Annotated in this window: 38 protein-coding genes; 30 read left to right on the forward strand and 8 right to left on the reverse strand. The window is 67.2% G+C overall.

All coding sequences use genetic code 11. The annotated features are described in order from the left end of the window. The first annotated feature begins 806 nt into the window (after positions 1-806). The 3 genes from mltB to AC5P7U_RS19820 all read left to right on the forward strand — a co-directional run bounded on the left by mltB (position 807) and on the right by AC5P7U_RS19820 (position 4,538). On the forward strand, positions 807-1,952 hold the full coding sequence (mltB, locus tag AC5P7U_RS19810) for a lytic murein transglycosylase B (RefSeq protein WP_006470749.1): 1,146 nt from the start codon (positions 807-809) through the stop codon (positions 1,950-1,952). Continuing rightward, complete coding sequence (locus tag AC5P7U_RS19815) at positions 1,949-3,217, forward strand: septal ring lytic transglycosylase RlpA family protein (RefSeq protein WP_197563696.1); 1,269 nt, start codon at positions 1,949-1,951, stop codon at positions 3,215-3,217. The genes mltB and AC5P7U_RS19815 overlap by 4 nt, the downstream gene beginning before the upstream one ends. A 100-nt stretch (positions 3,218-3,317) precedes the next feature. Continuing rightward, complete coding sequence (locus AC5P7U_RS19820) at positions 3,318-4,538, forward strand: D-alanyl-D-alanine carboxypeptidase family protein (RefSeq protein WP_008264856.1); 1,221 nt, start codon at positions 3,318-3,320, stop codon at positions 4,536-4,538. A gap of 254 nt (positions 4,539-4,792) precedes the next feature. Here the strand turns inward: AC5P7U_RS19820 and AC5P7U_RS19825 are convergent, their stop codons facing one another. Continuing rightward, positions 4,793-5,866 carry a lipid A deacylase LpxR family protein gene (locus AC5P7U_RS19825; RefSeq protein ID WP_049455889.1) on the reverse strand — a complete coding sequence of 358 codons (1,074 nt, stop codon included), beginning with the start codon at positions 5,864-5,866 and terminating at the stop codon, positions 4,793-4,795. 344 nt (positions 5,867-6,210) lie between these two features. Between AC5P7U_RS19825 and AC5P7U_RS19830 the strand changes: the two genes are divergently transcribed. From AC5P7U_RS19830 to gnd, 8 genes are all read left to right on the forward strand, one after another. Further along, the gene (locus AC5P7U_RS19830) at positions 6,211-7,203 is read left to right on the forward strand and encodes a CsgG/HfaB family protein (protein ID WP_008267582.1); all 993 of its coding nucleotides are present in this window, start codon (positions 6,211-6,213) and stop codon (positions 7,201-7,203) included. 169 nt (positions 7,204-7,372) lie between these two features. Then, positions 7,373-7,651, forward strand: coding sequence for a YbeD family protein (locus tag AC5P7U_RS19835; RefSeq protein ID WP_005411067.1), 279 nt, complete (start codon positions 7,373-7,375; stop codon positions 7,649-7,651). Next, entirely contained in the window at positions 7,639-8,349 is a 711-nt protein-coding gene (gene lipB / locus AC5P7U_RS19840; RefSeq protein WP_006470564.1) for a lipoyl(octanoyl) transferase LipB, read from the forward strand. Before AC5P7U_RS19835 ends, lipB begins: the two co-directional genes overlap by 13 nt. Before the next feature lie 18 nt (positions 8,350-8,367). Beyond that, complete coding sequence (gene lipA, locus AC5P7U_RS19845) at positions 8,368-9,378, forward strand: lipoyl synthase (protein WP_006470562.1); 1,011 nt, start codon at positions 8,368-8,370, stop codon at positions 9,376-9,378. A gap of 296 nt (positions 9,379-9,674) precedes the next feature. Next, positions 9,675-11,852, forward strand: a complete 2,178-nt coding sequence (locus tag AC5P7U_RS19850; RefSeq protein ID WP_495221384.1) for a carboxy terminal-processing peptidase — start codon at positions 9,675-9,677, stop codon at positions 11,850-11,852. A gap of 187 nt (positions 11,853-12,039) precedes the next feature. Continuing rightward, positions 12,040-12,639 (forward strand): DUF2242 domain-containing protein, encoded by a 600-nt coding sequence (locus tag AC5P7U_RS19855; protein WP_308309173.1) that lies wholly within the window; start codon positions 12,040-12,042, stop codon positions 12,637-12,639. A gap of 23 nt (positions 12,640-12,662) precedes the next feature. Beyond that, entirely contained in the window at positions 12,663-13,895 is a 1,233-nt protein-coding gene (locus AC5P7U_RS19860; RefSeq protein WP_308309172.1) for a hypothetical protein, read from the forward strand. A gap of 10 nt (positions 13,896-13,905) precedes the next feature. Next, positions 13,906-14,811, forward strand: coding sequence for a phosphogluconate dehydrogenase (NAD(+)-dependent, decarboxylating) (gnd, locus tag AC5P7U_RS19865; protein WP_006470430.1), 906 nt, complete (start codon positions 13,906-13,908; stop codon positions 14,809-14,811). A gap of 363 nt (positions 14,812-15,174) precedes the next feature. On the opposite strand, the gene AC5P7U_RS19870 is transcribed toward gnd, so the two are convergent. Further along, positions 15,175-16,218, reverse strand: coding sequence for an oxidoreductase (locus tag AC5P7U_RS19870; protein WP_308309171.1), 1,044 nt, complete (start codon positions 16,216-16,218; stop codon positions 15,175-15,177). 171 nt (positions 16,219-16,389) lie between these two features. Between AC5P7U_RS19870 and AC5P7U_RS19875 the strand changes: the two genes are divergently transcribed. From AC5P7U_RS19875 to AC5P7U_RS19890, 4 genes are all read left to right on the forward strand, one after another. Beyond that, the gene (locus AC5P7U_RS19875; RefSeq protein ID WP_006470382.1) at positions 16,390-16,773 is read left to right on the forward strand and encodes a BON domain-containing protein; all 384 of its coding nucleotides are present in this window, start codon (positions 16,390-16,392) and stop codon (positions 16,771-16,773) included. 204 nt (positions 16,774-16,977) lie between these two features. Beyond that, positions 16,978-18,795 (forward strand): sensor histidine kinase, encoded by a 1,818-nt coding sequence (locus AC5P7U_RS19880; protein ID WP_197564985.1) that lies wholly within the window; start codon positions 16,978-16,980, stop codon positions 18,793-18,795. Continuing rightward, positions 18,792-19,232: a response regulator gene (locus AC5P7U_RS19885; protein ID WP_087923644.1), complete on the forward strand. Its 441-nt coding sequence runs from the start codon at positions 18,792-18,794 to the stop codon at positions 19,230-19,232. Before AC5P7U_RS19880 ends, AC5P7U_RS19885 begins: the two co-directional genes overlap by 4 nt. 4 nt (positions 19,233-19,236) lie before the next feature. Then, the gene (locus AC5P7U_RS19890; RefSeq protein ID WP_495221385.1) at positions 19,237-20,748 is read left to right on the forward strand and encodes an ATP-binding response regulator; all 1,512 of its coding nucleotides are present in this window, start codon (positions 19,237-19,239) and stop codon (positions 20,746-20,748) included. 75 nt (positions 20,749-20,823) lie between these two features. Here AC5P7U_RS19890 and AC5P7U_RS19895 read toward each other — a convergent pair whose 3' ends face one another. Continuing rightward, complete coding sequence (locus AC5P7U_RS19895; protein WP_308309175.1) at positions 20,824-21,567, reverse strand: proteasome-type protease; 744 nt, start codon at positions 21,565-21,567, stop codon at positions 20,824-20,826. A gap of 91 nt (positions 21,568-21,658) precedes the next feature. On the opposite strand from AC5P7U_RS19895, the gene folK reads away from it, so the two are divergent. Then, entirely contained in the window at positions 21,659-22,144 is a 486-nt protein-coding gene (gene folK, locus AC5P7U_RS19900; RefSeq protein ID WP_495221386.1) for a 2-amino-4-hydroxy-6-hydroxymethyldihydropteridine diphosphokinase, read from the forward strand. A 59-nt stretch (positions 22,145-22,203) separates the two neighbouring features. On the opposite strand, the gene AC5P7U_RS19905 is transcribed toward folK, so the two are convergent. Continuing rightward, positions 22,204-22,941: a pteridine reductase gene (locus AC5P7U_RS19905; RefSeq protein WP_008265570.1), complete on the reverse strand. Its 738-nt coding sequence runs from the start codon at positions 22,939-22,941 to the stop codon at positions 22,204-22,206. A gap of 59 nt (positions 22,942-23,000) precedes the next feature. Here AC5P7U_RS19905 and AC5P7U_RS19910 point away from each other — a divergent pair, with 59 nt between their 5' ends. Together AC5P7U_RS19910 and AC5P7U_RS19915 are read left to right on the forward strand one after the other, a co-directional pair. Continuing rightward, positions 23,001-24,185 carry a class I SAM-dependent methyltransferase gene (locus AC5P7U_RS19910; protein ID WP_197563942.1) on the forward strand — a complete coding sequence of 395 codons (1,185 nt, stop codon included), beginning with the start codon at positions 23,001-23,003 and terminating at the stop codon, positions 24,183-24,185. Then, positions 24,182-24,574, forward strand: coding sequence for a VanZ family protein (locus tag AC5P7U_RS19915; protein ID WP_481458560.1), 393 nt, complete (start codon positions 24,182-24,184; stop codon positions 24,572-24,574). The genes AC5P7U_RS19910 and AC5P7U_RS19915 overlap by 4 nt, the downstream gene beginning before the upstream one ends. Before the next feature lie 44 nt (positions 24,575-24,618). Here the strand turns inward: AC5P7U_RS19915 and AC5P7U_RS19920 are convergent, their stop codons facing one another. From AC5P7U_RS19920 to AC5P7U_RS19930, 3 genes are all read right to left on the reverse strand, one after another. Beyond that, positions 24,619-26,976, reverse strand: coding sequence for a beta-N-acetylhexosaminidase (locus AC5P7U_RS19920; RefSeq protein ID WP_495221387.1), 2,358 nt, complete (start codon positions 26,974-26,976; stop codon positions 24,619-24,621). 111 nt (positions 26,977-27,087) lie between these two features. After that, positions 27,088-29,751 carry a TonB-dependent receptor gene (locus AC5P7U_RS19925; RefSeq protein WP_006470208.1) on the reverse strand — a complete coding sequence of 888 codons (2,664 nt, stop codon included), beginning with the start codon at positions 29,749-29,751 and terminating at the stop codon, positions 27,088-27,090. A gap of 143 nt (positions 29,752-29,894) precedes the next feature. After that, a complete protein-coding gene (locus AC5P7U_RS19930; RefSeq protein ID WP_133935577.1) occupies positions 29,895-30,911 on the reverse strand; it encodes a glucokinase family protein in 1,017 nt (338 codons plus the stop codon). Positions 30,912-31,287: 376 nt separating this feature from the next. Here AC5P7U_RS19930 and AC5P7U_RS19935 point away from each other — a divergent pair, with 376 nt between their 5' ends. The 6 genes from AC5P7U_RS19935 to AC5P7U_RS19960 all read left to right on the forward strand — a co-directional run bounded on the left by AC5P7U_RS19935 (position 31,288) and on the right by AC5P7U_RS19960 (position 40,238). After that, on the forward strand, positions 31,288-32,577 hold the full coding sequence (locus tag AC5P7U_RS19935) for a sugar MFS transporter (RefSeq protein ID WP_006470166.1): 1,290 nt from the start codon (positions 31,288-31,290) through the stop codon (positions 32,575-32,577). 39 nt (positions 32,578-32,616) lie between these two features. Next, positions 32,617-33,684, forward strand: a complete 1,068-nt coding sequence (locus AC5P7U_RS19940) for a LacI family DNA-binding transcriptional regulator (protein WP_006391719.1) — start codon at positions 32,617-32,619, stop codon at positions 33,682-33,684. 7 nt (positions 33,685-33,691) lie between these two features. Further along, complete coding sequence (locus AC5P7U_RS19945) at positions 33,692-34,720, forward strand: SIS domain-containing protein (RefSeq protein ID WP_308309113.1); 1,029 nt, start codon at positions 33,692-33,694, stop codon at positions 34,718-34,720. Beyond that, positions 34,720-35,868, forward strand: a complete 1,149-nt coding sequence (gene nagA, locus AC5P7U_RS19950; RefSeq protein WP_308309114.1) for an N-acetylglucosamine-6-phosphate deacetylase — start codon at positions 34,720-34,722, stop codon at positions 35,866-35,868. Before AC5P7U_RS19945 ends, nagA begins: the two co-directional genes overlap by 1 nt. Continuing rightward, the gene (locus AC5P7U_RS19955) at positions 35,868-36,935 is read left to right on the forward strand and encodes an acyltransferase family protein (protein WP_312564212.1); all 1,068 of its coding nucleotides are present in this window, start codon (positions 35,868-35,870) and stop codon (positions 36,933-36,935) included. The genes nagA and AC5P7U_RS19955 overlap by 1 nt, the downstream gene beginning before the upstream one ends. Positions 36,936-37,208: 273 nt before the next feature. Beyond that, a complete protein-coding gene (locus AC5P7U_RS19960; protein ID WP_495221389.1) occupies positions 37,209-40,238 on the forward strand; it encodes an autotransporter family protein in 3,030 nt (1,009 codons plus the stop codon). Between the two features lie 180 nt (positions 40,239-40,418). Here the strand turns inward: AC5P7U_RS19960 and AC5P7U_RS19965 are convergent, their stop codons facing one another. Continuing rightward, on the reverse strand, positions 40,419-40,850 hold the full coding sequence (locus AC5P7U_RS19965; protein WP_197563936.1) for a hypothetical protein: 432 nt from the start codon (positions 40,848-40,850) through the stop codon (positions 40,419-40,421). A 374-nt stretch (positions 40,851-41,224) separates the two neighbouring features. On the opposite strand from AC5P7U_RS19965, the gene AC5P7U_RS19970 reads away from it, so the two are divergent. The 6 genes from AC5P7U_RS19970 to AC5P7U_RS19995 form a co-directional block, all read left to right on the forward strand. After that, a complete protein-coding gene (locus tag AC5P7U_RS19970) occupies positions 41,225-42,259 on the forward strand; it encodes a S41 family peptidase (protein WP_495221390.1) in 1,035 nt (344 codons plus the stop codon). Positions 42,260-42,262: 3 nt separating this feature from the next. After that, positions 42,263-42,601: a hypothetical protein gene (locus AC5P7U_RS19975; protein ID WP_414555814.1), complete on the forward strand. Its 339-nt coding sequence runs from the start codon at positions 42,263-42,265 to the stop codon at positions 42,599-42,601. 49 nt (positions 42,602-42,650) lie between these two features. Continuing rightward, positions 42,651-42,953, forward strand: coding sequence for a type II toxin-antitoxin system HigB family toxin (locus AC5P7U_RS19980; RefSeq protein ID WP_006470039.1), 303 nt, complete (start codon positions 42,651-42,653; stop codon positions 42,951-42,953). Then, positions 42,950-43,309, forward strand: coding sequence for a helix-turn-helix domain-containing protein (locus AC5P7U_RS19985; RefSeq protein ID WP_006470038.1), 360 nt, complete (start codon positions 42,950-42,952; stop codon positions 43,307-43,309). The genes AC5P7U_RS19980 and AC5P7U_RS19985 overlap by 4 nt, the downstream gene beginning before the upstream one ends. 86 nt (positions 43,310-43,395) lie before the next feature. Next, positions 43,396-43,830 (forward strand): SseB family protein, encoded by a 435-nt coding sequence (locus AC5P7U_RS19990; RefSeq protein WP_006470037.1) that lies wholly within the window; start codon positions 43,396-43,398, stop codon positions 43,828-43,830. Between the two features lie 224 nt (positions 43,831-44,054). Then, positions 44,055-44,423 (forward strand): contractile injection system protein, VgrG/Pvc8 family (locus AC5P7U_RS19995; protein ID WP_495221392.1); only part of this gene is annotated, 369 nt, incomplete at its 3' end.

The following is a 44,423-nucleotide window of genomic DNA, read 5'->3' on the forward strand; positions in this document are numbered from 1 at the left end:
CGGGCGCGTCCACCCACGAAAAAAAAGAAGATCAAAAGCAAAAGCGGTCTGGCGGATCGCTTCATTGCCTTGTGTAGAGCCAAGCCGTGCTCGGCTCACGAGCAAGCGCAGCGCGCGACCCGCTTTTGATCTTCTTTTCTTCTCCGTGGGTGGCAGGCCACCGAAATCTGTCAGAGGGCGGTCGGGTTGGGTACGCGGGGGTGTCAGCCGCATGGATGCGGCTGCCAAGCCTCCAGGGACGGATTCACGGCGTCCCACGCGTACCCGACCCGACCGACCCACTCGCAGCTTTTGCTTTCAGCGACCAACCCCACCCACGAGGGGCTGCGCCGTTGGCTGGAAATATCCTGACTCTGCGCAACGCCCCTTGTGGAAGCGTTCTCACAGCAGCCCGCAGCTGCATTGCCACTGACCGAAGTCCATAAAAAATGCAATCCGGTTCACACTTTTACGCTGCGTTGATCCTGATCAATGGACTTGTCGTGATCGGCCTGCACAATGGCGGCCCGTTCGGCACGGCGCGCCGTCAATCGTTGCAGCGCGAGGGGGCGTCGGGCGGGAAGCAGTACTGATCCAACGGGTACAGGGAGCGCGGGGTACTGCCACTGGGGAGCGGCAGCCGCGCAGGTACCGACCGGATCCGGTCGCCGGTTGCGTCTGCGGGGATGGGGACGCAACCGGCAACCTCTATCTGAATGGGGCGGGTCGATCACGACGTCTTCACATTTCCCGCTGAACGCGGGCAAATCGTTGTGATTCATGGTGTTAGGGGTTTTAATTCATCCATGACCTGCTAACCTGCGACGATGATTCGACGCACTCTGGCCTGCATGCTCACCCTCGGCCTGGTCGCCTGCGCGACCCAGCCGAAGTCCCCACCGTCTTCGCCCCAGGCCAGCAGTACGCCACGCCAGCCCGCCAGCAAGGCCCATGGCCCGGCCGAGGCCGCGCCCGAAGCCACTGCGGCCACCGCGCCGCCGGTCGATCTCACCCCGGTGCCGTTCGAGGTCGCGCGGGCCCGCTTCATTGCCGATACCGCCAAGCGCTATGGCCTGAAGCCGGAGCAGATCAGCAGCGTGCTCGACCAGGCGCAGGTGCGCCAGCCGATCATCGCCGCCATGTCGCGCCCGGCCGAACGGGTCAAGCCGTGGAACGAGTACCGGCCGATGTTCATCAGCAAGGCGCGTATCGATGGTGGCCGCGCGTTCCTGGCGCAGCATCGCGCCGAGCTTGATCGCGTGCAGCAGCGTACCGGCGTGCCGGCCGAAGTGATCGTGGCGATCATCGGCGTGGAAACCAGTTACGGCAAGAATGCCGGCAGCCATCGCGTGCTGGATGCGCTGTACACGCTGGCGTTCTATTACCCGCGCAGCGGCGACCCGGCCAAGCTGGAACGCGAAGTGCGCCGCGAACTGTTCTTCCGCGACGAACTGGCCAAGCTGTTCGAGCTGGGCCGCGAAGAGAAGCTGGACATCACCACGCTCAAGGGCAGCTACGCCGGTGCGATGGGCATGGGCCAGTTCATGCCGTCCAGCTATCTCGATTACGCGGTGGACGGCAACGGCGATGGCCGCCGTGACCTGTTCAACAGCTATGACGACGTGTTCTCGTCCATCGCCAACTACTTCGTGAAGAAGGGCGGCTGGGTGCGTGGCGGCCAGGTCGCCGTGCCGGCGACGCTGGCGCCGGGGCGCGAGGAGTTCAACCCGACCGAGTGGATGCCGACCTGGTCGCTGGCCGACCTGGCGCAGCGTGGCTACCAGCCGAGCGCGCCGGTGCAGCCCGGTGCCACCGCTACCCCGATCACCCTTGAAGGCAGCACCGGCAAGCAGTACTGGCTGGGCTTCCAGAACTACTACGCGATAACCCGCTACAACCTCTCGAAGATGTACGCGATGGCCGTGTTCCAGTTGTCCCAGGCCATCGCCGGACAGGAGCTGCCCCCGGCATGAACATCAGATGGTTGGCCCCAGGCTTGATCGTCCTCGCGCTGGCGGCCTGCAGCAGCGCGCCGAAGAAGCCGGCCACGGCCGGCCATGGTGGCAAGTCCAGCGGCACGCTGGTGCAGGGCCGCGGTTCGCGCCCGGCGCATTGCCCCGACGGTTCGCCGTACGCGGCGGCCAAGGAAGACCTGAGCACCCGCGGCAACTACACCGCCGGTGGCCTGTACAAGCCGGGCGTGCGCGACAGCACGCCGGACTACATTCCCAACGTGGCCTGCATTCCCGAGCCGGAAGTGACCGCCGAGGAACGCTCGGCGATCGGCAACAAGTCGCCATACGTGGTGCTGGGCAAGTCGTACAACGTGCTTGACGACACCCGCAACTACGTCGAGCGTGGCACCGCGTCGTACTACGGCGCCAAGTTCCATGGCCGCCTGACCTCCAACCGCGAGGTCTACGACATGTACCAGTTCACCGCCGCGCACAAGACGCTGCCACTGCCCAGCTTCGCCCGCGTGACCAACCTCGACAACGGCGAGTCGGTGATCGTGCGCGTCAACGACCGTGGCCCGTTCCATGATGGCCGCGTGGTTGATCTGAGCTATGCCGCCGCCGTGCGCCTGGGCATCACCCAGCGCGGCACCGGCAATGTCGAAGTGCGCGCGCTGCAGCCGGGCGAGAGCAACCTGCTGGCGCAGAAGCCGTCGCGTCGCGAGCGCCGCGCCGCCGAAGCGGCTGCTGCTACCGCCGTGGTCAGTGCACGACCGGCACCGGCCGCGCGGGTCGCCGCCGACAGCGACATCGATCGCCTGGTCCAGCGTCTGCCGGCCGACGGCATGCCTGCACGTGGCCAGCCGGCCACCACCCAGGGCGTAGCCAGCACCGCGCCGGACGTGGCGGTCAGCAGCCTGCCGCCGAGCGCACTGCCGGTGCGCAGCACCGCACCGGCACCGGTTGCAGTGGCCAGCGCGGCACCGCGTGCGGCTGCGCCGGCCCCGGTACGTCCCGCCCCGACGGCGCCCAGCCTGTCGCAGCAGGTGGTCGGCGCGGTGATGGTGCAGGTCGCCAGCTTCTCCAACCGCGACAACGCCAACCGCGCGATGGGCCAGCTCAATGCCGCAGGCATCGTCGGCGCCACCATCAGCGACATCGCGGCCGGTGGTCGCACCCTGTTCCGCCTGCGCGTACCCGCCAGCGACCATGCCAGTGCCGCGGAACTTGCCGGCCGCATCGCCGGTCTGGGCCTGGGTTCGCCGCAGATCGTCAAGGATTGAACCGCCCGGGCCGGTGCTGCCGGCCCGTGCTCCCCCGGCCTTACAATGGCCGTTACGTTCCACCCTCCATTCCCGGCCGTCCCCTGGAGCCTGCTGTCCAATGAATTTCCGTTCCGCCGCCACTGCCCTGGCCGCCACCCTGGTGGTGGGCCTGGCTTCCGCCCAGACGCCGCTGCCGACTCCGGCCACGCCGGCGCCTGCCGCCGCCGCTGCTGCCCCGGCCACTGTCGCCACTCCGCCGGCCCCGGCGCCGAGCGTGTCCAAGGCCTGGGTGCTGATGGACTACGCCACCGGCCAGGTGCTGGCCGGCGAAAACGTCCACGAGCAGCTGGCCCCGGCCAGCATCACCAAGGTGATGACGTCCTACGTGATCGCCGCCGAGGTCAAGAACGGCAAGGTCCGTGCGGATGACCAGGTGATGATGAGCGAGCGCGCCTGGCGCGAAGGTGGCGCCGGTACCGATGGCAGCTACAGCGGCTTCCCGGTCAACCAGACCGCACGCCTGGAAGACATGGAAAAGGGCATGGCGATCCAGTCCGGCAACGACGCCGCGATCGCCCTGGCCGAGCACGTGGCCGGCAGCGAAGAAGCCTTTGCATCGCTGATGAACAGCTACGCCGCCAAGATCGGCATGAAGGACTCGCACTTCGTCAACGCCCACGGCCTGACCGCGCAGGGCCACCACAGCACCGCCTACGACCTGGCGCTGCTGGGCCGCGCGATGGTGCGCGACTACCCGGAAACCTACGCGTACAACAAGATCAAGGAATTCCAGGTCGGCAACATCAAGCAGCCGAACCGCAACCTGCTGCTGTGGCGCGATGGCAGCGTCGATGGCATCAAGACCGGCCACACCTCCGAGGCCGGTTACTGCCTGATGAGCTCGGCCCAGCGCGGTGACCAGCGCCTGATCGCCGTGGTGCTGGGTGGCGCGTCGGAAAAGCAGCGCGCCGACGACAGCCTGGCCCTGCTGAACTGGGGCTTCCGCTTCTTCGAGACCCACCGCCTGTACGAGCCGGGCAAGGCCGTGGCCGAGCACAAGGTCTGGAAGGGCACCACCGACAAGGTGCAGCTGGGCGTGGCCCAGCCGATGCTGGTCAGCGTGCCGCGTGGCCGCTACAACGATCTGAAGCCGAGCATCGATGTGCCCAAGACCCTGGAGGCACCGTTCACCGCCGGCCAGCAGGTCGGTACCGTGAAGGTCACCCTGGATGGCAAGGTCATCGCTGAAGCACCGCTGGTGGCCGTGGCCGCCGTCGAGCAGGCCGGCTTCTTCAAGCGCCTGTGGGACAGCTTCTGGATGTGGTGGGAATCGGAATGATCCACGCCGTGGCGTGGTGAACGAAAAGGCCGGCGAATGCCGGCCTTTTCTGTTTCCGGATGCCGGCGCATGAGCCCATCCGGAGATCCTGATGGTAGTGCCGGCCGCTGGCCGGCTCCTCATCAATCCATCCGGATATGCCAGCAGCCGGCCAGCGGCCGGCACTACCATCAGCCCTTCGCTTACAGCGAGCGGTGCAAACCGGCGTGCCGGCCAACGGCCGGCACCTACCCGCTTCACCATCAGCCCCTCGCTTACAGCGAGCGGCTGATGGTGAAGCTGCCGAACACCGGCGACTGGCGCTGGCCGTAGAACTCGCGGGTGCTGTGGTAGCGCGCGACCGCGAACTTCCAACGTCCGCGCATCACCGCGATGCCATAGCCGCCCTGGGCCACCACGTGGCGCTTGTCCACGCTGTGGCTGCTGCGGAACGTGTTGCCGTCCAGGGTGATGTCGCGGATCACCCACGCCGCGTCGGTGGTGGCGAACAGGTGCCACGACCAGCCGCTGGGGCGGCCGCCACGCGTCGGCGCGGTGTTCTCGCCGGCCGGACGCAGCGGCGTGCTGCCGAAATCATCGGGTAGCTTCCAGCCGAAACGCACTTCACCGCCGGCGTTGGCCTTGGTCTCCAGGTTGCCGATCGCACCGCCATAGTGGCTGATCGCATCCCAGCCCCAGCCGCCGGCATTGACGCTGGCATCGGCCGGCCAGCGGCGCATGCGCTCGTGGGTCAGCATGAACAGCGGTTCGTTGTGCAGCTGGTTGTCCCAGCCCTCGAACTTCTTGTCGTTGAGGATGTTGTGCACCGCATTCTGCACCTGCTTGCCCTGTGCCCACGGACCGACCACGCCCAGCGTCAGCTGCGTGGTCTGCAGGCGGTCGCCGCTGCGCGCGTTGAAGCCGAAGCTGGCGATCAGCACGCCGGCATACGGTCGATCATCCTTGATCAGGTCGCGGCGGGCCGGATCGGTCGGGGTGAAGATGCCCTGGCCGATGCTGAAGATCATGTTCTGCTGCTCGAACCTGCCGGGGTGCAGGCCTTCCAGGTACTGGTTCACCCACCGCGCCATCCGGGGCAGGCAGGGGTCGTCGGTGTAGTCGACCAGGTTCGGCGAGACCAGGGTCAGCTGGGCGCCGTTGGTGTAGCCCTGGTCCTGGTGGCGGCCACCGAACAGGTCGTTGTCGACGCGGATGTTGACCTGTGGCGGGTGGTCGCGCATCGCATCCGGGCCGCATCGTTCGGCGGCCTGGGCGGCAAGGGGGAGGGCAGCGGCAAGCAGGCCGGACAGCCCGAGGGCTGCAAGGCGGGGGTGGGAAGGGGGGCTCATCGGGGCGCGGGTTCTTTTGTCGATTTCAGCCGCGACACGGTACCCCCAGGTGGTCAGCAAAACGACCACATGGCGCTCACTTGTCTGTTCCGAAAACAACATTGTCCAACCGACACAATGTGATACGTGGAGTCGGGACAGGCCCGCCGGCGGGCGCCATCGCCCGGGTTGGCCAAATCTGTCGTTATCCGCACTTTCCAGTCAGCTGCGGTTGTGGTTGGGTCCCTGCATGCCCTATCCTCTGCGCCGGCGCCTGGGGAGGCGCCACCAAAGGATTCAGGTCCCAGACCCTTTCTCAACCCATGGATTGTGCTTCGCCGTCGGCGAAGTGCTGGATGACTCATATGAACAAATCGAATTCGCTCGCCCCCGTGCTGGCCTGCGCGCTGCTGGGTGCCGGCCTGTTGGGCGTCAGTGCCCCGGCGTCGGCCGGTCTGCGCGACAGCTTCGCCAACAGCCGCACCTCTGCCCAGGAGCAGAGCAAGAAGGGCCAGGCCGAGATTCCGGTCTGCACCAAGCCGCTGGGTTCCATCTCGGTGATCGAGCCGGAAGACGTGGTGAACTGGTGGACCGGCCAGCAGCTGCCGGCGCCTTCGAAGCTGATCAAGGTCTTCGTCAACAAGTCCAAGTGCTTCACCCTGGTGGACCGAGGCGTCGGCATGGCCGCTGCCCAGGCCGAGCGTGCGCTGGCCAGCGAAGGCCAGCTGCGCGGCCGCTCCAACATCGGCAAGGGCCAGATCCGTGCCGCCGACTACGTGCTGGTGCCGGACCTGATCTCGCAGAACAGCAATGCCGGCGGCAACGCCATCGGTGGCCTGCTGGGCGGGCTGATCGGCGGCAAGGCCGGTGCGGTGGTCAGCGGCCTGAACTTCCGCAGCAAGACCGCGGACGTGACCCTCACCCTCACTGACGTGCGCTCCTCCGAGCAGGTGGCCATCGTCGAGGGCAACTCGAAGAAGACCGACCTGGGCTGGGGCGCCGGTGGCGGCCTGTTCGGCGGCGGCGGCATCGGCGCGATGGGCGTGGGTGGCTATGCCAACACCGAAATCGGCCAGGTGATCACCCTGGCCTACCTGCAGGCGTACACCAACATGGTGGCCGAGCTGGGCGGCCTGCCGGCCAATGCCTCGGCGGCCAACTCCGGCCAGGCAGTGACCATGCTCAAGGCCGGTCGCCTGCTGGCCAATGCCAAGGGCACCGGTGCGCCGGTGCGCTCGCTGGAGCCGGGCATGCTGCTGTACCCCACCGGCGTCAAGGAAGGCACCATGTGGGAAGTGGAAGACGAAATGGGCAACAAGGGCTGGGTCAATTCCACCCTGATGGAAACGGCCAAGTAACCCGCCTGCGTGCCGGCCCTGCGCCGGCACGCTCCGCCTGCCGGGGCCGGCCTTCGTGGACGGCCCTGCCAGGGGCGCGGCCCCGCTGCAACGCAGCGGCTCGCCGGTGCCGCCTTTGACTTTGATGAATACTCTTGGGTTTGTTGCCCTGCGGCCCGATAATGGGGGCATGGAAATCAAGTCCGACAACCCCGACCACGGCTTCCAGTTCCCCGGCCAGTTCGAGCTCAGCGCCATGGGCCCGGCCAACCGCGGCCTGGAGCATGAGCTTCCCCGTCTGCTGCTGGCTGCCGGCATCGATGTGGTGAACGAGCGCATCAGCTGGAAGCATTCGTCCAACGGCAAATACGTGTCCGTCCGCATCGTGTTCAAGGCCGAGAGCCGCGAGCAGTACGACCTGGCGCACCAGGCGCTGCGCGACCACCCGGAAGTGAAGTGGACGCTGTAGCCGACAGCTGCCCGGCCGAAGCCGCCCCGGAAGACCGCGCGCCGCGTCCGGCAGTGGTGCGTGACCTCGGCCGCCAAGCCTATGAACCGGTGTGGCGCGCCATGCAGCGCTTCACCGACCAGCGCAGCGACGCCGACGCCGACGAGCTGTGGGTGGTCGAGCATGATCCGGTGTTCACCCTGGGCCAGGCCGGCAAGGACGAGCACGTGCTGGCGCCGGGCGAGATCCCGGTGCTGCACGTGGACCGCGGCGGCCAGGTGACGTATCACGGTCCCGGCCAGATCGTGGTCTACCCGCTGCTGCGCCTGCCGCGGCTGGGCATTGGTGTGCGCGACTACGTCTGCCGCATCGAGCAGGCCCTCATCGATACCCTGGCCGAGTGGAACATCGGTGCCGAACGCCGCGAGGGTGCCCCGGGTGTCTACGTCGGCGGCGCCAAGATCGCCGCGCTCGGCATCCGCGTGCGCCGCGGCTGCACCTTCCACGGCCTGGCTTTCAACGTGTCCATGGACCTGGAACCCTTCCACCGCATCAACCCCTGTGGCTACCAGGGGTTGCAGGTGACATCGGTAGTAGACTTGGGCGGACCCTCCGGGATGGAGGCCGTCAAGCCGGTGCTGCTGGACCACCTGGCCCGCCAGTTCGGCCTGCTGCTGCAGCACACGCCCGAACTGCCCGATCTTTCTGCGGCCGCCTGACCGCCCCCCGGAACTGCCATGACTGAAACCACCGCCCGTTCCATTCCCCTGCAGATCGTGCAGGGCGACTCTCCGTCCGCCGCGCCGTTGCAGGCCGGGGTCAAGCAGCTGGGCGGTGACAAGATCAACCGCTCGCCGGTGCAGTTCGCCGATGCGCCGGTGCTGCGCAAGCCGTCCTGGATCCGCGTGCGCATTCCCTCGGGCAATGCCGTGCAGAACCTGAAGGCCAAGCTGCGCGAGAACCGCCTGGTGACCGTGTGCGAGGAAGCCAGCTGCCCGAACATCCATGAGTGCTTCGGCCACGGCACCGCCACCTTCATGATCCTTGGCGAGGTCTGCACCCGCCGCTGCTCGTTCTGCGATGTGGCGCACGGCCGCCCCAAGCCGCCGGATGCCAACGAGCCGGCCAGCCTGGGCCAGACCGTGGCCGACATGGGCCTGAAGTACGTGGTGGTGACCAGCGTCGATCGCGATGACCTGCGCGACGGCGGTGCCCAGCATTTCGTCGACTGCATCACCGCCATCCGCGCGAAGTCGCCGGGTACCCGCATTGAAGTGCTGACCCCCGATTTCCGCGGCAAGGGGCGCATGGAGCGCGCGCTGGAGATCCTGGCGCAGAACCCGCCGGATGTGTTCAACCACAACATCGAAACCGTACCGGACCTGTACCGCAACGTGCGCCCGGGCGCCGATTACCAGTGGTCGCTGAACCTGCTGAAGAACTTCAAGGCGCAGCACCCGGAGGTGCCGACCAAGAGCGGCATCATGCTGGGCCTGGGCGAGGAGTTCGAGCAGATCAAGGCCACCATGCGCGACCTGCGCGCGCATGACGTGGACATGATCACCATCGGCCAGTACCTGCAGCCGACCGCGCACCACCACCCGGTGCTGAAGTACTGGACCCCCGAGGACTACAAGGCGCTGGAAGACTACGGCTACGAGCTGGGCTTCAGCCACGTGGCCTCCGGCCCGATGGTGCGCTCGTCGTACCACGCCGACGTGCAGGCCAAGGGCGCAGGGGTCTCCTGACGACCCAGGCGGGCGCGGCCCGCCGCCTTCGGTGGGTGCGAACCTTGGTTCGCACGCTTTTGCCTGCTGTAGAGCCGAGCCCATGCTCGGCTGCGTCCGGCTGGACAGCCGAGCATGGGTTCGGCTCTACAAGGCCCGCCCTGCCTTCGCCTGCATTCACAATTTGCTACACCGGCCCCGCTAGGCTGGTTTTCCACCGAGCGCGGCCGAGTGACAAACCCGGCAACTTTCGGCACTGTCGTGGTGTCTGAACACCCTACAGTCTCCCCCTTGGCAAGGCGCCTTCGAGCACGTCAATGAAATTCAAAGCCCCCGCATTCCTGATGGCCCTGGCGCTGGTCGCGCCGCTGGCGCTGGCGGCCAAGGCCGACTCGCCCGCATTGCCCGCGGCGGCCACCGCCGATCAGGTGACCACCTCCAAGCTGGTGTACGGCCTGTTGTCCGACAGCCGCTACGCCTACCGCCCGCGCGCGCTGGACGAGGCCACCTCCAAGGACGTGTTCAAGCGCTACCTGGAGACGCTGGACGGCGGCAAGCAGTACTTCACCCAGGCTGACGTGGCGCGCTTCGCGCCGTTCGAAGCCAATATCTCTTCGGCCATCCGTGGCGGCGAGCTGGAGCCGGCGTTCCAGGTGTTCGCCGTCTACAAGCAGCGCCTGGGCGAGCGCGTGGCCTACGCGCGCAAGCTGCTCAAGCAGGAGCCGGACTTCACCACCGACGAGCGTTTCGAATACGACCGCAAGAAGGTGCCGTGGGCGGCCAGCAGCGCCGAACTGGATGAACTGTGGCGCAAGTCGGTCAAGAACGATTGGCTGCGCCTGAAGCTGGCCGGCAAGAAGCCGGACGACATCCGCAAGACGCTGGACAAGCGCTATGCCACGCTGGAGAAGTCGGTCAATGAACTGAAGGGCGAAGACGTCTTCCAGTTCTTCATGAACTCGTACACCAGCGCGGTTGATCCGCACACTGATTACTTCACTCCGCGCACCGCCGAAAACTTCAATCAGGCGATGTCGCTGTCGCTGGAAGGCATCGGTGCGCAGCTGCAGCGCCAGGACGATGTGGTGGTGATCCGCGAGATCATCGCCGGTGGTCCGGCCGCGGTGGACGGCACGCTGAAGCCGGGTGACCGCATCGTCGGCGTCGGCCAGGGCAAGTCCGGCCTGGTCGAGGACGTGATCGGCTGGCGCATCGATGATGTCGTGGCCAAGATCCGCGGTGCCAAGGACACCCAGGTCAAGCTGGAATTCATTCCGGCCGCGGAAGGCGCCGACGGCAAGCACCACACCCTGGTGCTGACCCGGCAGAAGGTGCGCCTTGCCGAACAGGCCGCCAAGGGTGAGACCATGACCATTCCGGCCGCCAACGGTGAACCGGCACGGAAGGTCGGCGTGATCAAGCTGCCAACCTTCTACCAGGACTTCGAGGGCCGCCGCCGCAATGCCGCCGACTACGCCTCGGCCACCCGCGACGTCGCCAAGCTGCTGGCCGGTTTCAAGAACGGCAAGCTGGATGGCGTGGTGCTGGACCTGCGCAACAACGGCGGTGGTTCGCTGGATGAAGCCATCGAACTGACCGGCCTGTTCATCGAGCAGGGCCCGGTGGTGCAGGTGCGTGAGTCCGGTGGTCGCGTCACCGTCAACAGCGACCGCAACCAGGGCGTGGCGTGGGATGGCCCGCTGGCGGTGCTGATCAACCGCGGTTCGGCGTCGGCCTCGGAAATCTTCGCCGGTGCCATCCAGGACTACGGTCGTGGCCTGGTGATCGGTGAGACCAGCTTCGGCAAGGGCACCGTGCAGAACATCGTCGATCTCGATCGTTGGCCGAGCGGCGAGACCCAGCGCTTCGGCCAGGTCAAGCTGACCATCGCCCAGTTCTTCCGCATCAGCGGCAGCAGCACCCAGCACAAGGGCGTGGTGCCGGACCTGGCCTTCCCGGCCAGCGTCGATGCCACCGAGTTCGGCGAAAGCACCTACGACAACGCATTGCCGTGGACCCGCATCGCCGCCGTGCCGCACACCCAGTACGGCAACTTCGCACCGCTGCTGCCGAAGCTGGAAACCCGTCACGATGCACGCATCGCCACCGACAAGGAATTCCAGTGGTGGAACGAGGACGTGCAGCAGTTCCGCACTGAAGCGGCGAAGAAGTACATCTCGTTGAACGAGGCAACCCGCCGCGCCGAACGCGAGCGCCAGGATGCCCAGCGCAAGGAACGCCAGGTGCAGCGCAAGGAACTGGGCCTGGCCCTGGACCCGCTGGCCGATGACAGCAGCGACGACGGCCTGACCGGCAACGAGCGCGACATCGTCAAGGATGCCGCGCGCGAGAAGGCGGCGGAGAAGCGTCCGGACCCGCTGCTGCGCGAGTCGGCCTCGATCCTGGCCGATGCGGTGAATCTGCTGGCCAACGACCGCCCGCTGTCGGCGCAAGTGCTGCCGCAGTCCACCGGCGCCGGCCGCTGGGCGGACTGATCCGCCATCCCGCTTTAAAAGGGGACGGAGGGGATTAAGTCGTTTGTGACACAAACGACTTAATCCCCTCCGTCCCCTTTTTTGTGCATGAACAGGCCGCAACGGCGGGGGCGGGCAGGCGTACTTTCGACCTGCTGCACACGGCTGCGGGACTACCCTTGGCGGTACCGTCCTCGCAGGAGTACCCATGCGGGCCTCCCGTCTTCCCAGCGCTGCCGTGGCCCTCAGCAGCGCCCTGATCCTGTCGGCCTGTGGTGGCCGCGCCGCCGACAGCACCCTGCTGCGTGAATCCTTTGATTCCGGCGACACCTTCTCGCGCACCGTCGATGGCCGTCCGGGCGACGCCTGCGAAGCGGCACGGCGGACCCTGCTCAGCCAGGGCTATGCCATTGCCCGCTCGGACGAGGCACAGGTGGAGGGCAACAAGAATTTCCAGCCCCGCGACGACGATCACGAGCAGCTGGTACTGCGCATCTCCTGCGCGCCGCGTGGCAGCCAGACGCTGGTGTTCGTCAGCGCGGTGCAGGACCGCTACGCACTGAAGAAGAGCCCGACGTCGGCCAGCGTGGGCGTGGGTGCATTGGGCTCGGTGTCGCTGCCGTTCGGCAGCAATGATGATTCGCTGGTGAAAGTGGCCAGCAGTACGGTCACCGATGCCGAGTTCTATCGTCGCTTCTTCCAGCGGCTGCAGCAGTACCTGCCTGCGGACGCAGCCACGCCCGCGCCGCCTGCTTCGCCCGTACCTGCGATTCCGGAACCTGCACCGGTCAGCACGGATCAGGGGTGAGCGTGCGCGGCAGGTTGATCGGCATGGCCCTGCTGCTGGTGCCCGTGCTGGGAGCGGCGGCCACGCCCGTGGATTGCACGCAGGGCCTGCTGCAGCGGCTGGGCTGGCGCTTCGAAGAAGCGGCGGTGGCGACGCCGCAGGTGCACGGCGGCGCCGTGTGCACGCGCGCCACGTTGGCCGAGGCGCAGGCGGCGGGCGATCTGCAGGTACGTTGGGCGGCGGGCATGCCTGCGGCAGCACGCCAGGCGTTGCTTCGGCAACTGCTGGACGACCCGGCCACGGTCTGCGCCTATGCGTTCGAACTGGGCGCCGCCACGCAGCGTGCGGCGACCGCATTGCAGGACAATCCCACGTTCCGTTTTTCCGGCCCGCAGCTGGGCTGGATCGGCTTCGGCCTGCGGGGCGCACCCTCGCAAGGGTGGCAGCGTACACGCAGTTTCGGCCGCGGTTACGCGCCCAGCGCCGGCAACAGCCGTGCACTGCAGGCGTTCTACAGCGGCAGCGTGCGTGCCGAATGTGGCGTCGGCCGCCAGGTCGCGCAGCTGGCAACGCAACGCGAGCTGTACGGTGATGCTGCGTTCGATACCGAGTTCAAACCCGCAGAACTGTCGATTGGTACGTTCCTGGCGCTGCATGACACCGACAGCATTCTGCTGGGTGCAAGCGCAGGTGATTTCTTCGCCGACGGCAAGGCGGAGCGCACATCGATGTTGGGGCGGCAGGCGTTCGTCGGCGTGCCCGGTTTCATCGAACATGTGTACGACAAGGGCACGCTGGACGATCTGAGCAACCAGGCCGAGAACTTCGTGGTGGTCGAGGTGGGTGAGGGCGCTGCGCAGGCGCTGGCCCTGCACGGCGGGCTGGCCTGGTACGACCAGCGCAATGTAGAGCTATGGAAACTCGCGCAGGACATCCCGCGCGTCGGCCAGCGCTACTTCGAGCGCCTGCTGTTCGAGCGCGACCCGGACCTGCGCGCACGGCTGGAACCGCGCTACCACGACACGCTGGCACGCATGGACCAGCTGCTGGACGATCCGTTCTACCAGCAGTTCGTGATCTATGTGCACCCGCGCGGTATACGTCCCATCGGCTACCACGTCGCCCGCCTGCTTGATCGCAACCCACGAACGCCGTTTTCGATCGACCTGGCGGTGCACAATCTGCATACCACGCTCTACCGGCGTTGGCGCGAGGCGCAGCTGCGCCACTGCGCGGCCACCGGCAGGCCAGGCAGCCTGACCCTAGACCCCAACTGAAGGTGAAACAATGGATATTGCAATGATCGGCCTCGGCCGCATGGGTGCCAACATGGCCCAGCGCCTGCATCGCGGCGGCCACCGCGTGGTCGGCTACGACCCGGGCGAAGGCGCGCGCCAGCGTGCGGCTGAGGCCGGCCTGGAGGTGGTTGATTCGCTGGCCGCTGCCGTTGCTGCGCTGCCAGTGCCGCGCGTGGTGTGGCTGATGGTGCCGGCCGGCGAGACCGTCGACCAGACCCTGGGCCAACTGACCCCGCATCTGGCGGAGGGTGACATCGTCATCGACGGTGGCAATTCCAACTACCAGGACTCGATCCGCCGTGCCAAGGCGCTGGCCGAGGACGATCTGGGCTACGTCGACTGCGGCACCAGCGGTGGCGTGTGGGGCCTGCAGGAAGGCTACAGCCTGATGGTCGGTGGCGAAGCGTCGGTGGTGGAACAGATCGCGCCGCTGCTGCGCACGCTGGCCCCGGCCGAAGATCGCGGCTGGGCCCGCGTGGGTCCGTCCGGCGCCGGCCACTTCACCAAGATGGTCCACAACGGCATCGAGTACGGAATGATGCAGGCCTACGCCGAAGGCTTCGCGCTGATGGAGCGCAAGCAGGAGATGGAACTGGACCTGGCCCAGGTGGCCGAGGTGTGGCGCCACGGCAGCGTGGTGCGTTCGTGGCTGCTGGACCTGAGCACCGAAGCGCTCAAGCGCAATCCGTCGTTGGACGGCATCGCCCCGTACGTCGAGGATTCCGGCGAAGGCCGCTGGACCGTGGCCGAGGCGATCGCACTGGACGTGCCGGCGCCGGTGATCACGCTGTCGCTGCTGGAACGCCTGCGTTCGCGCGAATCGAATTCGTTCACCGATCGCCTGCTGTCGGCGATGCGCAACGAGTTCGGCGGCCATGCCATCAAGAAGTCGTAACAGAGAAAACGCATGACCACGCGATCCACGCATGGCGTGGATCCGTGTCGACCCAGGTCGACACCTACCGTCGGGCGCGGATAGATGTCGAAGGCGGGGTGGGTCCGGTTGCGGGGGCGTGAGCGCCATGGATGGCGCGACCGAGGCTAGATGGGTGAGGGCGCTTTGCTTGCGAAGCACTGCTTCGCAAGCGCCCGAACGCACAGCCGCCAGCGGCTGGGCCGGACCCAGGAGGGGGATTCACCGCGTCCCCCGCAACCGGACCCACCCCGGCATCCCACGGATAGCCGGCTTTTGCTGTTGCTGCTGCTGTTGCCGGCCAGCGGCCGGCACTACCGCAGGTGCAGGGCGCAGCCCTGCCGATCACCCCAACGCGATTCGCCGCCCTTCGCGCGCACTGTCCATCCCGGCCTGCAGCAACCGCATCAGCTGCAGCGCCTGCGCCGCACTGACCGTCGCTTCGCCATCACCGTGCATCGCCGCCGCGAACTGTGCATACAGCCGCCGGTAATCGCCGGGCAGGTTGTCGACGGTGCTGCGCTGCACGTTGTCCTCGGCATCGCAGCGCAGCAGCTCGCCATGCCGTGGATCGATGCCCCAGCCCGGCGCACCCGGTGCAACACCACGGCGCAGCTGCGCTTCCTGCACATCCAGCCCGTGCTTGATCCAGCTGCCGGTGCTGCCATGCACACTGAAGCGCGGTGTGGGCGCCGCCACCAGCGAACCGGCATGCACGATCGCGCGATGCCGCGGGTAGTGCAGCACCGCGTGGAAGTAATCGATGCCGCTGCCGCCCTCGCGCTGCACCGCCAGATCGGCGTCGATGGCTTCGGGCCAGCCGAACAGCACCAGCATCTGGTCCAGCAGGTGCGGGCCGAGGTCGTACCACAAGCCGCTTCCCGGGCCATCCTGTTCGCGCCAGCGCTCGCGTACCCGCGGCCGGTAGCGGTCGAAATGCGCATGGCACTCGGCCACGTCACCAAGCGCACCCTCTGCCAACAGCGCCTGCAGGGTGAGGAAGTCGGCATCGAAACGCCGGTTCTGGAACACGGTCGCGATGCGCCCGGCATCGCGTGCCGCGGCGAGTATCGCTTCGGCTTCGGTGACGTCGAGCGCGAACGGCTTGTCGACCAGCACATGCTTGCCTGCCGCCAGCGCGGCGATCGCCAACGGCGCGTGCTGGTCGTTGGGCGTGGCGATCACCACCGCATCCACCGCCGGATCGTCGAAGACCTGCTGTGGCGTGGCCCGCACGTGCACGTCGCTGAACGTGCGCAGGAGCGTATCGCGCTGCGAACTGACCACGCTGTGCAGCACCAGTCCGGGCGTGTGCTGGATCAGCGGTGCATGGAAGACCCGGCCGGCGAGGCCGTAGCCGATCAGGGCCAGTTGCAGGTCGGGGCGCATCGCACAGCTCCGGCAGAGGGAAAGGGCAGGGTAAACGACCGGCGATCACCGTCCAAAACTGAACCGTTGCCGATGGAAACGCTCCGATTCACAGCGGCATGACTGCAACGCCACGCCTGCTCCACGGCGGCTTGTCCAGACTGGCAGCACATCCCGAAGGAGTACGACACGATGAGCAATACCACCCGCACGCTGATTGCTTCTGCCCTGACCCTGGGCCTGGCGCTGTCCTCCTCGGCCGCCTTCGCCAAGGACCCGGCCGCGAAGAGCCCGCCGACCAGCACCCATCCGGCGACCCACGCTGATCGCCATGACTCCAACGAGCCGGTGACCGACACCTGGATCACCACCAAGGTGAAGGCCGACCTGTTGGCCAGCAGCAACGTTCCGGGCACTGAAATCAAGGTGGAAACAGTGAACGGCGTGGTCAGCCTGAGCGGCGCCGTGGCGACCCAGGCCGAGAAGGACAAGGCGGTCACCACCGCCAAGGGCATCAAGGGCGTGACCCGCGTCGATGCCGCAGCACTCAAGGTCAGCGCCGCTGCCAAGCGCTGAACCCGGTGGGCGCCCCAGCTGGGGCGCCCAGCGGTTTCTTTGGAGCCGGGCCCTGCTCGGCTCCACCAAGAAGGGGACGCCCCCTACCCGTTCAGCCAGCCGCGCCCTGAATCCCAGAGTTGTGACCGCCTGCGCTATATTGCTGGTTCCGCCGCAGCCGGGCTGGTCCCGGCAGGTGCTCCGCGGCCGAGCTGACGAGGAACTATGGCGCTGGTTTTCAGTGACGACATCTGGGACCGCTGGCGGTTGCCGGCCTTGGCGCTGGCGGCCGTCGCGATCATCGTGGTGCCGTGGTTGACCCTGCGCAAACTGCAGCAGGACAGCGAACAGGCGATGGCCTGGGTCAACCATACCCAGGCCGTAGGCAATGCCCTGCAGCAGTTGCAGGCGGACGTGCGTGACGTCGAATCGGCCGCATTGACCCTGTCCAAGGGCGTGGATGCGCCCGGCCTGCGCGAGCGCATGGCGCGCGCCAACGAGATTCCGGGGCGCCTGGCCGAGCTGGGCCGGATGACCCGCGACAATCCCGACCAGCTCATCCGCATCGGTCGTATCGAATCGATGCTGGAGGGCCGCATGGCGCTGGCCCGCGAGCTGGCCAGGTCCGAACCCAACAGCGATCAGCGCGGGCTGGTGCAGGATCTGAGCACGCGCTACCCCATCCGCGGCCTGGTCGAGGAATTGCAGGCCAGCGAACAGAAGCTGCTGGCACTGCGTGCAGAACAGGCGGCGCGCCAGCGCCGGCAGACCGAGTTTGTGTCCTGGAGCTCGCTGGTGGTGCAGCTGGCCCTGCTGGGCCTGGTGCTGTGGCTGTTGCATCGCCAGATCGGCCGTCGCCTGCACGCCGAGCGGCAGTCGCTGCGCTCGGCCGCGCGTGCGGCATCGGTGCTGCAGACCGTGCGCGAGCCCATTGTTCTGCTTGATCGTGAACTGCGCGTGCAGCTGCACAATCCGGCGTTTGCCGAGCTGTACGGGCTTGAGGACGAACGTGCCGACGGCCTGCTGCTGGAAACCGTCGGAGACGGCGCCTGGCAGGACCCCGTGATGCGCCAGCGTCTGTCCGACGTGCTGCTGCGTGGCCGCGAACTGTGGGACTTCGAGCACGAGCAGCGCGCCGCCGACGGCATGGTGCGCTACATGCTGCTCAACGCACGGCGCATGCCGCTGCCGGATACCGATGACGAAGTGGTATTGATGACCGTCAGCGACGTAACGGTGCAGCGTGCCGTGCAGCTGCGCGTGGAAGAGCTGAACCGGCAGCTGGAAGGCAAGGTCGCGCAGGTGTCCGAGGTCAACCGCGAACTGGAGGCCTTCAGCTATTCGGTCTCGCACGACCTGCGCGCGCCGCTGCGCCATGTCGCCGGATTCTCGGACAAGCTGTCACGCCATCTGGGTGAGCAGGCCGATGACAAGAGCCGCCACTACCTGGAGGTGATCTCCAGCTCGGCACGGCGCATGGCCGCGCTGATCGACGACCTGCTGGTCTACTCGCGGCTGGGCCGCGTGGCGATGCGCCAGCAGGCGGTGGACATGCAGTCGCTGGTGGCCGATACCCGCGCCATGCTCGATTCCAACCTGCAGGCCGAGGCCGAAAACAGCGGCCACGCGCACCAGGTCGAGTGGAGCATTGCGCCGCTGCCGATCGTGGTGGGTGACGAGAACATGATCCGCCAGGTCTGGCTGAACCTGCTCGGCAACGCGGTGAAGTATTCAGGCAACCGCGAGCCGGCAAGGATCCGCGTGGACTGCCAGCAGCAGCCCGATGGCGGCCATCAGTTCACGGTCAGCGACAATGGTGCAGGCTTTGACATGGCCTATGCGGGCAAGCTGTTCGGCGTATTCCAGCGCCTGCACAAGGCCAGCGACTACCCTGGAACCGGCATCGGCCTGGCCAGCGTGCGCCGCGTGCTGACCCGCCATGGCGGCCGGATCTGGGCCGAGGCCGAACCGGACGTCGGCGCCACCTTCCACTTCTACCTGCCTCCCGCGATCGACGCGGACAAACAAGGTCCTTCTGCATGACGACTCTGCGCACCATTCTTCTCGCCGAAGACAGCCCGGCCGACGCCGAGATGGCGATAGACGCCCTGGAAGAGGCGCGTCTGGCCAACCCGATCGTGCACGTCGAGGATGGCGTGGAGGTGATGGACTACCTGCTGCGCCGCGGCGCCTTCGCCAGCCGCGAGGAAGGCCTGCCGGCGGTGCTGCTGCTGGACATCAAGATGCCGCGCATGGATGGCCTGGAAGTACTGCGGCAGATCCGTGAGCACGAAGAACTCAAGCGCCTGCCGGTGGTGATCCTGTCGTCCTCGCGCGAGGAAAGCGACCTGGCCCGCAGCTGGGACATGGGCGTGAACGCCTATGTGGTCAAGCCGGTGGATGTGGACCAGTTCTTCGGCGCCGTGCAGACGCTGGGCAAGTTCTGGGCGTTGATCAACCAGGCACCGGAACTCGAGTGAGCCCATGCCCCTGACCGGTCCCGCCCTGGGGGCGCTGCGCATCCTGCTGGTGGAGGATTCACCGGAAGATGCCGAGCTGATGTCCGAACAGATGCTCGAGGCGGGGCTGGACGCCCGCTTCGAGCGTGTCGAGAGCGAGGCTGAACTGCGCCAGGCATTGGCCACGTTCCAGCCGGACATCGTGCTGTCCGACCTGAGCATGCCCGGCTTCTCCGGTGACGATGCACTGCGCATCGTGCGCGAGACCTCGCCGGAAGTGCCCTTCATCTTCGTCTCCGGCACCATGGGTGAAGAGAACGCGGTAGCGGCGCTGCAGAAGGGTGCCAACGACTACATCATCAAGCACCAGCCAGCGCGCTTGCCGTCGGCGGTGGCGCGTTCGATCCGCGATGCGCGCAGTGCGATCGAACGCGCACGCGTGGACACCGAGCTGATGCGTGCACAGCGCCTGGAAAGCCTGTCGCTGCTTGCCGCCGGCCTCAGCCACGACCTGCGTAACATCCTGCAGCCGCTGCTGATCATGCCGGACCTGCTGAAGGCGCGGACCGATGATCCGCAGCTGCACCACCTGGCCGATGTGATCGCCGAGTGCGGCCGGCGCGGCCATGAGATGGCCGAGTCGATGCTGTCGTTCGTGCGCGGCTCGCGCAAGCCAAGCGAACGCATCGAGATCGACGGCCTGTTCGATGCGGTGGCGCTGCTGTTGCGCAGCAACGTGCCGGACGCCGTGCGGCTGGAACTGCAGGTGCAGGACGAAGGCCTGGTGGTCGACGCCAATTACACTGAGCTGCAGCAGGTCATGTTGAACCTGGCGCTGAACGCGATCCAGGCGATGCCCAATGGCGGCCGCCTGAGCCTCATTGCCAGCCATGCCGGCCAGCGCGATGGCGTGGACTGGATGCACATCCGGGTGGCCGACGAAGGCATCGGCATGGATGCGGACACGTTGTCGCACCTGTTCAACCCGTTCTTCACCACCAAGGCCGATGGCACCGGCCTGGGCCTGATTTCCTGCAAGCGCATCGTCGAAGGCGCCGGCGGCAGCATCCATGTCAGCAGCCAGCCGGGGCAGGGCACCTGTTTCGAACTGCGCCTGCCGATGCATGAAGCCAGCGACGGCAGCGAGCCGATCGAGCAGCTGGTGGCGCTGGGCAGCGGACAGTCGATCCTGGTGGTCGATGGCGAGGCAACGCGGCTTTCGCTGCTTGGCAATGCGCTGTCCAGCCAGGGCTACCAGCTGCAGTTGGCGTCCGATGGCCCTGCCGCGCTGCGCTGGATGCAGCAGGAGGCGATGCCGGCACTGGTGATCGCCGATGCCGGTTCCAAGCTGCTGCCGGCCAGCCAGCTGCTGGGCGAAATGGCTGCGCTGGGTTACCGCGGCCCGGCACTGGTGCTGGAAGACACGACGACAGCGGTGACGCCCGATGCGTTCCCGGGCGGCGTGGAGGTACATGTGCTGCGCAAGCCGCTGCAGATGCAGCAGGTGTTCCGCGCGGTGGCCGAAGCGCTGGGCTGATGCCTGGGTAGTGCCGGCAGCTGGCCGGCATCGGCGTGCGGCGGGATCACTGCGGTTGCCGGCCAGCGGCCGGCACTACCGTTCGGTGGTTTCCCACGGGAACCGCGGCAGGCTGTCCACCGCCTGTTCCAGCCGCCGCGACCAGTTCTGGTGGATGTCGGCATACAGCGCGGAGTCCGCGCCCAGCCGCAGCTGCTGGCCGATGCGCAGCTCGCCATCGCGCAGCAGCGCCAGGTCGATCGGCAGGCCCACCGACAGGTTGGAACGGATGGTCGAATCGAGCGAGACGATCGCCGTGCGCGCCGCGTCTTCCAGCCGCGTGGCCGGGCTGAGGATGCGGTCGAGGATCGGCTTGCCGTACTTGGATTCGCCGATCTGCAGGTAGGGCGTCTCCGGCGAGGCGGCAATGGCATTGCCCAGCGGGTAGATCATGTAGAGCCCCGGCCGCTCGCCAGCGATCTGGCCGCCGAAGATCAGCGTGGCCTGGGTGTTGACCCCGTCATGGCCGTGCTCGCTGTGGGCGCTGTGCACCTGGCTGTCGACCAGCAGCTGGCCGACGTACTCGGCGGCCTCGAACAGATGGGCCATGTCGCGCAGGTTGGGCGTGCGCCGATCGCCGGCGTCGCGCCCCAGGCGTGACACCAGCAGCTGGGTAGTGGCCAGGTTGCCCGCCGCCATCAGCACGTAGGCCGCCTGGCCGGGATACTCGAACACGTGCAGCTTGCGGTGCACGCGCACATCGTCCAGCGAGGCATTGGTCCGGGTATCGGCGGCGAAGACCAGGCCCTCGTCGACCTCGATTCCAACGCAATAGGTCATGTCGGTGCCCTATCATGTGCGTCCCGGATTGTAGGCAGGCCGCCGTGACGACGGCATGTCCACGCCCCCCCAGCACTGTCACCTGAACCGCATGACTACCGTGCTCCTGAGCCTGGGCAGCAACGTCCAGCCCCGCCGCTACCTCCACGCTGCGGTGACGGCCCTGCGCGAGCGCTTTGGCGCGCTGCAGGTGTCGCCCGCCTACCGTACCGCCGCGGTCGGCTTCGATGGCCCGGCCTTCCTCAACAACGCGGTGGCGATCGAGACCGACCTGCCGCTGCAGGCGCTGGATGACTGGCTGCATGCGCTGGAAGACGCGCATGGCCGTGATCGCAGCGGGCCGCGCTTCTCCGACCGGACCCTGGACATCGACGTGGTGTTCTATGGCGACCTGGTGGTGGAAGGCCCCGGCCACCTGCGCATCCCGCGCCCGGAACTGAAGCATGCCTTCGTGCTGAAGCCGCTGGCCGACATCGCGCCGGATTTCATCGATCCGGTCAGCGGGCAGGATCTGGCCACGCTGTGGCGCGCGCACCCGCAGTTTGGCGAAGCGTTCGAGGTCATTGACCTTGGATGACGGAGGTTGCCGGCCAGCGGCCGGCACACCGGTAGCGCCGGCCGCTGGCCGGCAACACTTCAGCTGACCGTACGCCCACCGTCCACGCGCAGGGTATGGCCGGTGACGAAGCTGGCCTCGGCCACCAGCCAGTACACCGCCTCGGCGATCTCCTCGACGGTGCCGATCCGTGCCAGCGGCGTACGTGCCAGCAGCGCCTCGCGGGCGAAATCATCCTTGCCCTGTTCCGGCCACAGGATCGCGCCGGGCGCCACCGCATTGACCCGCACCTTCGGCGCCAGCTCAAGCGCCAGCGAACGGGTGGCCATCTCCAGCGCGGCCTTGGCCATGGTGTAGGCGATGTGGTCACGCATCGGATCGGTGCCGTGCAGGTCGGTCAGGTTGACGATGCAGCCCTGCTGGCGGCGCAGGTAGGGCGCGGCTGCCTGTGACAGCAGCAGTGGCGCGCGCGCGTTAACCGCATACAGCTCGTCCATCGCCTCGGCAGTGACCTGGCCGAGCGGCGTGGGGAAGAAGTTGGAGGCGTTGTTGACCAGCGCGTCCAGGCGGCCGAAGTGGGTGACGGCCTGTTCCACCAGGTCGGGCAGGGCGTCGGCGTCGCGCAGGTCGGCCTGCAGGGCCAGCACGCTGCCCGGGCGTACGTTGTCGAAATCGAACGCGGCCTGCTGCAGTTCGGCGCTGGAGGTGTTGGCGTGCAGCACCACGGACCAGCCACAGGCGTGGAACTGGCGGGCAATGGCCGCACCGATCCGGCGCGCGCTGCCGGTGATCAGGACCACGGGGTGGGTATCGCTCATCGAGGGTCCTCCAAGGCTCGGCTATCCTGTGCACCATTGTCACCGCATTCGAAGACGCCATGCAGCCCACCTTCCCCCTGCCCGAAGCCGATGCCCTGGCCCACAGCGACCAGCTGGCCGCCGCCCTGCGCGCCGAGATCCTTGCGCAGGGCGGGGCAATGCCGTTCTCCCGCTTCATGGAGCTGTGCCTGTATACCCCGGGCTGGGGCTATTACAGCGCCGGCGCCAGCAAGTTCGGTGGCAGCGGCGACTTCACCACCGCGCCCGAGCTCGGCAGCCTGTTCGCCGGCAGCGTGGCCAATGCCCTGGCGCCGGTATTCGCCCAGCTGGGTGCGCAGGCGCGGATGCTGGAGCTGGGCGGCGGTACCGGTGCCTTCGCCGAGGCCGTGCTGCTGCGCCTGGTGGAGCTGGACGCGCTGCCCTCGCGCTATGCCATCCTCGAACCCAGCGCCGACCTGCGCGAACGCCAGCAGCAGCGCCTGCAGCAGAACCTGCCGGCCGAGCTGGCCGCGCGCGTGGACTGGGTCGATCGCCCGTTCGAAGAGGACTGGGAGGGCGTGGTGTTCGCCAACGAGGTGATCGACGCGCTGCCGACGCCGCGCTTCCTGATCCGCGACGGCGAGGTCTATGAGGAAACCGTCGAGCTGGACGGCGACGGCCATTTCATCCGCGGCGCGCAGCCGGCCGACATCCTGCTCAACGGTGCGGTGCGCCATATCGAGCGCTATCTGGAGAAGCCCTTCGCCGAGGGCTACCGCTCCGAAGTGCTGCCGCAGCTGCCGTACTGGCTGCAGGCGGTGGCCGGTGGCCTGCAGCGCGGTGCGATGCTGTTCATCGACTACGGCTACAACCGTGGCGAGTTCTACCAGCATGACCGCGACGATGGCACCGTGCGTGCGTTCTACCGCCACCACGTGCACAACGACGTGCATCGCTGGCCGGGCCTGCAGGACATCACCGCCTCGGTGGACTTCACCGCGATGGCCGAAGCCGGCCTGCACGGTGGCTTCGAACTGGCAGGCTACTGCAGCCAGGCCAGCTTCCTGCTCGGTAACGGCCTGGACCAGGTATTGCTGCTGGCCGAGGAGCGCACCGATGAAGTCGGCCGCATCCAGCTGCGCGACCAGGTGAAGAAGCTGACCCTGCCGACCGAAATGGGCGAGCGCTTCCAGGCGATCGGCCTGCAGCGTGGCGTCGATTTCGAGCCGGCCTTCGAACTGGGTGACCTGAGCTGGCGCCTGTGAGTGATGCACGGGCGCTGATCAAGCCGCTGCGCAGGCCGCGGCTGTGGACCGTGCTGTGGGCGCTGGCAGTACTGCTGGTGATCGTGGTGTGCCTGATTCCGCCGCCGCCGATTCCGTTGCCGGAAAACAGCGACAAGGGCGAGCACTTCCTCGCCTATTTCATCCTGGCCGGCAGCGCAGTGCAGCTTTTCCGTCGGGGGCGCCCGCTGCTGTGGGGGGGCGTGGGCCTGGTGCTGATGGGGATCGGCATCGAGTTCGCGCAGGGCGCGCTGACCAGCAACCGCACGGCCGATCCGATGGATGCGCTGGCCAACACGATGGGCGTGCTGGCCGGCATGGCCACCGCACTGACCCCGCTGCGCGACCTGCTGCTGCGCTGGCGGGGCTGAGGGCGTGCCAACCAAGGTTGGCACCCACCAGGACAGACCTGCCGTTACTTCCCCAGCGTCACCTCATCCAGCACCCACATCGCCGGGCGCGTATCGCCGGTGAAGTTGATGCACAGGTCGCCGTTACCCTGGCTACCCTTCGGCAGCGTTGCACGCAGGGTCACGAAGCCATCGGCATCCGGCTGGGCCGGCAACGCAACTTCGGCCAGCACCTTGCCGCTGCAGTCGCCACGGCGCACCTGCATCTCGCCATGCGCACGCTTGGCTTTCTCGAAGCGACGCTTGGGTTCGTCATGGGCCAGCTGGAAGTAGTACGGAATACGGCCCGCACGCACTTCCACGCTGCCGACGCCGTCCAGCTGCGCCTGCGGCCAGCGCCAGCAGGGCTGGAAGATGTCGACGTTGAACACCGCGCGGGTGCCTTCGCGCGGGCCATCGTCTTCCAGGCGCAGCACCAGGCCCTTCTGGCCCACGCAGCTGAGCAGCTCATCGCTGCGGCGGCTGAGCAGCGATTGCGCAGTGAACGCGGCGACGGTCGGCTTCGCGGCCAGCATCTGGCCCTGATAGAACGCGGCGGCCTGCACGGTGGCGGGCAGCGTCGCGGTCAGCGGCTGCTGGTACAACGGCGACTGCGCGCTGACCGGCTGGCCATCGATGCTGTAGCGCACCTCATAGCCCAGTGGGTTGGCCAGAGATACGGTCACGGTGTTGGCGGTGCGGTTGTCGGTGTAATCCACGCCCACTTCGAACGGCGTCTGCGCATAGGCCAGGCCCCAGGCGCGGTAGCGCTGCAGCTGGGCCGGCAGGCGCGCGAGGAAGTCGCGGAAATCGCGATGTTCCGGCGTGCTCCAGCCGGTCTCGGCCACCGCCGCCAGTCGCGGGAACAGGTTGTGCTGCAGGCGTGCATAGCTGCGCGTGTGCTCGGTGAACATGTTGGCCTGCAGGCCCAGGATGTGCCCGCGCTTGTCGGCGGCCAGTTCGGCCGGCACCGGCTCGAAGTTGTACAGCTTGCCGAGATTGACCTGGGCCGGGCGGCCCGGCGGCTCGTTCGGCGAGGCGGTCTGCAGGTAATCCAGGTACAGGTAGCCGACCGGCGACATGATCACGTCATGGCCGGCACTGGCCGCGGCCAGGCCGCCTTCGGTGCCCTGCCACGACATCACCGTGGCCTGCGGCGGCAGACCCCCTTCGAGGATCTCGTCCCAGCCGATCAGGCGCCGGTCGTGCTCTTCCAGGAACGTCTCCAGGCGCTTGATGATGTGGCTCTGCATGGCCATCTCGTTGTTGATGCCCAGCGCACGCATGCGCTGCTGCACCTGCTTGGAGGCTTCCCACTGGTCCTTGACCGCCTCGTCGCCGCCCACGTGCACGTACTTGGCCGGGAACAGCTCGATCACTTCTTCCAGCACGTTCTCGAGGAAGGTGACGGTGCTGTCCTCCACGTTGAAGAGGTTCGGGAACACGCCCCACTCGCTGATCGGCTTCAGCGGGGTGCTGATCGAGCCCAGCTCCGGGTAGGCGGCAATCGCCGCGGTGGCATGGCCGGGCACGTCGATCTCCGGAATGACCTGGATATGCAGTCTGGCTGCATAGGCGATCACATCGCGGATCTGCTCCTGGGTGTAGAAGCCACAGTACGGATGTTCCTGGCCACTGACCGGATCGATGCCGCCGTCACCGGCCGGCAGGCGGCAGCTGCCCACTTCGGTCAGCTTGGGGTAGCGCTTGATCTCCATGCGCCAGCCCTGGTCGTCGGTCAGGTGCCAGTGGAAGGTGTTGAGCTTGTGCGCGGCCATCGCGTCGAGCACGCGCTTGATCTCGTCCAGGCTCTGGAAATGCCGCGCCGAGTCGAGCATGAAGCCGCGCCAGCTGAAACGCGGCGCATCCTGGATCTGCACCACCGGCAGCACGCCGTTGCTGCCACCGGTGGCGAGCTGGGCGAGGGTGGTTGCGCCATAGAACAGGCCGGTTTCGTTGCCGGCCTGGATCACCACGCCCCGCGCGGTGCTGTCCAGCGTGTAACCCTCACCACTGTCGCGGAAGGTGGGAACGATCTCGAAACGGATACCGCCAGTGCTGGCGGCCGCCTTGCCCTTGGCCAGGGTCAGGCGCGGGCCGCCGCTGCGGGCCAGCAGATCGGCGAACTGCGAGGCGACCCGCTGCGCGGCCTCGCCATCGGCGTGCAGCGCGGTATCGGCGCGTACGCTGATGCCGTTGCCTTGGCCACGCTGCACGTTGGACGGCGCGGGAATCAGCATCAGGCTGCCGGCGCGCAGCTGCGGGCCGGGGGCTTCGGCGGCGGGCGTGGGATCGGCGGCAAGTGCCGGCGTGGCCGGCAGCAGGGCGAGCAGGCTGCCCAGCAGTACTGCGCTGCGCATCCGGGCGCGGGAAGGCTTGACCATCGGTACGACTCCTTGGAACGGTGCGATGAACGCTATACATGAAAAACGCCGGGCCCGGAATGACCCAGGCCCGGCGTGCGTGCACGACTCGGCGATGTTGCCGCCGCTGGATCAGTACTTGAAGCGGAAGTTGAGGTAGTACTGGCGACCGTTGCTGTAGAACGAGGTCGGGATGGCCGCGGTCTGGTAGTACTTGTAGGTCGGGTTGTTGAGGTTCAGGCCATCCAGGCTGATGCTCAGCCAGTCGGTGGCCTTGTAGCTCAGCGATGCCGACAGCGTGCCGAAGTCATCCTGGTAGTACGGGTTGGTGCCCGACAGGCTGATCAGGAACGAGGAACGGCGGGTGTAGCTGACCCGGGCGCCGAAGCGCTCGTTCTCGAAGTAGGCACCCACGTTGTAGGTGTTCTTCGAGGTGCCCAGCAGGTTGTGCGAGCCATCCGACCAGGTGTGCGAGGTCGTGCCGTTGGCATAGGTGTAGTTGGCATTGATGCCGAAGTACTCGCCGATCGGCTGTTCGTAGGCCACTTCCACGCCGGTGACCTTGCCGTCGGCATTGATCGGGGTGGAGATCTGGTAGGTCTCAAGCCGGTTGGTCAGTTCGCTGTACAGCTGGCGCGAGACCACGTCGAAGGCGATGTAGTCCTTCAGGTCCATGTGATAAGCACCCACCGACAGCATGCCGCGCGGCATGAAGTACCACTCCAGGTTGGCATCCAGGTTGGTCGACAGGGTCGGCTTGAGGTTCGGGTTGCCACCGCCGCCGGTCCGGTTCAGGTCCGAACCGTACGAGGAGGCACCCAGCGCCGAGTAGTCCGGCAGGGTCTGCGTCTGCGAAGCGGCGACGCGCAGCACCAGCTTGTCGTCCAGGTCGAACTTGATGTTGGCGCTGGGCAGCACACGGTTGCGCTTGTTCTGGAAGGCCAGGCGCTCCCACATGCCGAACAGGCTGCTGACATCGGCGTCGGCGGCCTTGCTGACGGCGTTGTAGGTGTCGATGTCCTGCTTGATGTTGACGTAGCGCAGGCCGACGTTGCCGCTCCACCAGTCGCCGCGGAAGTTGGCCTGCACGTAACCGGCGAAGTTCTTTTCCTTCACCTTCCACTCGGCGCCGTAATTGTGGCGACCGGTCGGGCCGTCATTGCCGGCCAGCCAGGTGGAGTTGTTGGTCACCGCGTCCTTCAGCGCACCCGGGGTGAAGTACCAGAGGTTGCGCGGGAAGGTGCCGCCGATGTCACCGGCAAAGCCACTCGGATAGTTGGCCGTGGCACCGTTCTTCAGCGCGCTCCAGATGTCACCCGGGGTTGCACCTTCCGGCGACAGCGCTTCGCGCTTGTGGTCGGCGAAACGCAGGCCGAAGTCGATCGAGCTCAGCACGCCGCCATCATTGAAGTACTGGTTGAAGTCGAGCGTGGCCCACTTCTCCTTGTCTTCAGCCGTGACCTGCTGGTTGCCCCAGGTGCCGAAGCTGGTCACGCCGTTGGGCGAGATATCGCCGCCGACGTTCCAGTCGATCGGCGAGCCATTGCCGTGCGTGGCCCAGCTGGCGCCGCCACCGTTGGCCAGGGTGACCTCGGCGATGTACTGGCGCGGCGTTTCGCCGGTGCCCTTGGTGCTGCCGGCCTGGAACTTGGCGGTCAGGCTGTCGCTGATCTGCCAGTCGGCATCGAAGGTGACATAGCTCGACTTGGCCTTCGACTCGCGGTAGATCATGTCGTACACCGCGTAGTCGGTGCCCGGCACGCCCTTGTAGGTGGCGTTGGTCAGCACGCCATCCTTGATCACATAGCCCGGATCCGGCGCCTGCGACTTGGCGAAGCTGTTGCCGAACATCATGAAGTTGCGGTTGTAGTTGTTCGCCTTCAGTTCGGAACTGAAACCGTTCAGGCCCAGGGTGAGGCTGTCGCTCGGCTTGAACTGCAGCGAGACCAGGCCACCCTTGCGCTCACGGGTCTGTTCGAACAGGGTCGAACCCAGCAGGCCCGGGACATTGACGCCGATCAGGTCGGGGTTGGTCTTGGCCACCGGATCACCGGCGCCGATCTTGAAGAAACCGCCCGGAATTTCCTGCGCTTCACGACGCAGCTCGCGCTTCTGGCTGAAGCCCTGCACCATCACGCCGAAGGTGCCTTCGTCGTTCTTGTAGTTGAACAGTGCCGAATACTGCGGGTCGTTGGACTTGGCCTGGTCCGAACGCACCATGCCGATCGAGCCTTCAGCGGTGAACTGCTTGGAGAACTCCAGCGGCTTGCGGGTGATGATGTTGACGGTACCGGTGGTGCCGCCGTCCTGCAGCTTGGCCTGCGAGGATTTGTTCACCTCCACCGAGCTGACCAGTTCCGACGGCAGCAGCGAGTAGCTGACGCTGCGGCCGACGTTGTTGCCCTGGCTGAGCACGAACCAGTCGGCCGAGCCGACGGTATGGCCGTTGATCAGGGTCTGGGTCAGGCTCGGGCTGGTGCCGCGCAGGCTGACACGGTCGGCTTCGTCGAAGCCGCCTTCGTCGGCGCTGGACGAGCTGATGTTGACGCCCGGCAGGCGCTGCAGGGTATCGGCGACGTTGTGCGCCGGCAGCTTGCCGACGTCTTCGGCGGTGACCACTTCCACGCGCGCATTGGCTTCGCGCTTGGTGTCCAGCGACTTTTCCATCGAGCCACGGATGCCCGTAACCGTCACGGTGTCCAGGTCGGTGGCGGTCGGGGCGGCCTGCTGCGCGTGCGCACTGAAGGCGATGCAGCTGACGATGGCGGCCGAAAGCAGGGTCTTGCGGGTGTTCATGATGTCTCTCCTCATCACTCGATTGGATGCCGGCGGCGGTGTTCGATTACGGTTGCGATGACATGCGCGGGGCGGCGGCGAAGTCCCGTGCGTTGGCGTGCCACGTACAGCGTGCTGCGATTGCGTTGAAGCCTGTTGCGGTGTCAGGCGGCCGACTGCTGCAGGTACCAGCTGGCAGCGCCAACCACGCCCAGCTGGCCGTGCTCGACGACCTTCACCGGGATGCGTGCCAGTGCTTCGCCCATCGGCCCCTTCTGCAGGTACCGTTCGACGAAGGTGCTGGCGTGCAGGTATTCGCGGATCTGCGGCAGGATGCCGCCGGCCAGGTAGACGCCACCATGGGCGCCGTAGAACAGCGCCATGTCGCCGATGGTGCTGCCGAGCAGGCCGCAGAACACATCCAGCGCCTGGCGTGCGTGCGCATCGGTATCGGCCATGGCGGCGGCAGTGACTGCATCCGGGCTGGCCAGCGTCGGTACCTGCCCCTGCAGCGCACATACCGCGCGGTACAGGTTCATCAGGCCCGGGCCGGAGATTGCATGCTCGATCGACACGTGGGCGCGGTCGCGCTGCATGTGGCGGACGATGGCCATTTCCAGTTCGGTGCTGGCGGCCAGGGTCGGCTGGCCGGCTTCCGTCGGCAGCACCACCGGGCCGTGTGCGGTGGGAATCCACAGCGCGGCGCCGAGGCCGGTGCCCGGGCCGACCACCAGGGTCGGGCCGCGTGCAGCGGTCTCCGGTCCGCACAGGTGCAGCACGCCGCTGGCGTCCACCTGCGCGGCGGCGTAGGCCACCGCTTCAAAGTCGTTGACGATGTAGACCCGCTGCAGGCCGACGTCCGCTTCCACCTGGCGCGCCGACAGCGGCCACGGCAGGTTGGCGGTGATCACCGTGCCGTCCTCGCGGGCATAGCCGGCGCTGGCGACCACGCAGTGCGAGGGCCGCGGGCCTTCGCCGAGGAAGTCGGACAGGATCGCGCTGAGGCCGGCATGGTCGGCATTGCGGTACTTGCGGTACTCCAGCACCTGCACCGGGTGGGCGGCATCACCGCTGGCCTGGACCCGGGCCACGCGCACATGGGTGCCACCAACGTCGGCGGCCAGGAACGAGGGCGCGACTCGGGACAGGACATGGGCCGGGGCGGGGTGGCTGGCGGTCACGCGGGCTCCTGCTGCAGGTGGGGCCGGCCCCGGGATCGGGGGCGGCGATTGGGGCGGAGTCTGTAACCCCGCTGACAACGATGTCAACGAGTTCGTGACACTTTCGTTGCTGCGCCGCAACGAATGCGACATGCAGTAAACGTTTACATGGCGTGAGCATGGGTTTCACGCGGGAACCTTTGCTGCACGGGGCTCAAGGGCTGCGGCGCATTCAGCACGATGCGCCGGGATCGGCTTGCGCAGTGCAGCACGAGGTTCACGGGCTGATGCAGGGAAGTTGACAAACCGCCGTTGTCCATCGAAAGAATGTGACAACGTTGTTCCCAGCCACTCTCCGACGCCGCGTTCTGCGGCCGTCGCCGCAGGAGCCCTCCTGATGTCCGCCGTCCCCGCTGCAAGCGCGCGCCCGAACGTGGCCACCTCCATCGCCATCGTCGGCGTGCTGTTCTTCCTGATCGGCTTCTTCACCTGGCTCAACGGGCCGCTGATCACCTTCGTCAAGCTCGCCTTCGAACTCAGCGAGGTCGGCGCCTTCCTGGTGCTGATGGTGTTCTACCTGTCCTACTTCTTCCTGGCCCTGCCGTCGTCGTGGATCCTGCGCCGCACCGGCATGAAGAAGGGCCTGAGCCTGAGCCTGCTGGTGATGGCCGGGGGGGCCGCGCTGTTCGGTGAATTCGCCACCCAGCGCTGGTACCCGGGCGCGCTCGGCGGCCTGTTCGTGATCGGCAGCGGCCTGGCCCTGCTGCAGACCGCGATCAACCCCTACATCTCCATCCTCGGCCCAATCGAGACCGCGGCGCGGCGCATCGCGCTGATGGGCATCTGCAACAAGATCGCCGGCATGCTGGCGCCGGTGCTGATCGGTACCGTGGTGCTGCACGGCATCGGTGACCTGTCGGCCAGCGTGGCCGTTGCCGATGAAGCGACCAAGGCGCAGCTGCTCAACGACTTTGCCGCCAAGATTCACGCGCCGTACCTGGCCATGGCCGGCGTGCTGGTGCTGCTGGCAGTGGCCGTGCTGTTCTCGCCGCTGCCGGAAATCAAGCCGTCCGAAGCCAACGCCACGCCAGTGGCGGCCGGTGCCGCCGAGCGCCGCAGCATCTTCCAGTTCCCGCACCTGTGGCTGGGCGTGCTGTGCCTGTTCGTGTACGTGGGCGTGGAGGTGATGGCCGGCGATGCGATCGGTACCTATGGCCACGGCTTCGACCTGCCGCTGGACCAGACCAAGATGTTCACCTCGCTGACCCTGTTTGCCATGCTCATCGGCTACGTGGTCGGCCTGCTGCTGATCCCGAAGGTGGTCTCGCAGTCGCGCTACCTGACCATTTCCGCCGTGCTGGGCGTGGTGTTCTGCCTCGGCGCCTGGGTCACCCACGGCTACGTCTCGGTGGGCTTCGTGGCCGCACTGGGCTTTGCCAACGCGATGATGTGGCCGGCGATCTTCCCGCTGGCGATCCGCGGCCTGGGCCGTTTCACCGAGACCGGTTCGGCGCTGCTGGTGATGGGCATTGCCGGCGGCGCGATCATTCCGCAGCTGTTCGCCGTGCTCAAGCAGCACATCGACTTCCAGCTGGTGTTCGTGCTGCTGATGGTGCCGTGCTACCTGTACATCCTGTTCTACTCGGTGGTCGGCCATCGCGCCGGCCTACCGCAGGACAAGGCCTGATCGGCGATGATGGACGGCAGCCAACCCCAGGGAAAACCCATGCGCAGAGCGACCATCAAGGACGTTGCGGAGAAGGCCAAGGTCTCGCTGAAGACGGTCTCGCGGGTGATCAACAACGAGCCCTCGGTGATGCAGGCCACCCGTGCACGGGTGCTGCGAGCCATCGCCGAGCTCGACTACGAGCCCGACCCGTCCGCGCGCAACCTGCGCAGCGGCACCACCTTCGTGATCGGGCTGGTCTACGACAACCCGAACCCGTACCACATCATCGGCGTGCAGAACGGCGTGCTCGCCGCCTGCCGCGAGACCGGGTTTGGCCTGCAGATCCATCCCTGCGATTCCAGCTCGCCGCTGCTGGCCGATGAACTGGCCGACTGGGTGCAGCGTTCGCGCCTGGCCGGGCTGGTGCTGACCGCACCGATGTCCGAGCGCCGCGACCTGATCCAGGCGCTGACCGCGCGCGGCATCAAGCTGGTGCGCATCATCGCCGCCACCGAAGACCCGGCCGACGGTGCCTGCGTGTTCGTCGACGACCGCGAGGCCGCCTACGAAATCACCGAGCACCTGATCCAGCTGGGCCACCAGCGCATCGGCTTCCTCTGGGGCGGCATCTCGCACCGCTCCTCGGGCGAGCGTTATGCCGGCTACGAGGCTGCGCTGAAGGACTACGGCATGACCGTGGACAAGCACCTGGTGGTGCAGGGTGATTACACCTTCGACGACGGTTTCCGCGGCGCGCGCCGCCTGCTGGCGCTGCGCGAGCCGCCCACCGCCATCTTCGGCTCCAACGATGAAATCGCCGCCGGCGTGCTGGCCGCCGCCAAGTCGGCCGGCATGAACGTGCCCTACGACCTGTCCATCGCCGGTTTCGAGGACAGCCCGTTCTCGCGCCAGTCGTGGCCGCCGCTGACCACCGCCAAGCAGGCCACCGAGGACATCGCCCGCCACGCTGCGCGCCTGCTGATCGCGCAGCTGCGCAGCGACGCCTACGACGATGCGCCCGCGCCGTTGCACAACCAGGGCTTCGTGCCACAACTGGTGGTGCGCGGTTCGACCGCGCCGATGCGCCCGGCCGGCGCACGCCCCCTTCCTTCCGATCCTGCCTGAGCCTGCCATGTCGCTGTCAGACCCCACTTCCACCCTGATGTTCGCCGAGGCCGCTGAAGCAGCCGACGTGGTCGCCCGCCAGTTCTCGCGCAACCACGCCACCATGGAAACCCTGGCCGCCAGCCTGCGCGCGGCGCCGCCGCCGTTCGTGGTCACCTGCGCGCGTGGCAGCTCCGACCACGCCGCCACCTACGGCAAATACCTGCTGGAAACCCAGCTGGGCCTGGTGGTGGCCTCGGCCTCGCCGTCGGTGGGCTCGGTGTACGCCGCACCGCTGCAATTGCGCGGCGCACTGTTCATCGTCATCTCGCAGTCGGGCAAGAGCCCGGACCTGTTGCGCAATGCGGAAGCCGCCAAGGCGGCCGGTGCGCGCGTGATCGCGCTGGTCAACGTCGAGGATTCACCGCTGGCGCAGCTGGCCGACACGGTCATTCCGCTGCATGCCGGTGCCGAGAAGAGCGTGGCGGCCACCAAGAGCTACCTGGCTTCGCTGGCTGCGCTGCTGCAGCTGGCCGCGTACTGGAAGCAGGACAGCAACCTGCGTGCCGCACTGGACCTGTTGCCGGATGCAATGCGTGCGGCCTGGCAGTGCGACTGGAGCGCGGTGACCGGCGGGCTGGTCGAAGCCACCAACCTGTTCGTGCTCGGCCGCGGCCTGGGCCTGGGTGCAGCGCAGGAAGCCGCGCTGAAGTTCAAGGAAACCTGCAGCCTGCACGCCGAGGCCTACAGTTCGGCCGAGGTCAAGCACGGTCCGATGGCGCTGGTCGATCGTGGTTTTCCGGTGCTCGCCTTCGCGCAGCCGGACGAGACCGGTGCCGGTACCCGCGCAGTGGTCGATGAATTCACCGCGCGCGGTGCGCAGGTATGGATGGCCGGTGCCGGTGGCAATCTGCCGGTGGCGGCCGCGCCGCATCCGCTGTGCGCGCCGTTGCTGACCGTGCAGAGCTTCTACCGCGCGATCAACGCGCTGGCGCTGCGCCGTGGCTTCAACCCGGATCTGCCGCCGCACCTGAACAAGGTCACGGAGACGGTCTGATGGCCACGGTCCTGCGCAACGCCCGCATCCTTGCAGGCGATGAATTCCGCGACGATCTGGCGGTGGTGATCGAGGACGGCCGCATCAGTGCGCTGCTGCCCGATGCCGCGCCGCAGCTCGGCCAGGCCGCCGCGCAGGTGGACCTGGGCGGTGGCTGGCTGCTGCCCGGTTTCATCGACGTGCAGGTCAACGGCGGCGGCGGCGCGCTGTTCAACAACACGCCGGACGTAGCATCGCTGCGCACCATCGCGCAGGCGCACCGCCGTTTCGGCACCACCGCGATGCTGCCGACGCTGATCAGCGACGACGTGGGCGTGATGCGCGAGGCCATCGGTGCGATGCGCGAGGCGATCGCACAGGGCGTGCCGGGCGTGATCGGCATCCATCTGGAAGGCCCGTACATCGCGCCGGCGCGCAAGGGCACGCACGATGCCAGCAAGTTCCGCGTGCCGGACGAAGAAGAGATCGCACTGGCCGCATCGCTCGACAACGGCGTGACCCTGTTGACGCTGGCGCCGGAACGCGTGCCGCTGGAGACCATCCGTGCGCTGGTCGAGCGTGGCGTGATCGTCGCCGCTGGGCATACCGCAGGCACCTACGAAGAGATCCGCGCCGGCCTGGATGCCGGCGTGCGTGGCTTCACCCATCTGTACAACGCGATGTCGCCATTGCAGGGGCGCGAGCCCGGCGCAGTGGGTGCCGCGCTGGAAGACCGCGACAGCTGGATCGGCATCATCGTCGATGGCGTGCATGTGCATCCGGCCAGCCTGCGCGTGGCCCTGGCGGCCAAGCCGCGTGGCCGCCTGCTGCTGGTGACCGATGCAATGCCGCCGGTCGGTGCCGATGACCCGAGCTACGTGCTGTACGGCGAAACCATCACGGCCATCGACGGCGTGGTGCGCAATGCCGCCGGTGCACTGGCAGGTTCGGCGCTGGACATGGCCACCGCCGTGCGCAACACCGTGCAGCTGCTCGGCCAGCCGCTGGCCGAAGCCGCACGCATGGCCTCGACCTATCCGGCGCAGTTCCTCAATGTCGATGACCGCCTCGGCCACATCGCAGAGGGCTACCAGGCCGACCTGGTGCTGCTGGATGACGCCCTGCAGGTGCGCGGCACCTGGATCGCCGGACAGTACGAGGCCGCCTGATGAACGCTACGCCGCCACGCCGGCTGGGCTCGATCGATGCCCTGCGCGGCATCACCGTGGCGGCGATGCTGCTGGTCAACAATCCGGGCGACTGGAGTGCGGTGTTCGCACCACTGCGTCATTCGGAATGGCATGGTTGCACGCCCACCGATCTGGTGTTCCCGTTCTTCCTGTTCCTGGTCGGTGTGTCGATGGCCTTCAGCGTGGCGCCGCGTGCGCTGGACGCGTCGGTCCGCCCTGCGTTGGCGCGTGGCGTGCTGGAGCGCGCGCTGCGCATCCTGCTGGCCGGTGCGCTGTTGCATCTGTTGATCTGGTGGGCGCTGCAGACGCATCACTTCCGCATCTGGGGCGTGCTGCAGCGGATCGCGGTATGTGCGGCGCTGGTGGGCGTGCTGGCGGTATATGCGCGTCCGCGCGTGCAGGCGGCCGTGCTGGTCACGCTGCTGGTGGGGTACACCGTACTGCTGCTTGGCATCGGCGATCTGGCGCCGTGGACCAATCCGGCCAGCCGCCTGGATACCACGCTGTTCGCCCCGTGGATCTATCAGTGGCACGCCGATACCGGGCTTGGCCATGACCCGGAAGGATTGCTGAGCACCTTGGGTGCCCTGGCCAGCACCGTGCTCGGCCTGTTGGTCGGCGGCCTGCTGCGCAACGGGCGTTCGGCGGCCCTGGCCGGGCTGGGCGTGGCAACCGCTGTGCTCGGGTTGCTGCTGGCCACCGTGCTGCCGTTGAACAAACAGCTGTGGACGCCCAGCTATGTGTTGTGGACCGGTGGCCTTGCCGCGCTGGCGCTGTGGCTGGGCCACGTGCTGATCGATCGCAAGGGTTGGCCGGCGCTGGGGCGGCGCTTCGGGGTCAATGCGATCACTGCCTATCTGGGTGCGTCAGTGATGTCGGTGGTGCTGATGGCCACCGGCGCCTGGGGCTGGATCTGGCAGCAGCTGGCCGATGCGATGCCACAGGCGCTGGAACTGGCGTCGATGCTGCAGGCGGTGGCGTTCGTCGCGCTGTGGTGGGGCGTGGCCTGGTGGTTGGACCGGCGGAAGATCTACCTGAAGATCTGACCTGCCTCATCCACGCATGGCGTGGATCGTCCGGGATGCGCGTGCTGGTTCAGTAGATCCACGCCCTGCGTGGATGCTCTTCTCGCTACTGGTGGCCTCCAGAAAAATGAACGGTTTCAGTCACGTAGAGGCCAGGTGAGAATCGCCCGAGTTCGCAATTGAAGTGTGATCACTGGCACGTAAATTCACCTGTCGAAACCATTCACAACAAGGCAGACTGCGCTCGCAGTACCGCATATCCGCAGTTCCTGATCCCCTGTCCAGGAGTGCCGTATGTCCCGTGCCGTCCCGCGCGCGTTTCGTCCGCGCCGCCTCACCGTTTCCGTGCTGCAGGCCCTGGCCGTTCCCTCTGTCATGCTGATGTCCGCCAGCGTCGCCTGGGCCGGCTGTGACGCCATCGCGCCCGTTGCCGGCCAGACGGTCACCTGCAGCGCCAGCGCGCCCAACCCGCAGACCGTTCCCATCGCTGCCAGCGGCGCGGCCGGCATCACCGTCAACGTTGCCAGCAGCGCCCAGCTGCAGCAGAGCGGTGGCGGTTCCGCCATTGCGCTGGTCGGTGCAGGGGGCCATCTGCTGTCCAACCAGGGCGCGATCAGTTCGGTCGGTGGCGTGGCGGTGCAGCTCGGCGGCGGCAGCCGCGTCGAGAATATTGGCAGCATCAGCACGGGCAACAACATCGCGCTGCAGTTCGTCGGCAATGGTGACAGCGTGCTGGTCAACCGCGGAACGATCAGTGGCGGAACCGGTGTGCAGTTCGGTGCCGGCAACGATCGCCTGGAGATGCAGGCCGGCAGCATCAGCGGCGGTGTCCTGCAGGGCGATGGCAACGATGTGCTGCTGCTCAACGACGGCACCCTCGATCGTGTCGACCAGGGCAGCGGCGATGACCAGATGACGGTCACTGGCGGCACCATCACCGGCGTGGTCGCACAGGGCAGTGGACGCGACGATTTCGTCATGACCGGCGGCACGATCGGCGCGCTGCAGCAGGGCGACAACATCGATACCTTCCGCATGAGCGGTGGCCGCATCATCGGCGCGTTCGAGGATGGCGACCGGGCCTGGATGACCGGTGGCCGCATCGGCCGGGTCAACATGAAGCTGGACAAGAACCTGTGGGACATGTCCGGCGGTACCGTTGACGGCAACGTGGTGACCGGCTTCGACACCGACACCATCATCATTTCGGGCACGGCCTACATCGGCGGCAACATCAGCGTCAGCGGCGGTGCCGACAGCGTGACCATCACTGATGGCACCGTGCGCGGCCAGGTGCTGCTCAGCACCGGCAACGACACGTTCAACTGGACCGATGGCGGCATCGTCTACGGTGCGATCGACATGGGCCCGGATGACGACGTTGCGAACCTGGCCAACCTCACCCAGACCCACGTCGGTGCAGTCCCCCTGTTCGACGGCGGCAGCGGCACCGACCAGCTCAACCTCACCAACGTCAAGACCACCGGCGTGGGGCGCTTCCAGAACTGGGAAACGATCAGCCTGGCCAGCAGCACCGAACTGACCTTCGACGGCAATCTGGTGCTGGGCGATGCCGGCACCGGCACCGGTACGCTCACCGTCGACGACACCAGCACATTGTTCGCTGGCGGCGGCAACCATGCCATCCGTCCGTTCATGGCATCGGGCCTGGTCAACATGGTCAATGCCGGGCGCATCGACCTGACCGCCAGCGGCAGCGCCGGTGATGCCTTCACCGTGCGCGGCAATTACCGCGGCGACGGTGGCGGTCTGTACCTGAAGACGGTGCTGGGGGCCGATGATTCGGCCAGTGACAAGCTGGTGTTCGACGGTGGCACGGCCACCGGCAGCACCGGCATCGGCATCCTCAACGTGGGCGGCGGTGGTGCGGCGACACGTACAGACGGCATTCTGGTGGTGCAGGCATTGAATGGCGCCATCACCGCGCCGGGCGCATTCTCGCTGTTCGCGCCCGTGGCGGCCGGTGCCTACGAGTATTTCCTGTTCAAGGGCGGGGTCAGCGCGGGCACCGGCGAGAACTGGTACCTGCGCTCGACGCTGGTGCAGGGACCAACCCCGGCGCCCAATGGCGGCGGTACCGTCACGCCGCCACCGCCGCCACCGCCGGTGGCCCCACCGCCGCCGATCACGCCGGCGCCCCCCCCGCCGCCCGAAGGCGCCACCGATCCGGACCTGACCGCCGGCGAGACCGCCCCACCGCCACCACCGCCGGAGCCACCGCCGGCGCCGCCGCCGACCGATCCGGAAGTGCCCGAGGTGCCGGTGGCCGGTGGCAGTCTGCCCGGCACGGGCGCGCCGCCGACACCGGATGCGCGCCCGGCAGAGGGCGCCGTGGTGCCGCTGTACCGCGTGGAGACCGCCACCTACGCGGTGGTGCCGCCCCTGCTGCGCGAGGCCTCTCTGGCCAGCCTCGGCACGTTCCACGAACGGCAGGGCGAGCAGCGCCTGCTGTACAACCAGGGTGCGCTGCGCACCGCCTGGGGCCGGCTGGTCGGGCAGAGCAGCGAGATTCACTGGAAGGGCGATGCGCAGCCTGGGTTCGACGGCGATGTGATGGGCCTGCAGGCCGGCCTTGATGTGTGGGCTGCGGCCAACGACAACCATCGCAACCAGATCGGCGTGTTTGTCGGCCGTACCCGCGCGCAGGGCAAGACCACCGGCCTGGCGCTGGGCTGGGAGAACGTGCAGGTGGGCCAGAACCGGCTGGATGACAAGCACGTGGGCCTGTACTGGACGCTCACCGGCAGCAATGGTGGCTACATCGATGCAGTGGCGATGCAGAGCCGTTACGACGGTCGCGTGCGTTCCTCGCGCGGGCTGGGCTTCGGCATCAAGGGCGATGGCACCAGTGTGTCGGTGGAGGCCGGCAAGCCGCTACTGCAGTTCGGCCAGTCGGTCTGGTGGCTGGAACCGCAGGTGCAGGTGATCTGGCAGCGCACCGCGCTGGATGACCGTCGCGATGCGGTATCGAGCGTGCGCTTCGACAACGACAATGCCTGGACCGGCCGCATCGGCCTGCGCCTGGCTGGCGATTACCAATTGGCCGACAACGGCTGGCAGCCGTACTTCAAGCTCAACTACTGGCACGGCGGCTCCGGCGAGGATCGCATCCGCTTCGACGACGACGTGATCGTCAATTCGCAGCGCTCGCGCGCACTGGAAGCTGGCGTGGGTGTGGTCGGGCGCTTCAACCGCACCATCAGCGCCTACGCGGTAGCCGATTACACCCGCGAACTGGGCGGCGACCGCAACGAGAAGCGCCGCATCATCGAAGGCAACATCGGCCTGCGCGCGGACTGGTGACGGCCGCGCGCTCGGGTGGGTGCCGATCTCGGTCGGCACTCACCCCATCACCGCCATGATGCGCTCCGGGTTCCAATCCGCTCTGGATTCCAACCGGCGCCATGACCTGCTCCGGGTTCCAACCGACGCCATAATCTGCTCTGGTGGGTGTCGACCTTGGTCGACACGAATCCATCGGCGTCACGATCCCGCGCGTGCACCCGGTGCCACCAACCCGCCCGCATGGTCGGCCAGCACCACCACCGCATGCACCAGGCCTTCCTCCACCTGCGGCGGGCACTGCGCTGCCGCATCATCCATCTCGCGCGCCGACTGCGCCGCCAGCAACCCCCCCCCACAGGCGGATACCGCCGCGAGGCACCGCGTGGCCTCGGCCAGTTCCCGGCCACGCGCCTCGCTGAGGTGCCGTTCGCGCCAGGGCTGGTCATCGGCAGCATGGCTTTGCGCGATACCGCGCAACCGGGCGAAGAAGGCCGACGGCGCGGCATCGCCGTCGCCCTCGCACAATGCATCTTCCAGCGCTTCAGCCACGGGTGTGGGCAGCGCCAGGTCGGGCAGGACATCGCCCAGCAGGGCGTGCAGACGGGGATAGGCGGGGTAGGGCGTGTTCATGGCGGCAACCTCACGAGGCAAGGCCACCTGCGGGATGCAAGGTGGCGGGCGGTGCGGGTTGGCGTGCCGGTCAAAATCGAAGCGAAAAAAGCCGACGGATCACGAGGATCCCCACGCACCGCCCGCCATGGGCGAGCCGGTGCATTGTCGCGATTGCCGTTGAGGCGGCAACTCGATTGCTTCGATGTTTGATTCAGGACGCCAATCCCGGCCAGCGCAAAGCGCGCCGGCAGAGCCACCTTCGCGCTTTTGCCCGAGTGACAACATGGGCAAAGTTGCAAATGTTGCTGTGCGCGGCGCGTGCCAAAGCCGACATACAACGACAGCGGCAAGCGCGTATGCTGCGGTACTCATCCAAGACGAAGGAACGTCGAATGTCGCTTGATCTTCGCGTGATCGCTGCTGCACTGGGCGCCCTGTTCTGCAGCGGCGCGCAGGCCGCCGCCCCGGCCGTCATCGACCTGCCGACAGCACAGGCGCAGGCCCAGCTGCTGGACATGCTGGAGAAGGAGTCGCTGTACCGCGACCGCGTGGACTGGCCGGCCATCCGTACGCGCCTGAAGGCGGCGCAGAACGATCCAGCCCAGGCCCGCGCGGTGCTGCAGGAGGCCACCGGCCGCAGTTCCGGCGGGCATGGCGAGTGGATCAGCGCAAAGCAGCTGCAGGCGAAGGCAGAACGCCTGGCGCGCGCCAATGGCGCAGCGACAGCGGCTCCGAAAGCAACGACGGCCCCGGCCGAAGTACTGGACCCGCGTATCGGCCGGGTGGAGATCGAGGGCTACGGTGTCATGCAGGGCCCGACGGCGCACCAGCAGATGATGGAGCGTGCCAAGCGCTGGCAGGCGATCATCGATGACCAGGACAATGGCAGCCGCTGCGGCTGGATTGTCGATCTGCGTGGCAACACCGGCGGCAACATGTGGCCGATGCTGCTGGGCGCAGCGCCACTGCTGCGCACCACGCCCGGCGCCGACGAGGACGTGGGGTCCTTCGCCGCCGCGGACGGTCCCACGCGCTGGCAGCTGACACCGTCCAGCGTGCGGCTTGGCGAGCGCGTGCGGGTCGATCTTGGCGGGCCCGGCTATCTGCTCAAACACCCAGGCGCGCCGGTGGCGGTGCTGACCGGGCCGCGCACCGCCAGTTCCGGCGAGGCGACCGTGCTTGCCTTCCGCGGTCGCCCGCAGACGCGCAGTTTCGGCCAGCCCACCTCGGGGCTGTCCACTGCCAACGTGATGCGGCCGCTGGTCGATGGCAGCGCACTGCTGCTGACCACCAGCGTGATGCAGGATCGCAATGGCCAGGGGGATGGGCTGAAGATCGAACCAGACCAGCGCACCGACAGTGATGCCGCCACGCTGGCTGCGGCGCAGCAGTGGTTGCTGCAGCAGCCCGCCTGCCAGGCGCGCTGATCCATGATCCTGATCGGCCAGCAGGAACGGGTGATGATCGTCGGTCCTACGGAAGCCCACCACTGCCTGCGTTGCGGAACGGAAACCGACTTCGCGCCGCAGCTGCGCTACAAGATGGCGCGCATCGACCTGCTGTTCGGCTTCGCCTACCAGCGCCGTTATGAGCTGGCCTGCACCCGGTGCGAGCACGGCTGGTTACTGGACACCGAAACCATGGACCAGCAGCTGGGTGGGGTGCCGATCCCGTGGCGGCACCGCTTCGGCCTGCCGCTGATGCTGGTGGTCGTGGCTGGGCTGGCCCTGCTGGGCTGGCTGTGGCGGCACGGATTCATCGGTGGCTGATGAAGATGAGAGGGTTGCTTATATCCCATTTTGGGACTAGGATCTGCGAATGAAAGTGGTTGCTTTGGCGACGCTGAAACGATTCTGGGAACGCCATCCCGATTCGGAAGCAGCGCTGAGGTCCTGGTATGACGAAGTCAGGCACGCCGTATGGGGCACACCGCACGACGTACGCCAACGTTACGCAAGCGCAAGTTTCGTGGCGAACAGTCGTGTGGTGTTCAACATAAAGGGCAACAGCTACCGGCTTATCGTCGCTGTGGGTTACAGGTTTCAAGTGGTCTACATCAAGTTCATTGGCACCCACGCCGAGTACGACCGGATCGACGCCGACACTGTGGAGCTTCTATGAACATCCAGCCCATCCGTACGGAAAGCGATTACGAAAACGCTCTGCGCGAGATTTCGGCCTATGTGGACAACGAGCCGGAGCCGGGGAGCGAGGATGGCGATCGATTCGAAATTCTCGTAACGCTGGTTGAAGCCTACGAAGCGAAGCACTACCCGATCGAACCGCCAGATCCGATCGAGGCAATTCGCTTCCGCATGGAGCAGGGGGGTCTGACCGTGAAGGATCTGGTGCCGTCCATCGGCCAGCTCAACCGTGTCTATGAGGTGTTGAATCGCAAGCGCGGCCTGACTCTGGAAATGATCCGGAAGCTTCACCGCAACCTGGGCATTCCCGCGGAAAGTCTCATCGGCCGCTGAAGCCCGCGTATCTCTGCCGATACGCTGCCGTGCGCAACCCCCGGCCTGCTAAAGTTGCAGCCTGCAATCACGTACCGGAACCCACCATGGACCACGACACCCCGTTCGAACCCCTCAACGACCTCGAGGTGCGCCTGCTGCAGGCCCAGGACGGGACGCTGACCGCATCGCAGTTCCTCGATGGCCTGTTGACCTCGACGGCGTTCGTGCTGCTGGACAAGGCCATCGGCGAAGATGGCGCCTGGGACGAGAGCATCTCGCCGCTGGTGCTGACCAGCGAGAGCGGCGAACCGATGTTCGCGGTGTTCACCTCGCCCGAGCGCGCCGGCCTGTGGCACGAGCAGCTGCCGCAGTTTGCCCATGCGATGCCGATCGCGGTGCACGCGCTGCTGGCCGGCATCGGCGACGGCGTCGGCCTGGTGCTGAACCCGGGCCTGGACGTGGGCATGGAAATGATTCCCGATGCCGTGGCCCAGCTGAAGCAGCGCGCTGCGGCGATCACGCGTGGCATGGCGCATTGATTCCTGCCTTGGCTGGCTCGCTGCTGTTTTCAGGTCGGCCACTTGGCGGGTAACGCCCTCCTGTTCTGCATGCGATCGGCATTTCGTAGTTTTCCTAGCGGGCGCGACACCTAGGTAGCGCCTGCGTTTCACGGTGGACCTGTCTGCCGTGTCGCAATTACCTCTTCCTCGGCCTCTGTTTCAGCAACACGCTCACGGCCCCTTGGCCCTGCGCGCGTTGCTCCATGGATGGCTCCGTTCCTGCTCCGCAATGGCCCGCCCTGCGCTCTGCGCTGGCCGGCCCTTCGCACGCCCAGCGCTTCCTGCGGCTGCACACGTCGCTGGGGAGCGATGTGCTGGTGGCCGAAACCCTTGATGGCGTCGAGCAGATCGACGGCATCGGTTTCCAGTGGACGATCACCGCACTGTCGCTGGATGCCGGCCTGCAGCTGGCGGCGCTGATCGGGCAGGGCGCGCTGCTGCAGCTGCAGCAGGCCGATGGCAGCCTGCGCCCGTTGCACGGTCGCATCACCGCCGCCGAGCGGCTGGGCAGCAATGGCGGCCTGGCGCGCTATCGGCTGCGCCTGCAGCCGTGGCTGGCGTTCCTGTCGCAG

This window comes from Stenotrophomonas sp. YJH_SMC_57, assembly GCF_059369755.1.

Excerpts from the sequence above, each read along its gene's own strand:
- mltB (WP_006470749.1), top strand. The coding sequence starts at position 807 with ATGATTCGACGCACTCTGGCCTGCATGCTCACCCTCGGCCTGGTCGCC.
- AC5P7U_RS19815 (WP_197563696.1), top strand. The coding sequence starts at position 1,949 with ATGAACATCAGATGGTTGGCCCCAGGCTTGATCGTCCTCGCGCTGGCG.
- AC5P7U_RS19820 (WP_008264856.1), top strand. The coding sequence starts at position 3,318 with ATGAATTTCCGTTCCGCCGCCACTGCCCTGGCCGCCACCCTGGTGGTG.
- AC5P7U_RS19825 (WP_049455889.1), bottom strand. The coding sequence starts at position 5,866 with ATGAGCCCCCCTTCCCACCCCCGCCTTGCAGCCCTCGGGCTGTCCGGC.
- AC5P7U_RS19830 (WP_008267582.1), top strand. The coding sequence starts at position 6,211 with ATGAACAAATCGAATTCGCTCGCCCCCGTGCTGGCCTGCGCGCTGCTG.
- AC5P7U_RS19835 (WP_005411067.1), top strand. The coding sequence starts at position 7,373 with ATGGAAATCAAGTCCGACAACCCCGACCACGGCTTCCAGTTCCCCGGC.
- lipA (WP_006470562.1), top strand. The coding sequence starts at position 8,368 with ATGACTGAAACCACCGCCCGTTCCATTCCCCTGCAGATCGTGCAGGGC.
- AC5P7U_RS19850 (WP_495221384.1), top strand. The coding sequence starts at position 9,675 with ATGAAATTCAAAGCCCCCGCATTCCTGATGGCCCTGGCGCTGGTCGCG.
- AC5P7U_RS19855 (WP_308309173.1), top strand. The coding sequence starts at position 12,040 with ATGCGGGCCTCCCGTCTTCCCAGCGCTGCCGTGGCCCTCAGCAGCGCC.
- AC5P7U_RS19860 (WP_308309172.1), top strand. The coding sequence starts at position 12,663 with ATGGCCCTGCTGCTGGTGCCCGTGCTGGGAGCGGCGGCCACGCCCGTG.
- gnd (WP_006470430.1), top strand. The coding sequence starts at position 13,906 with ATGGATATTGCAATGATCGGCCTCGGCCGCATGGGTGCCAACATGGCC.
- AC5P7U_RS19870 (WP_308309171.1), bottom strand. The coding sequence starts at position 16,218 with ATGCGCCCCGACCTGCAACTGGCCCTGATCGGCTACGGCCTCGCCGGC.
- AC5P7U_RS19875 (WP_006470382.1), top strand. The coding sequence starts at position 16,390 with ATGAGCAATACCACCCGCACGCTGATTGCTTCTGCCCTGACCCTGGGC.
- AC5P7U_RS19880 (WP_197564985.1), top strand. The coding sequence starts at position 16,978 with ATGGCGCTGGTTTTCAGTGACGACATCTGGGACCGCTGGCGGTTGCCG.
- AC5P7U_RS19885 (WP_087923644.1), top strand. The coding sequence starts at position 18,792 with ATGACGACTCTGCGCACCATTCTTCTCGCCGAAGACAGCCCGGCCGAC.
- AC5P7U_RS19890 (WP_495221385.1), top strand. The coding sequence starts at position 19,237 with ATGCCCCTGACCGGTCCCGCCCTGGGGGCGCTGCGCATCCTGCTGGTG.
- AC5P7U_RS19895 (WP_308309175.1), bottom strand. The coding sequence starts at position 21,567 with ATGACCTATTGCGTTGGAATCGAGGTCGACGAGGGCCTGGTCTTCGCC.
- folK (WP_495221386.1), top strand. The coding sequence starts at position 21,659 with ATGACTACCGTGCTCCTGAGCCTGGGCAGCAACGTCCAGCCCCGCCGC.
- AC5P7U_RS19905 (WP_008265570.1), bottom strand. The coding sequence starts at position 22,941 with ATGAGCGATACCCACCCCGTGGTCCTGATCACCGGCAGCGCGCGCCGG.
- AC5P7U_RS19910 (WP_197563942.1), top strand. The coding sequence starts at position 23,001 with ATGCAGCCCACCTTCCCCCTGCCCGAAGCCGATGCCCTGGCCCACAGC.
- AC5P7U_RS19920 (WP_495221387.1), bottom strand. The coding sequence starts at position 26,976 with ATGGTCAAGCCTTCCCGCGCCCGGATGCGCAGCGCAGTACTGCTGGGC.
- AC5P7U_RS19925 (WP_006470208.1), bottom strand. The coding sequence starts at position 29,751 with ATGAACACCCGCAAGACCCTGCTTTCGGCCGCCATCGTCAGCTGCATC.
- AC5P7U_RS19935 (WP_006470166.1), top strand. The coding sequence starts at position 31,288 with ATGTCCGCCGTCCCCGCTGCAAGCGCGCGCCCGAACGTGGCCACCTCC.
- AC5P7U_RS19940 (WP_006391719.1), top strand. The coding sequence starts at position 32,617 with ATGCGCAGAGCGACCATCAAGGACGTTGCGGAGAAGGCCAAGGTCTCG.
- AC5P7U_RS19945 (WP_308309113.1), top strand. The coding sequence starts at position 33,692 with ATGTCGCTGTCAGACCCCACTTCCACCCTGATGTTCGCCGAGGCCGCT.
- nagA (WP_308309114.1), top strand. The coding sequence starts at position 34,720 with ATGGCCACGGTCCTGCGCAACGCCCGCATCCTTGCAGGCGATGAATTC.
- AC5P7U_RS19955 (WP_312564212.1), top strand. The coding sequence starts at position 35,868 with ATGAACGCTACGCCGCCACGCCGGCTGGGCTCGATCGATGCCCTGCGC.
- AC5P7U_RS19960 (WP_495221389.1), top strand. The coding sequence starts at position 37,209 with ATGTCCCGTGCCGTCCCGCGCGCGTTTCGTCCGCGCCGCCTCACCGTT.
- AC5P7U_RS19965 (WP_197563936.1), bottom strand. The coding sequence starts at position 40,850 with ATGAACACGCCCTACCCCGCCTATCCCCGTCTGCACGCCCTGCTGGGC.
- AC5P7U_RS19970 (WP_495221390.1), top strand. The coding sequence starts at position 41,225 with ATGTCGCTTGATCTTCGCGTGATCGCTGCTGCACTGGGCGCCCTGTTC.
- AC5P7U_RS19975 (WP_414555814.1), top strand. The coding sequence starts at position 42,263 with ATGATCCTGATCGGCCAGCAGGAACGGGTGATGATCGTCGGTCCTACG.
- AC5P7U_RS19980 (WP_006470039.1), top strand. The coding sequence starts at position 42,651 with ATGAAAGTGGTTGCTTTGGCGACGCTGAAACGATTCTGGGAACGCCAT.
- AC5P7U_RS19985 (WP_006470038.1), top strand. The coding sequence starts at position 42,950 with ATGAACATCCAGCCCATCCGTACGGAAAGCGATTACGAAAACGCTCTG.
- AC5P7U_RS19990 (WP_006470037.1), top strand. The coding sequence starts at position 43,396 with ATGGACCACGACACCCCGTTCGAACCCCTCAACGACCTCGAGGTGCGC.